This window comes from Klebsiella sp. C349492 (assembly GCF_042055345.1).
GTDB classification, from domain to species: Bacteria; Pseudomonadota; Gammaproteobacteria; order Enterobacterales; family Enterobacteriaceae; genus Klebsiella; species Klebsiella scottii.
The window spans coordinates 1,542,575-1,600,245 of the sequence record NZ_JANQCE010000001.1; the positions used below are offsets into that span (position 1 = coordinate 1,542,575).

Below are 57,671 nucleotides of genomic sequence, written 5' to 3' on the forward strand. Positions count from 1 at the left end.
GTCACCAAACCCTTCCATATCGAAGAGGTCGCCGCCCGCATGCAGGCCCTGCTGCGCCGCAACAGCGGCCTGGCGTCACAGGTTATTTCCCTGCCGCCTTTCCAGGTCGACCTGTCGCGGCGCGAGCTGTCGGTCAACGAGCAGCCGATTAAGCTGACGGCGTTTGAGTACACCATTATGGAAACGCTGATCCGCAACCGCGGCAAAGTGGTCAGCAAAGATTCGCTGATGCTGCAGCTCTATCCTGACGCCGAGCTGCGCGAAAGCCACACCATCGACGTGCTGATGGGCCGTCTGCGCAAAAAAATCCAGGCCCAGCATCCGCACGACGTGATTACCACGGTGCGCGGCCAGGGCTATTTATTTGAACTGCGCGGATGAAAGGTCCGCTACGGCATATTTTGCCGCTTTCCCTGCGCGTCCGCTTTCTGCTGGCGACGGCTGCCGTGGTGCTGGTGCTCTCGCTGGCCTACGGCATGGTCGCGCTGGTCGGCTATAGCGTCAGCTTCGACAAAACCACCTTCCGCCTGCTGCGCGGCGAAAGTAATTTGTTCTATATGCTGGCGAAGTGGGAGAACAACCGTATTGACGTTGATATCCCCGAAAACCTCAATATGCAGAGCCCGACGGTCACGCTGATCTACGACGCCAGCGGCAAGCTGCTGTGGACCCAGCACGACGTACCTTGGCTGACAAAACGCATTCAGCCGGAATGGCTGAAAAGCAACGGCTTTCACGAAATTGAATCCGACGTCGACAGCACCAGCATGCTGCTGCGCAATAACCACGAAGTGCAGGAGGAGCTGGACGCATTGCGCCAGCAGGACGATGGTTCCGAGATGACCCACTCGGTGGCCATCAATATCTATCCGGCAACCGACAAGATGCCGCAGCTGAGCATCGTGGTGGTCGACACCATCCCGGTGGAGCTCAAACGCTCCTATATGGTGTGGAGCTGGTTTATCTACGTGCTGGTCGCCAACCTGCTGCTGGTGATTCCGCTGCTGTGGGTCGCCGCATGGTGGAGCCTGCGGCCCATCGAATCGCTGGCGAAAGAGGTCCGCGAGCTGGAAGAGCACCATCGCGAAATGCTCAACCCGAATACCACCCGGGAGCTGACGCGGCTGGTCAGCAACCTGAACCGCCTGCTGAAAAGCGAGCGCGAGCGCTACGATAAATACCGCACGACGCTGACCGATCTGACCCACAGCCTGAAAACGCCGCTGGCGGTCATGCAAAGCACCCTGCGCTCGCTGCGTAGCGAAAAGATTGACGTCAACGCGGCGGAGCCGGTGATGCTGGAACAGATCAGCCGCATCTCGCAGCAGATTGGCTACTACCTGCATCGCGCCAGCATGCGCAGCGGCGGAACCCTGCTCAGCCGCGAGCTGCATCCCATTGCCCCGCTGCTCGATAGCCTCACCTCAGCGCTGAATAAGGTCTATCAGCGCAAAGGGGTCAACATCACCCTCGATATCTCTCCCGAAATTAGCTTTGTCGGCGAACAGAACGACTTTATGGAGGTGATGGGCAACGTGCTGGATAACGCCTGTAAATACTGCCTGGAGTTTGTTGAAGTCTCCGTCCGCCAGGCGAACGATAACTACCTGCATATTCTGGTCGAAGACGACGGCCCGGGGATCCCGCACAGCCAGCGGAGCGTGGTGTTCGATCGCGGACAGCGCGCCGATACGCTGCGTCCCGGCCAGGGCGTAGGCCTCGCCGTCGCCCGCGATATTGTCGAGCAGTATGACGGCGATATTCTTACCGGCGACAGCCTGCTCGGCGGCGCCTGTATGGAGGTGGTTTTCGGCCGCCAGCTGCCCGACGAGACCGAAGGCTAACCGCCTTTCTCTCCCAGTGACGCCTGCGTCCCGCGGGCGTCGCGGATCTCTGTGACCCGACGAACAAACGCTGCCAACAAAGAGGCAGTTTGAGGGATGGCGTGTATAATCCCAAACAGACACCTGCTGTGGAATATAAAAATGGATTATCAATTAACGCTTAACTGGCCTGACTTTATCGAACGCTACTGGCAAAAACGCCCGGTGGTATTAAAGCGGGGCTTTGCCAATTTCGTCGATCCCATTAGCCCGGATGAGCTGGCCGGGCTGGCGATGGAAAACGAAGTCGATAGCCGCCTGGTCAGCCATCAGGACGGAAAATGGCAGGTCAGCCACGGCCCGTTCGAAAGCTACGATCACCTGAGCGAGAACAACTGGTCGCTGCTGGTGCAGGCGGTCAACAACTGGCACGAGCCGACTGCGGCGCTGATGCACCCCTTCCGCGCCCTGCCGGACTGGCGCATCGACGATCTGATGATCTCCTTCTCCGTTCCCGGCGGCGGCGTAGGCCCGCATCTCGATCAGTACGACGTGTTTATTATTCAGGGAACCGGCCGCCGCCGCTGGCGCGTGGGCGACAAGGTGCCGATGAAACAGCACTGCCCGCATCCGGATCTGCTGCAGGTTGACCCGTTCGAAGCGATTATCGATGAAGAGATGGAGCCCGGCGATATCCTCTATATTCCGCCAGGATTCCCGCACGAAGGCTATTCGCTGGAAAACTCGCTTAACTATTCCGTGGGCTACCGCGCGCCGAACGCCCGCGAGCTGTTCAGCGGTTTCGCCGACTATATCCTGCAGCGCGAGCTCGGCAGCCAGCGCTATGCCGATCCCGACGTGCCGTCGCGCGACCATCCGGCGGATATTTTACCGGTCGAGCTGGATCGCCTGCGCGATATGATGCTGGGCCTGATTAATCAGCCAGAGCATTTCAAACAGTGGTTTGGCGAGTTTATTACCCAGTCCCGTCACGAGCTGGACGTGGCCCCTGCGGAGCCGCCCTATCAGCCGGATGAAATTTACGACGCGCTGCAGCAGGGCGATAAGCTGGTGAGGCTCGGTGGGCTGCGCGTGGTGCGCATTGACGGCGAAGTGTTCGTCAACGGCGAGCAGATTAACTCTCCGCATCGTCCGGCGCTGGACGCGCTGGCTAAGCACCTGGCGCTCAACGCGGCGCACTTCGGCGATGCGCTGGAAGATCCGTCCTTCCTCGCGATGCTGGCGGCGCTGGTCAACAGCGGCTACTGGTTCTTCGAAGACTAAGGCACCATTCCCCGGCCTGCGGCGCCCAGCGCCCTGGCCGGACTACGGGCTCCCTGCGCGTTGCCGGTAGCCCGGTTCAGCAAGGCGCTATCGCGCGCCCCGCTTCGCCGTCAGCTCGGCTATCCGCACGATAACCTGTACCGCCTTCTCCATCCCTTCCAGCGTCACAAACTCATGCTTGCCGTGGTAGTTGTAGCCGCCGGTAAACAGGTTCGGGCAGGGTAATCCCATAAAAGAGAGCTGCGCCCCGTCGGTGCCGCCGCGAATGGGCTTCATTTCCGGTTCGATGTGGCAATCGACCATCGCCTGGCGGGCGATCTCCACGACATGCGGATGCGCCATCACTTTTTCATGCATATTGTAGTAGCTGTCTTCAATCACCAGCTCGATATAGCAGTCCGGATGCAGCCCTTTGCCGACCTTTTTGGCGATCTCCATCATCCTGCGCTTGCGGGCTTCAAACTGCTTGCGGTCAAAATCGCGAATAATGTAGTGCATCTCGGCGCGATCGACGGTGCCTTTGATATTCGACAGATGGTAAAAGCCTTCATAGCCTTCGGTGGTTTCCGGCGCCTCATCGGCCGGGACTTCGGCATGAATTCTTGCCGCCAGCGACAGGGCGTTGACCATCACGCCTTTGGCGGTGCCGGGGTGAACGTTATTGCCGACGATCTTAATGGTCACCGAGGCGGCATTGAAGTTTTCAAACTCCAGCTCGCCCACGCCGCCGCCGTCAACGGTGTAGGCCCAGCGCGCGTCGAAGGCGGCAACGTCGAAGTGCTTCGCCCCTTTCCCCACCTCTTCGTCCGGAGTAAACGCCACGCGGATATCACCGTGGGCAATATTTTTTGCCTTCAGCGTAGCCAGCGCGGTCATGATCTCGGCAATACCTGCCTTATCGTCCGCGCCGAGCAGCGTTTTACCATCGGTGGTAATCAGCGTTTGCCCCAGCAGCTGATGCAGCACCGGGAACATCACCGGCGAGAGCACCTCGTCGCCGATGCCGAGCGCAATATCGCCGCCGCGGTAGTTTTCTACTATTTGCGGGTTGACGTGCTTACCGCTGAAGTCAGGAGCCGTATCGACGTGGGAGATAAAGCCAATGGGGGGAATATCACCCGCCACGTTCGCTGCCAGGGTCCCCATTACCGTCCCTTTCTCACTTAGCGTCACGTTAACCAGCCCCATTTCTTCCAGCTGTGCCTGCAGCAGGCGCAACAACTTCCACTGCCCTTCCGTGCTCGGAACCTGGCGCACGCCAGCCTTCGACTGCGTATCTAAAGAAACGTACTGTAAAAAACGCTCAAGCAATTTATCCATGTGGCCACCCTCATCTTTTGTGACAACATTATTCATAAGCCAGAAAAGACAAATATTGCGTCAGGTCATTTTTAGCCCGGCAAACAGGAATTTAATACATTAACTCGCGTAATGTTGTAAAGGTAAGGTATCTGCAGGCGACAAGGATTGGCGATCGGTAGCGTTTGCCGTAGAATGCTTGCCCTTATTAATTATGTGCAGCCCCAAAGGTGGTTAACCACAAACCCCGCATCGGTAAGCCTTCCGCTGCGTCTACATGGGACAGAGTCAAAAATTGAATATACAACCGCGTTCACGTTCGCCGCTGGTTCAACTGGCGGGAATTGGCAAAAGCTTTGATGGCAAAACGGTGATCTCCGACCTGAATCTGACCATCAATAACGGTGAGTTTCTCACTCTGCTTGGCCCTTCTGGCTGCGGTAAAACAACCGTTCTCCGTCTTATTGCCGGGCTGGAAAATGTCGATAGCGGACACATTCATCTCGAAGACCACGACATCACTCACGTTCCGGCGGAAAACCGCCACGTCAATACCGTCTTTCAAAGCTACGCCCTGTTCCCGCATATGACGGTGTTCGAAAACGTCGCCTTCGGCCTGCGGATGCAAAAAACGCCGGCGGCGCAGATAGCGCCTCGCGTCGTCGATGCCCTGCGCATGGTGCAGCTGGAAGAGTTTGCCCAGCGCAAACCGCACCAGCTCTCCGGCGGCCAGCAGCAGCGCGTGGCCATTGCCAGAGCGGTGGTCAACAAGCCGCGCCTGCTGCTGCTCGATGAATCCCTCTCCGCGCTGGATTATAAGCTACGTAAGCAGATGCAGAACGAGCTGAAAGCGCTCCAGCGCAAGCTCGGCATTACCTTCGTCTTCGTCACCCACGATCAGGAAGAGGCGCTGACGATGTCCGATCGCATCGTGGTGATGCGCGACGGCAAAATTGAGCAGGACGGCACCCCGCGCGAAATTTACGAAGAGCCGAAGAACCTGTTCGTTGCCAGCTTTATCGGCGAGATCAATATCTTTAACGCGACGGTGATTGAGCGCCTCGACGAGCAGCGCGTCCGCGCCCGCGTTGAAGGGCGCGAATGCAATATCTACGTTAATTTTGCCGTTGAGAAGGGGCAGTCGCTGAACGTCATGCTGCGCCCTGAGGACCTGCGCGTCGATGAGGTCCACGACGCCAGCGAAGCCGATGGCCTGATCGGTTACATCCGTGAACGCAATTACAAAGGCATGACCCTGGAATCGGTGGTCGAACTGGAAAACGGCAAAATGGTGCTGGTCAGCGAATTCTTCAACGAGGACGATCCTGATTTTGACCACCCGCTTGACCAGAAAATGGCCATTAACTGGGTAGAGAGCTGGGAGGTTGTACTGGCTGATGAAGAACACCAGTAAATTCCAAAATGTGGTGATTGCCACCATCGTCGGCTGGCTGGTGCTGTTTGTTTTCCTGCCCAACCTGATGATTATCGGCACCAGCTTTTTGACCCGCGACGACGCTAACTTCGTCAAAATGGTCTTTACGCTGGATAACTATGCGCGCCTGCTGGACCCGCTCTACTACGCCGTGCTGCTGCACTCGCTGAATATGGCGCTGCTGGCGACGCTCGCCTGCCTGCTGCTCGGCTACCCCTTTGCCTGGTTTCTGGCCAGGCTGCCGGAGAAGGTCCGTCCGCTGCTGCTGTTTCTGCTGATCGTCCCGTTCTGGACCAACTCGCTGATCCGTATCTACGGGCTGAAAATCTTCCTCAGCACCAAAGGCTACCTCAACGAGTTTCTGCTGTGGCTGGGGGTCATTGAAACGCCTCTGCGCATCATGTACACCCCGTCGGCGGTGATTATCGGCCTGGTCTACATTCTGCTGCCGTTTATGGTGATGCCGCTCTACTCCAGCATTGAGAAGCTGGATCGCCCGCTGCTGGAAGCGGCGAAAGACCTCGGCGCCAGCCGGCTGCAAACCTTTATCCGCATTATTATTCCGCTGACCATGCCGGGGATTATCGCCGGCTGCCTGCTGGTGATGCTGCCGGCGATGGGGCTGTTCTACGTCTCCGACCTGATGGGCGGCGCGAAGAACCTGCTGATCGGCAACGTCATTAAGAGCCAGTTCCTCAATATTCGCGACTGGCCGTTTGGCGCGGCCACCAGCATTACGTTAACCCTCGTGATGGGCCTGATGCTGCTGATTTACTGGCGCGCGGCAAGACTGCTCAACAATAAGGTGGATCTGGAATGACCGGTCGACTGCTGCGCGGCGGCTTTATGGCCGCCATTTACGCGTATCTCTACATTCCCATTATTATTCTGATCGTTAACTCGTTTAACAGTTCGCGTTTTGGCATTAGCTGGCAGGGGTTTACCACCAGCTGGTATAGCCTGCTGATGAACAACGACAGCCTGCTGCAGGCCGCGCAGCATTCGCTCACTATGGCGGTGCTGTCGGCGACCTTTGCCACCCTGATCGGTTCGCTGACCGCCGTCGCGCTGTACCGCTACCGCTTTCGCGGTAAGCCGTTCGTCAGCGGAATGCTGTTTGTGGTGATGATGTCGCCGGACATTGTGATGGCGATTTCTCTGCTGGTGCTGTTTATGCTGATTGGCATCCAGCTGGGCTTCTGGTCGCTGCTGTTCTCGCATATTACCTTCTGCCTGCCCTTCGTGGTGGTCACGGTATTTTCGCGGCTCAAGGGTTTCGACGTGCGGATGCTGGAAGCCGCGAAGGATCTCGGCGCCAGCGAGTTAACCATTTTGCGTAAGATTATCCTGCCGCTGGCGCTGCCCGCGGTGGCGGCGGGATGGCTGCTGAGCTTTACGCTGTCGATGGATGACGTCGTGGTGTCATCGTTCGTCACCGGACCGGGCTACGAAATATTGCCGCTGAAGATCTACTCGATGGTCAAGGTGGGCGTGTCGCCGGAAGTGAACGCGCTGGCAACCATCCTGTTGATTCTGTCGCTGGTGATGGTTATCGCCAGCCAGCTCATTGCCCGCGACGGCACCAAAAGCTCGCCCAAACGGGCCTGATAACTGCAGCCGGTTCGGGCCCTCGTCCCGGGCCGGCAACTACCACAGCCTGTGGAACAGGCTTAAACCAGGGGACGTTAAATGAAAAAATGGTCACGCCACCTGCTCGCGGCGGGTGCTCTGGCAGTCGGGATGAGCGCCGTGCACGCGGACGATAGCAAAACGCTCTATTTCTATAACTGGACCGAATACGTACCGCCGGGCCTGCTGGAACAGTTCACCAAAGAGACCGGGATCAAGGTTATCTATTCGACCTACGAATCGAATGAAACCATGTACGCCAAGCTCAAAACCTACAAAGACGGCGCCTACGACCTGGTGGTGCCGTCGACCTACTTCGTCGATAAGATGCGCAAAGAGGGCATGCTGCAGAAGATCGATAAGAGCAAGCTGACTAATTTCAGCAACCTCGATCCGCAGATGCTGAATAAGCCGTTCGACCCGAACAACGACTACTCCATTCCGTACATCTGGGGCGCAACGGCTATTGGCGTCAACAGCGAGGCCATCGACCCTAAAACCGTGACCAGCTGGGCCGACCTGTGGAAGCCTGAGTACAAAAGCAGCCTGCTGTTGACCGACGATGCCCGGGAAGTGTTCCAGATTGCGCTGCGTAAGCTGGGCTATTCCGGCAACACCACCGATCCCAAAGAGATTGCCGCCGCGTATAGCGAGTTGAAAAAGCTGATGCCAAACGTCGCGGCGTTCAACTCGGATAACCCGGCGAACCCCTATATAGAAGGTGAAGTGAATCTCGGTATGGTATGGAACGGTTCGGCGTTCGTCGCTCGCCAGGCCGGGACGCCGCTGGAGGTGGTGTGGCCGAAAGAAGGCGGGATCTTCTGGATGGATAGCCTGTCGATTCCGTCCAACGCCAAAAACGTCGACGGCGCGCTGAAGCTGATTAACTTCCTGCTGCGTCCGGAAGTAGCCAAACAGGTTGCCGAAACCATCGGCTATCCGACGCCGAACCTCGCCGCGCGCCGGATGCTCAGCCCGAGCGTTGCCAACGATAAATCGCTCTACCCGGACGCGGAAACCATCCAGCAGGGCGAATGGCAGAACGATGTCGGCAGCGCCAGCACCCTGTACGAAGAGTATTATCAAAAGCTCAAGGCCGGTCGTTAATCCCGCCGGGATCGCGCCCCTCGCCCATCAGTATCTGGCCGAATTCGGCCCGCAGCTGATTCTTCAAAACCTTGCCGGTGGCGCTCACCGGCAGGGTGTCAATGAAAACGACGCGGTCCGGTACCTGCCATTTCGGCACCCGCTGCTGGTACCACGCCAGCAGCGCCTGCTCCTCGATTTCAGCCCCTTCCGCCCTGACGCACAGCAGCACCGGACGCTCATCCCAGCGCGGATGCCGGGCGGCAATCGCCGCCGCGCTGCGAATGGCCGGGTGGGCAAGCGCAATATTTTCCAGCTCGACCGTTGAGATCCACTCCCCGCCGGACTTGATGATATCCTTAGCCCGATCCTGAATGATCAGATAGCCATTCTCATCGACGGTGCCGATATCGCCGGTATCAAACCAGCCGTCGTCGGTGAGCGCCGTTTCGCTGCGGCCAAAGTAGTTCGCCACCACCCAGTGACCGCGTACCTGCAGATACCCCTGGCTTTCACCATCGCTGGGCAGCGGCTCTCCGTCGACGTCCACCACCCGCAGATCGATCCCGAAGATGGTCCTTCCCTGCCCCTCGGCCACCCGCTGTCGCTGCTCCTCCGCCAGCGCCTGATGTTTAGCCAGCGGCGTATTGATGGTGCCGATGGGCGACGTTTCGGTCATCCCCCAGGCGTGGATCAGCTCGATACCGTAGTCGCGACGAAACGCCTCCGCCATCGAAGGAGGCAGCGCTGAACCGCCGACGAATGAGCGTTTAAAGCAGGGCAAGCGGATGTCCGATTTTCGCAGCGCCGCCAGCAGTCCGGCCCAAATCACCGGCACGCCAAAGGCCACGCTGACCCGCTCGGCGCTCAGCAGCCGCAGCAGGCTCTCGCCGTCCAGATGCGGCCCTGGCAGCACCAGCCGCGCCCCGGCCATCGCGGCGATAAAGGGCGTGCCCCAGGCGTTGACGTGAAACATCGGCACCACCGGCAGCAGGGAGTCGCGGGCCGAGATACCGGCGGCATCGGGCTGATTGCCGCTCAGCGCGTGCAGCACCAGCGAACGATGGGTATTGAGCACTCCTTTGGGTTTCCCGGTGGTGCCCGAGGTGTAGCACAGCGACGCGGGCGTGGTTTCGCTCAGCGCCGGCCAGTCGTAGCCGGGATCCCCGCAGGCCAGCAGCTCATCGTAAAACAGCAGCGAATCGAGCTCGCTGAGGGCGCCTTCGCTGCGGGCTTCCATCAGGACAAAGTAGCGAACGGTCGGCAGATGGGGCCGCAGCTGGCGCAGCAGCGGCAGGAAGGTGGCGTCAAAAAACAGCACCTGGTCCGCGGCGTCGTTGATGATAAAAGTCAGGTGCTCAATCGACAGTCGCGGATTGAGGGTATGGGTAACCCGGCCTGCCGATCCGATGGCAAAATAGATCTCCAGATGGCGGCGATTATTCCACGCCAGGGTTGCGCAGCGGGCGCCGGCGGGAATGCCCAGCCGTTCGACGGCGGATGCCAGACGGCGCGCGTTATCCGCCACCGCTCCCCAGCTGCTGTATTCCGTCTCCCCGCTCGTGCTCACGGAGACTATTTCGCTATCGGCATGATAGCGCGCCGCGTGGTTAATTAACGTTCCGGTGGTTAAATCCTGATACATCATCGATGGGTGCATGGCAGGTTCTCCGCGGCGTCGGCGCGCTTTTCGGGCAAAAAAAAGCGCCGGTACGGGCGCCTTATGGGATATGCAAATTTTCCGGGTTCTTTTTCGCGGCCACAGATCAGGCGCGCACGGGATGCGCCCGCGATTTAATCAACGCATCTTCCACGTCAAAATCGCTCAGCGGGTAGTTTGTCGCCACCATATAGAAGCGGCCGTCCTGCGCCGGATATTCATGGACGTTGTAATTCACCATGCGCGGCTGGGAGCCTGAGGCCTCTTCGGCAGGGGAACGGGCATGTTTCGCCAGCGGGTATTTCGAACGAACGGCAAGACGGTGGGTTTTAACCCCGCTGTAGACTTCGCCGTGATGTTCATCGCCGAGGATCAGGTAGTCAAAATACTCCGGGTGCACGCTAACACTCCCTTTCCGTTACAAGAATGTAGGAAGATGTCATAAAAAAGCATGCAATACCGCTTTCCCTGTCACATCATCGCATCAATTCCACAACTTCAGACGAAAATGCCGGGAGCGCCGACGGCAATACGCCGCAGAGCGCGGCCCGGTCACGCCCTCCGGCCCTGAAATGCGCACCCGCAGCGGCCTGCCGGTGCGCCGATCGATCAGAGATCTTTTAACAGCTGGTCGATAAACTCCGGCACCACCTGGCTTGCCAGGCCATAGCGTTTTTCGGCAAACTCGCTGCCCACCTGGCTCGGCTCCAGGTTGAGCTCAACCGTATGCGCCCCCTGCAGGCGGGCCTCGTGAACGAAACCCGCCGCCGGATAGACGTGCCCGGAAGTACCGATGGCAATGAAAACATCGGCATCCGTCAGCGCGCTATAAATGTCGTCCATCCCCAGCGGCATCTCGCCAAACCAGACCACGTGCGGGCGCAGCGGCGCCGGGAACTGACAGCAGTGGCACTTGTCGTCCACGGTAACGTCCCCGGTCCACTCCAGCACCTGCCCGCTCCACGCGCAGCGCACCTTCAGCAGCTCGCCGTGCATATGGATCACCCGGCGGTTGCCGGCGCGCTCGTGCAGGTTGTCGATGTTCTGCGTCACCAGCAGAAAGCGATCGCCCAGCGCCTCTTCCAGCCGCGCCAGCGCCAGATGCGCCGCGTTAGGTGCGATATCCGGCCCCTGCAGCTGACGACGGCGGGCATTATAAAATGCCTGCACCAGCGCCGGGTCGCGGGCAAAGCCTTCCGGCGTCGCCACGTCTTCCACCCGATGTTCTTCCCACAGGCCGTCGGCCGCGCGGAAGGTTTTAATCCCCGACTCAGCCGAAATGCCTGCGCCGGTCAGCACCACTATCCTGGGTTTATCCATCGTTTCCGGAGCCACCTTATCCTCTTTAAAGAAAATTCGCTGACGCAGGCGCTCGCGCAAGCGACGTTTATTGCGGCGAAAACGGCTCAATCGATGTAAGCGGCGCGACAACATAGCTACCTCTGTGATTAATCAGTCAAATGAAGGAAGGCCGCACCGCGCATTCCTCCCGCATCGCCGTGGCGCGCCCGCTCAATCCGAGGCACCCGGGCAACGGGAAGTAAATGACGCGGCAGGCGCTGCGCCAGCCCTTCGCTTATTGCAGTAAAGTTAGACAATCCTCCGCCAACTACCAGCAGATCCGGATCGACGATGGTTAAAATATTACCCAGACACACCGCCAGCAGGTCAAGATAACGCTCGACGTGGGCGCGCGCTTTTTCATCGCCCTGCTGCCACAGCGCGACAATTTCTGGTGAGGTGAGGGATTGTTGGTAAAAGTGTTCGTACAGCCAGGCAAAGCCGCGGCCGGAAAGATAGTTTTCGATGCAGCCCAGCTGGCCGCAGCCGCAGCGGGTCAGCGGAAAATCGCGCCCGACCACCTCCAGCGCATCCACCGGCAGGCGGATATGGCCAAATTCGCCGGTGATATAGCTATGTCCGGTAATCGATTTGCCGTTAAGGATCAGGCCACCGCCTACGCCGGTGCCGAGGATCAGCCCCATCACCAGCGGATAGCGGGTAAACTCATCGTCCCAGGCCTCCGAGAGCGCAAAACAGTTGGCGTCGTTATCCAGACGCACTTCACGCCCCAGCCGGGCGCTGAGGTCGGCGCGTAGCGGTTTACCGCTGGCGGCAGGCACGTTGGCGGCGTACAGCGTGCCGTCCGCGGTTTCCGGCATTCCCGGGATACCTATCCCTACCGAACCCTGGCAATCAAAGCGGGCGTCCGCCTCAAGCACCAGCGCTTCTACCGCCTGGAGAAAATCCTCATAACTCGCTTGCGGAGTGGCGACGCGCTTTTCCCACTGCAGCCGTCGCTCCTTGTTAAATACGCCTAACGCAATCTTGCTGCCGCCAATGTCAAATCCGTAATACATTTCAGCAATTCCTCTTTCTAACCCTGCGCTTCAGCTTGCAAAATGAAGCGCATTAACGGGTCATGACGATAAATTACTGGCCACTCAGCACCCTCGCCGGGTCAATGCGGCTGGCGCGGCGGGCGGGATACCAGCTGGCCAGCAAACTCAGCAACAGTGCCGTCACCAGCACATAAATGACGTCCAGCCAGTGCAGTTCAGACGGCAGGAAGTCAATAAAATAAATGTCGCCGGACAGGAATTTATGCCCAATCAGATATTCGAGGCCGTTAATAATCGACGTCAGCTTCAGCGCGCAAACCACGCCAATGGCGACCCCAATCAGGCTTCCGACCGAGCCGGCAAGTAAACCATACCATACGAAAATAGCGCGGATCAGGCCGTCTTTCGCACCGAGCGTGCGCAGCACCGCAATATCGCTGCTTTTATCTTTCACCGCCATCACCAGGGTGGATACGATGTTAAAGCAGGCGACCCCGATAACCAGCACCATTGCCAGATACATAATGGCGCGGATCATCTGAATATCACGATACATATAGCCGTAGGTGCCGATCCAGCTCTTGATATAGACGTAGCTGTTGGTGACTTCACCGGCGTCGCGCACCAGGGTGTTGGCGTGGAAGACATCGGTGACTTTAATCGCGATCCCGGTGACGCTGCTGCCCATATCCAGATACTGCTGAGCATCCGGCATCGGGATCATGGCGAAGCTGTGATCGAGCTGGCCGCTCAGCTGCAGGATCCCGGTCACGTGCAGCCTGACGCGTTTCGGCTGCAGCAGCTGGTGATCGGCGTCGGAGTTGGGGATCATTATCGACACCCAGTCGCCCTGCTTGACGTGCAGCGCATCGGCGACGCCCTTGCCTAAAATAACCTGCTGCTCGCCGGGCTTAAAGCCGGCCCAGGCGTTATTCTGCACGAAGGTCGGCAGCGAGCTCAGGCGGCTCTCCTGCTGAGGATCGACGCCCTTCACCTGAATGGCGCGCATGTTGCTGCCGCTCTCCACCAGCCCGGTAAAGTTGATATAGGGGGCCGCCGCAACAACGCCCTTGACCTTCTCAACCTTCGCCAGCGCGTCGTTCCAGTTGCTCCAGGGCTGCTTAACCGGCTCGATTTCCCCGTGGGGAACCACCGCCAGAATGCGGTTATTGAGCTCGCGCTCAAAGCCGTTCATGGCGCTCAGGCCGACGATCAGCACCGCCACTCCCAGCGCAATGCCGACGGTCGAAATCACCGAAATAAGCGATACCATGCCGCCGCGTCGGCGGCCGCGGCTAAAGCGCAGGGCAATCAACAGGGATAACGGAGAGGCCATTACTCGGCCCCCATCAGGGTCAGTTCCGCGTTCAGGTGGCCATCACGCATCTCCAGCTGACGGTTCATCCGTTTCGCCAGCTGCAGATCGTGAGTCACCACCAGGAAAGCGGTACGTTGCGCGATATTGAGCTCGCCCAGCAGCTGGAAAATGCTGTCGGCATTGCGGGCGTCAAGGTTGCCGGTCGGCTCATCCGCCAGCACCAGCCGCGGCTTGTTGACCAGCGCGCGGGCAATCGCCACGCGCTGGCGTTCGCCGCCGGAAAGCTCGGACGGACGATGGCTGCTGCGGTGTTCAAGGCCGACCGCGCGCAGCATCTCTTTGGCCTGACGTTCGATATCGGCAGCCTTCTGCTTGCCGATCAGCAGCGGCATCGCTACGTTTTCCAGGGCGGTAAAATCCGGCAGCAGGTGGTGGAACTGATAGATAAAGCCCAGCTCGCGGTTGCGCAGGTCGGCGCGGGCCGCAGCGGAGAGCTGGCTCATCGGCTGGCCGGAGAAAATAACGTCGCCTGAGGTCGGCGTATCGAGGCCGCCGAGCAGATGCAGAAGCGTACTTTTACCGGAACCCGAGGTGCCGACAATCGCCATCATCTCGCCCTCCTCGATGCTGAAGCTGACATCGTGCAGCACGTCAGTTTGCACGTTGCCTTCCTGATAGCGTTTGCACAGGTTGTCGCATTGCAGCAGGATCTTATTCATAACGTAAAGCCTCAGCGGGTTGGGTGGCGGCAGCGCGCCAGGAAGGATACAACGTAGATAACAATGCCAGCACCATCGCCACCAGCGCAATTATCGCCACCTGCAGCGGTTCAATGGCGACCGGCAGCGCGGCGCCGTCAAGAAACGCGCCGATAATCGGCATCAAATTGTTCAGCTGACTGGCGAGCAGCACGCCGAGCAGCGCGCCGAGCAGCGCGCCGACAATGCCGGCGCTGGCGCCCTGCACCATAAAGACCAGCATAATCTGCCGCGGCGTCAGGCCGAGGGTTTGCAGAATCGCCACCTCGCCCTGTTTTTCCATCACCATCATCCCGAGCGAGGTGATGATATTAAAGGCGGCCACCGCCACAATCAGGCTCAGCAGCAGGCCCATCATATTTTTTTCCATCCGCACGGCCTGGAACAGCTCGCCTTTGCGCTCGCGCCAGTCCTGCCACTTCGTCCCTGCGGGCAAGGTTTGCTGGCTGAGCGTATCCACCTGCAGCGGCTGATTGAGCCACAGGCGCCAGCCGGTAATATTCCCCAGCGGGTAGCGCATCAGGCGCGATGCGTCGTCGATATTGGTCAGCATCTGGTAGCCGTCGACTTCGCTACTGGCGGCGAAGGTACCGATGACGTTAAACAGGCGCTGGCTCGGCACCCGGCCCATCGGCGTAAACTGGCTGGCGGAAGGCACCATCACGCGGATCTGGTCGCCGCGATTAACTCCGAGCTGGCCGGCCAGCTGCTCGCCGAGAATAACGTTATATTTCCCGGCCTGCAGATCGCTCTGCTTGACGTTAACGAGGTACGGCGTCAGCGGATCTTTTTGCGCCGGATCGATGCCAAGCATCACCCCAACCGCGACGCTGCGCGCGCTTTGCAGCACCACGTCGCCGGTGGTCAACGGCGCGATTCGGCTGACGCCCTGTAACTTCACGGCGCTTTCCGGCAGCGTTTGCGGATTGATTGAGCCCTGCTGGGCGCTAAGAATGGCCTGCGGCATCAGCCCCAGGATGTTGTTCTGCAGCTCGCGTTCAAAGCCATTCATCACCGACAGGACGGTCACCAGCGCCATCACGCCGAGCGTAATGCCGATGGTTGAGAGCCAGGAGACGAAACGACCGAAGCGGTCAGCTGCGCGCCCGCGCATGTAGCGAAGGCCGATAAAGAGTGCGGCAGGTTGGTACATGTATTCCATCTGGTTGCTGATAGCCGATGCACGAGTATATATGTCATAGCACAACGCGTAAATCACTGAAACGGTAAGTTTTTGTCGCCAGATGGGGGAAAAACAAAGATAAATCAACCGGATATTTGATATGTCAGTTCTTATCTATCAGAATCTTTCCCCGCAGCCGAACTTCCTTTTGTCATTCGGGTTGGCGAATTAAGGCCAATCGCGGATAATCAGAGGCATTGAATATCAGCGATTTGCCCTTACATCGTAGAGCGAAACACTCAGAGCCTATTGCGGTAGGCGTACTTTGCTGGCAAATAAAAAAGCCTAATGGGATAGGCTCTAAGGGATCCTGACAACCGCTATGTCTCAACAATATCGATACTCACTGCCGGTGAAACCCGGCGATCAGCGGCAGCTCGGCGAATTAACCGGCGCGGCCTGCGCGACCCTGGTCGCGGAAATGGCCGAACGTCACGACGGCCCGGTGATCCTCGTCGCCCCCGATATGCAAAACGCCCTGCGCCTGAATGATGAAATTCGGCAGTTTACCGACAGCATGGTCATCGCGCTGGCGGACTGGGAAACCCTGCCCTACGATAGCTTCTCGCCGCATCAGGATATTATCTCTTCCCGACTGGCGACCCTTTATCAGCTGCCGACCATGCAGCGCGGCGTGCTGATCGTGCCGGTCAGCACCTTGATGCAGCGCGTTTGTCCGCATAATTACCTGCACGGCCACGCGCTGGTGATGAAAAAAGGCCAGCGCCTGTCGCGGGATACCCTCCGCGAGCAGCTGGATAGCGCGGGCTATCGCCATGTCGATCAGGTTATGGAGCACGGCGAATACGCGACCCGCGGCGCCCTGCTCGACCTCTACCCGATGGGCAGCGAACAGCCCTATCGCCTCGATTTCTTCGATGATGAAATCGACAGCCTGCGTCTGTTTGACGTTGACAGCCAGCGCACGCTCGAAGAGGTGGCGGCGATCAATCTGTTGCCGGCCCACGAATTCCCGACCGATCAGACCGCCATCGAGCTGTTCCGCAGCCAGTGGCGCGATCGCTTCGAGGTCAAGCGCGATGCCGAACATATTTATCAGCAGGTCAGCAAAGGCACCCTGCCTACCGGCATCGAATACTGGCAGCCGCTGTTTTTCAACGAGCCGCTGCCGCCGCTGTTCAGCTACTTCCCGGCGAACACGCTGATCGTCAATACCGGCGAGCTGGAAGCCAGCGCCGAACGTTTCCAGAGCGAAACGCACGCCCGCTTTGAAAGCCGCGGCGTTGATCCAATGCGCCCGCTGCTGCCGCCGGAGCTGCTCTGGCTGCGCAGCGCAGAGCTGTTCAGCGAGCTGAAAAAATGGCCGCGCGTGCAGCTAAAAACCGACCGCCTGGCGGAGAAAGCGGCCCATACCAACCTCGGCTATCAGAAGCTGCCGGATCTGGCGATTCAGGCACAGAACAAAGCGCCGCTGGATAACCTGCGCCGCTTCCTCGAATCCTTCACCGGCCCGGTTATCTTCTCGGTAGAGAGCGAGGGCCGCCGCGAAGCGCTGGGCGAAATGCTGGCGCGCATTAAGGTTGCGCCGAAGCATATCCGGCGTCTTGAAGAGGCAACCGGCAGCGGCCGCTATCTGATGATCGGCGCCGCCGAGCACGGCTTTATCGATAGCCCGCGCGGCCTGGCGCTGATTTGTGAAAGCGATCTGCTGGGCGAGCGCGTGGCGCGCCGACGTCAGGATTCGCGGCGCACCATCAATCCCGATACTCTGATTCGCAACCTCGCGGAGCTGCACATCGGTCAGCCGGTGGTGCACCTTGAGCACGGCGTTGGCCGCTATGCGGGAATGACCACCCTCGAGGCCGGCGGCATCAAGGGTGAATACCTGATGCTCACCTACGCCAATGACGCCAAACTGTACGTGCCGGTCTCCTCGCTCCATCTGATTAGCCGCTATGCCGGCGGCGCGGAAGAGAGCGCCCCGCTGCATAAGCTCGGCGGCGACGCCTGGGCGCGAGCGCGGCAAAAAGCGGCGGAGAAGGTGCGCGACGTGGCGGCGGAGCTGCTGGATATTTATGCCCAGCGCGCGGTCAAATCCGGGTTTGCGTTTAAGCACGATCGTGAACAGTATCAGCTCTTTTGCGACGGCTTCCCGTTTGAAACCACCCCCGATCAGGCGCAGGCCATCAATGCGGTGCTGAGCGATATGTGCCAGCCGCTGGCAATGGACCGTCTGGTCTGCGGCGACGTGGGCTTTGGTAAAACCGAAGTTGCGATGCGTGCCGCCTTCCTGGCGGTAGAAAACCATAAGCAGGTGGCGGTGCTGGTGCCGACGACCCTGCTCGCTCAGCAGCACTTCGACAACTTCCGCGATCGCTTCGCCAACTGGCCGGTGCGCATCGAAATGTTGTCTCGCTTCCGCAGCGCCAAAGAACAGGCGCAGATTCTGGAACAGGCGGCCGAGGGCAAAATCGATATACTGATCGGCACCCATAAGCTGCTGCAAAGCGAAGTGAAGCTGCGCGATCTTGGGCTGCTGATCGTCGATGAGGAGCACCGCTTTGGCGTGCGGCATAAGGAGCGCATCAAGGCCATGCGCGCCGATGTCGATATTCTGACGCTCACCGCGACGCCTATCCCGCGCACCCTGAATATGGCCATGAGCGGCATGCGCGATCTGTCGATTATCGCCACCCCTCCGGCGCGCCGTCTGGCGGTGAAAACCTTCGTGCGCGAGTACGATGCGCTGGTGGTACGCGAGGCCATGCTGCGTGAAATACTGCGCGGCGGCCAGGTTTACTATCTCTACAATGACGTAGAAAACATCCAGAAAGCCGCCGACCGTCTGGCCGAGCTGGTGCCCGAAGCCCGTATCGCCATCGGTCACGGGCAGATGCGCGAACGCGAGCTCGAGCGGGTGATGAACGATTTCCACCACCAGCGCTTTAACGTGCTGGTCTGCACCACCATTATTGAAACCGGGATCGATATTCCTACCGCCAATACGATCATCATCGAGCGCGCCGATCATTTCGGCCTTGCTCAGCTGCACCAGCTGCGCGGGCGCGTCGGGCGTTCACACCATCAGGCCTATGCCTGGCTGCTGACTCCGCATCCGAAGGCGATGTCCACCGATGCGCAAAAGCGACTGGAAGCGATCGCCTCGCTGGAGGACCTCGGCGCCGGGTTTGCCCTGGCAACCCACGATCTGGAAATTCGCGGCGCCGGCGAGCTGCTTGGCGAGGACCAGAGCGGGCAGATGACCACCATCGGCTTCTCGCTGTATATGGAGCTGCTGGAGAACGCCGTTGATGCGCTGAAGGCCGGGCGCGAGCCGTCGCTGGAAGATCTCACCAGCCAGCAAACGGAGGTCGAACTGCGCATGCCGTCATTGCTGCCGGACGACTTTATCCCGGATGTAAATACCCGACTCTCGTTCTACAAGCGCATCGCCAGCGCCAAAAGCGAGCACGAGCTGGAAGAGATCAAGGTTGAGCTCATCGACCGCTTCGGCCTGCTGCCGGATGCGGCCAGAAATCTGCTGGATATCGCCCGCCTGCGCCAGAAGGCGCAAAAGCTTGGCATCCGCAAGCTGGAGGGGAATGAAAAAGGCGGCATCATTGAGTTTAATGAAAAGAACCACGTCAACCCGGTGTGGCTGATTGGCCTGCTGCAGAAACAGCCGCAGCACTTCCGTCTTGACGGGCCGACGCGCCTGAAGTTTATGCAGGATCTCGCCGAGCGTAAAACGCGTATGGACTGGGTTCGTCAGTTTATGCGCCAGCTGGAAGAGAACGCCGTCGCCTGACCGTGACCGGGAAAATGGATGCGGTGATATTCATCGTATCCATTTTTTCACCTGACACATTCAGCAAACTTTACAAATGTTTTGCAATCCACCAAGGTTTCCCCACACTCCCCCACGCCATAATTTGGCTCTGTTTTCGTAGAAAAATAACCACTTACTTATTATGGTCATAAACTCTTCGCGTATCTCTCTGTGGCTGACGCTGTTTGCCGTTGTCGCCGCGCTGGCGCTTCCGGCCCGCGCTAACACCTGGCCTTTACCGCCGCCGGGCAGCCGCCTGGTGGGGCAAAACCAGTTCCACGTGGTGCAGAATAACGGCGGCTCGCTGGAGGCCATTGCCAAAAAGTATAACGTTGGTTTTCTGGCGCTCCTGCAGGCCAACCCCGGCGTCGACCCCTACGTTCCCCGGGCGGGCAGCGTGCTGACCATTCCGCTGCAGACGCTGCTGCCGGACGCGCCGCGCGAAGGGCTGGTGATTAATCTCGCCGAACTTCGTCTTTACTACTACCCGCCGGGCAAGAATGAGGTGACCGTCTACCCTATCGGTATCGGCCAGCTCGGGGGCGATACCCTCACGCCAACGATGGTGACTACCGTGTCAGATAAGCGCGCCAACCCGACCTGGACGCCGACGGCCAATATTCGCGCACGCTATAAGGCGATGGGTATCGAACTGCCAGCCGTGGTTCCCGCCGGGCCGGATAACCCGATGGGGCACCACGCGATCCGCCTGGCGGCCTACGGCGGCGTCTATCTGCTGCACGGCACCAACGCCGATTTCGGCATCGGTATGCGCGTGAGCTCGGGCTGCATTCGCCTGCGCGATAATGATATTAAGGCGCTGTTCAATAAAGTGACCCCCGGGACCAGGGTCAATATCATCAACGCGCCGATTAAGGCCTCCGTTGAGCCAAACGGCAGCCGGCTGGTAGAGATTCATCAGCCGCTGTCAAAGCATCTTGATGACGATCCGCAGACGCTGCCAATCGTGCTTGATGCGGCAATGCAGGCCTTTAAGCAGGCGCAGCTGACCGACCAGCAGGTCATGGATCGAGCGATCGAACTGCGCTCGGGTATGCCGATTGACGTCACCCGTCACCACCCGAACGCCGGGCAGGCGCTGTAATCGCTATCTTCTGCCTGACAGTGCAGTGCTATTCCGTTCGCCCTACGCCAGGCAGAACATGTCTGCCGGGCGCCAGGTGACCGGGTTAAGGGGAAGACAGCCGTCTTCCCCTTAACAATCCTCGCGGTACGCCTTTCCCTCAGTACGGGTTCATCAGCGCGAAAATGGCGGCTGAAACGACCGAATCATCAGCCTCAAAGTTATTCCGCGCAGCAGAAAATTCCCGTCATCGGCTTAACCGACAGGTTCTTTATGGCGCTTTGTTTGGGGGATAGCTGAGCATTCAGACAGCGAGTCGCGGTCCCATAAGGGGGTGGACCGCTTCGCAATATTGGCACAACAGGGGGAACAGCTTACTGCGTACTACCGCGGCCTGATAAAGGGGTCAGAACCGCGTTTGTCAGTGGCATGACAGAGGGAACAACTTATTTGTAGATAACCGCAGTCCCGTGCAGGGTGTTAGGACCGGTTACCGACGTAATGCGGAATGAAGTCGCGCCCATTTCTTCAGCTTTCTGCGCCAGCTGATCTTCCAGAGAACCCAGGTTGGTGCCGGCGGAAGCGGAAACGGTGCCGATTTTTTGCTGGCCAGCAGGAGTGGATTGCACTTCAACGGCGGCAAAACTAGCGAAAGAGAGCGAACTCAGAACGGCAGCGAGGGTCAGCGTTTTGATGTTTTTCATGATTATTATACCTATGCAGATGATTTTTTTAGTAGGGTCGCAAGAATTAACCTAACGATCGATAGGTAAATAATAATGTGACCCACATCACAGGTCAACGCATTTTTATAACGATCGTTTAATTATTTATAAACAACTTAAAATTCATATATATATTAATTATTTATTTTTGGACTGACTCTGCTGGCAGGTTATGTCGTTTATTTTTATAATGGCCTCTCAACAAACCAACATAGGTACAGGCGGCATCATGACAACTGACGTTCAAAGTTGCACAAAAAAAAGCCGTGGCCGACCTAAAGTGTTCGACAAGGAAGCGGCGCTGGATAAGGCCATGGCACTGTTCTGGCAGCATGGGTATGAGGCAACCTCCCTTGCCGATCTGGTGGAAGCCACCGGGGCAAAGGCCCCTACGCTCTACGCCGAATTCGTCAATAAAGAGGGGCTGTTTCGCGCGGTGCTGGATCGCTATATTTCGCGTTTTGCCGCCAGACACGAAGCGCAGCTGTTTGACGAAGAGAAGTCCGTCGACCAGGCGCTGCGGGACTATTTCACCGCGATAGCCACCTGCTTCACCAGTAAAGACACCCCGGCGGGCTGCTTTATGATCAACACCTCCGCGGCGCTGGCGGCCTCCTCTACCGATATCGCCAACACCATTAAGTCGCGGCACGCTATGCAGGAGCAGACCCTGACCCAGTTCCTGCAGCAGCGCCAGCTGCGCGGTGAGCTCCCGGAAAATGGCGACGTTCGCCAGCTCGCGCAGTTCTTAAGCTGCGTGCTGCAGGGTATGTCGATCAGCGCTCGCGAAGGCGCCGATTTCACTAAATTGATGCAAATTGCCGACACCACCCTGCGCCTGTGGCCGCAAATCCTCCAGCACTAATCCGCTCCCCTGCCCGGTGATGTAAGTCACCGGGCCTGCGTTACCCCTCCGCCTTAACCCCAATTTTACTAATGTTTTCACATCCTTAAGTGTTAATTTGTTGTAAATGATATTGATAACAATAATCACTACGTGCAGAATTCGCATTTGAGTTTTTACAATTTATTTCACCCTGTAACAATCGGTGCACCCGCGCCGAAAAAATAAAACAACAACGCTTACAACCAAGCCGTTAACTCATAAAAGGAATGCGAATGAACACGCGTCTCTGGGTTCTTAACCCACTGCTGCTGGCCACCACCCTCCCCGTCTTTACCACCCAGGCGGCCGAAGAAAACCTTATCGTTAGCGCCAACCGTACGCACCGTACCGTTGCCGAAATGGCGCAGACCACCTGGGTTATTGAGGGTCACGAAATTGAACAGCAGGTTCAGGGCGGCAAGGAATTCAAAGATGTGCTGGCGCAGCTCATTCCAGGCATCGACGTCAGCAGCCAGGGGCGGACGAACTACGGCATGAATATGCGCGGTCGCGCCATCGTGGTGCTGATCGACGGCGTACGGCTTAACTCCTCCCGCACCGACAGCCGTCAGCTGGACTCGATCGACCCGTTCAATATTGAGCATATCGAGGTCATCTCCGGCGCAACTTCGCTGTACGGCGGCGGCAGTACCGGCGGCCTGATTAATATTGTGACCAAAAAAGGCCAGCAGGATCGTCAGGTCGATCTCGAACTGGGCGGCAAAACGGGTTTTGCTAACAGCAACGACCATGATGAACGCGTGGCGGCAGCGGTGAGCGGCGGTACCGAGCACGCCTCCGGCAGATTATCGGTGGCTTATCAGCGCTTCGGCGGCTGGTATGACGGCAATAACGATGCGCTGATCCTCGATAACACCCAGACCGGTTTGCAGCACTCCGACCGCCTCGACGTGATGGGTACTGGCACCATCGACATTGACGACAATCGTCAGCTCCAGCTGGTGACGCAATACTACAAAAGCCAGGGCGACGACTACGGCCTGTACCTCGGGAAAAATATGTCGGCGGTGACCGGTGACGGCAAGGCCTACACCACCAACGGGCTGGATTCCGACCGCGTCCCCGGCACCGAGCGTCATCTGATCAGCCTGCAGTATTCCGATGCCGACTTCTACGGCCAGAATCTGGTCAGCCAGATCTACTATCGCGACGAATCCCTGACCTTTTACCCCTTCCCTACCCTCGCTAAGGGCCAGGTCAGCAGCTTCTCCTCCTCGAAGCAGGATACCGATCAGTACGGGGCCAAAATTACCCTCAACAGCCAGCCGCTGGACGGCTGGGATCTGACCTGGGGGCTCGATGCCGATCATGAAACCTTCAACGCCAACCAGATGTTCTTCGACCTCAACGAATCGATGGCCTCCGGCGGGCTGAACAATCAGGCCATCTACACCACCGGCCGCTACCCGGGCTACAGCATCACCAATCTCGCCCCGTTCCTGCAGAGCAGCTATGACCTGAACGATATCTTCACCCTCAGCGGCGGCGTGCGCTACCAGTGGACGGAAAACCGGGTTAATGATTTTGTCGGCTACGCGCAGCAGCAGGACGTCGCCAACGGTAAAGCCAGCTCGGCGGATGCCATTCCTGGCGGGAAAACGGATTACGATAACTTCCTGTTTAACGCCGGGATTGTCGCCCACATTACCGACCGTCAGCAGACCTGGTTTAACTTCTCCCAGGGCGTCGAGCTGCCTGATCCGGGTAAATACTACGGCATTGGTAAATACGGCACCGCCGTTAACGGCAACCTTCCGCTGCTGTCGAGCGTCAACGTCGGGGACTCGCCGCTGCAGGGGATTAAAGTCAACTCTTACGAGCTGGGCTGGCGCTACACCGGCGACAACCTGCGTACGCAGCTGGCGGCCTACTACTCTACGTCGGACAAAACCATCGTCGTCAACCGCACCGATATGACGATTGACGTTGAGTCCGATAAGCGTCGTATTTACGGCGTTGAAGGGGCGGTGGATTACGCCTTCCCGGAGAGCGACTGGAGCACAGGAGCTAACTTCAACGTTCTGAAATCACAGGTGAAGAGCGACGGCAGCTGGCAGAAATGGGATGTGACCCTGGCCTCTCCGTCGAAAGCCACCGCCTGGGTCGGCTGGGCGCCGGACCCGTGGTCGCTGCGCGTGCAAACTCAGCAAGTGTTCGATCTTAGCGACGCCAGCGGCAACAAGCTTGATGGCTACAACACCGTCGACTTTATCGGCAGCTACGCGCTCCCGCTGGGTAAGCTCACCTTCAGCATCGAAAACCTGCTGAACGAAGACTACGTTACCATCTGGGGCCAGCGCGCACCGCTGCTTTACAGCCCAACCTACGGCAGCAGTTCGCTGTATGAGTACAAAGGCCGTGGCCGCACCTTTGGCCTGAACTACGCCCTGAGCTTCTGATAAAAAAAGCCCCTCATCCTGAGTGATGAGGGGCAAATATCAATAAACGTCTTTTTTACGCTTTGTTATTCAGAATCAGCTGACCGTTGCTATCCAGCGGAATTTGCGTGCCGGGGTCATGTTCCATGCGAATCTTGCCCTGCTGTCCGCCGATTTTGTAAGTGACGTCATAGCCCAGCATTTTATCCGATTTGTCGTACACCGTTTTGCAGCGCTGCTGCGTCGTGGTGTAGGTATCGCCTTCCTGCATCGATCCCTGAATCTGGTTACCGGCATAGCCGCCGCCCAGCGCGCCCACTACGGTGGCAACGCTGCGGCCACGGCCGCCGCCAAACTGGTGGCCGATAACCCCACCGGCAACCGCGCCGAGCACCGAGCCGGCAATCCGGTTTTCATCCTGCACGGGACGACGATGGGTGACGGTGACGTTGCGACACTCCTGACGCGGCGTTTTAACACTTTCTTTTATCGGTGTACTGGAGACCACCTGCGCATACTGCGGTCCACGATCCAGTACGTTCAGACCGGCGACAGCTGCCACGCCCAGCGCGGCAGCCACGCCAATCCCTATACCCGCCAACATTGATTTATTCACGGGGCATCCTCCTTTGTTGCTGATAGCGATAATTTTGCTATCTACCCGGGGAGCTTGCAAATCAGAAAGCGGATGAAAAATGCGAGGATCTGCAGCAAACAGCGGGGATTCAGAGGAATCCGAGAGGATATAGCGAATATTACAGAAGGATATTCCAGGTAACCGCCCGGCAGCGCGTTATCCGACCGGGCGGCGGCTCGCCGCGCTCCGCAACCCGGAGAAGGCGTTAACGCCGTCATCCGGGAGCAGAGCGCCCGAGAATTAGTGCAGCTTCAGGCGCGGACGAATGATGCGGTTGATGCGCCCCACCAGCATCATCAGGCCGGTTTTAAAGTAGCCGTGCAGCGCAATCTGGTGCATGCGGTACAGGGAGATGTAAACGAAGCGCGCAATACGGCCTTCGATCATCATTGAACCGCGCATCAGGTTGCCCATCAGGCTGCCGACGGTCGAGTAGTTGGAGAGCGAAACCAGCGAACCGTGATCCTTATAAGTATAAGTTTTCAACGGCTTGTTTTTCATCTGCGCAAGGATGTTATTCAACGCGCAGGTTGCCATCTGGTGTGCGGCCTGCGCGCGCGGCGGCACGAATCCGCCTTCCGGACGGGCGCAGGAAGCGCAGTCGCCGATGGCATAGATATCCGCATCGCGGGTCGTTTGCAGCGTCGGCTCGACCACCAGCTGGTTGATGCGGTTGGTTTCCAGACCGCCGATCTCTTTCATAAAGTCCGGCGCCTTAATCCCGGCAGCCCATACCATCAGATCGGCATTAATAAACTCGCCGTCTTTGGTGTGCAGGCCGTTAGCATCGGCGCTGGTGACCATGGTTTTTGTCAGCACCCGCACGCCGAGCTTGGTCAGCTCGCTGTGTGCGGCGCCGGAAATACGCGGCGGCAGCGCCGGCAGAATACGCTCCCCGGCCTCAACCAGAGTGACGTTCAGCGCTTCGTTGGTCAGCCCTTTGTAGCCGTAGCTATGCAGCTGCTTAACCGCATTATGCAGCTCGGCAGAAAGCTCAACGCCGGTGGCCCCGCCGCCGACGATAGCAATATTCACTTTGCCGTTGGCGCCGAGATCCGCGGAGTATTTCAGGAACAGGTTCAGCATTTCCTGATGGAAACGACGCGCCTGGTGCGGGTTGTCGAGGAAAATACAGTTCTCTTTAACGCCCGGCGTATTAAAGTCGTTAGAGGTACTGCCCAGCGCCATGACCAGCGTGTCGTAAGGCAGCTTACGCTCGGCCACCAGCAGCTCGCCCTTTTCGTCACGCAGTTCGGAAAGCGTGATGGTTTTTGCTTCGCGGTTGATATCCGCGACGGAACCGAGCTGGAACTGGAAACCGTGATTGCGGGCATGAGCCAGGTAGCTCAGCGCATCTACACCTTCGTCGAGCGAACCCGTTGCCACTTCATGCAGCAGCGGTTTCCACAGATGGCTATGGTTGCGATCCACCAGGATGATTTTCGCTTTTTTGCTACGACCCAGCTTTTTACCCAACTGAGTAGCCAGTTCCAGTCCGCCGGCACCGCCACCAACGATTACTATTTTTTTCAATGGTGTAGTCACGTGACCCCCTAAAATTATTAACCAATTGTTAATTAAAAGTTATATAAATAGCCTTTAATTAACAACAAGTTACAGCATTGAAACCATTCAGCGAAATCGAGAATAACATGAACGGTTCATTGGTCATACCAAAATTGATATGCATCAAGTTTTACCGCACATTTTTTGTGCAAGCAATCACAGAATGGATAAAAAAAGCCCGCGGTGCGTTCACACAGCGGGCTGGAGGGAGGCGATCAGCCGAGGGTCTTAAAGGCCTTTATCCGCTGCAGATGCGGGGAGATACTCTTGAATTTATGACTCTGCTCGTTATCCCAGATAATTTCATAGTAGTGATGCAGCAGCTCAGCGGAACGCTGGCTGTCCAGCGCTTCATCCTTGCGGGAAAGCATCACCAGGCAACGATCGCGATTTTTTTCACGGAAGTTATTCACGCACTTGGTGGCGATATCCGCGTACTCTTCCGGCCGATCGATCTTCCCTTCCATGTTCTCATCGGGAAACAGGTTCGGGTTAAAAATCGCCTGGCGGATATCGCAGAGGAAGCCAATTCGTTCCGCCCAGTAGCCGCCCAGACCAACGCCGCAAATCAGCGGCCGATCGTCGGCGTTGAGCTGCAGCATCTTATCGACCTCTTTTAACAAGTGCTGCATGTCATGCTTCGGATGCCGCGTACTGTAGCTAATCAACCGCACGTCAGGGTCGATAAACTGCAGCTGCAGCACCTTCTCATGGTTACCGGGGCTGTTAGAGTCAAAACCGTGTAAATAGATAATCATCGTATCCTCACCAGACAACAACGCCCTTCAGGTTTGCTACGCGGACTTCGCCTCTTGCCAACGCGCGTGGAGCTGCTCCAGCTGCGCGTTGACCGCCTTCCAACGGGCGGAATCCCTTAGTTCCTGACGGGTAAAGGAACCTTTATGATACAATTTCGTAACACGCTCTGCTTTGATCGGCGACAGGTTATCCAGCACGCTGACCGCACCCTTACGATTATTACAGACCAGGATCATATCGCAACCCGCGTCCAGGGAAGCCTGCCCGCGCTCGGCGTAGCTTCCCATAATCGCCGCGCCTTCCATCGACAGATCGTCGGAGAAAATCACGCCGTCAAAGCCTAACTCCCCGCGCAGCACCGTCTTCAGCCAGTGCGCCGAACCGCTGGCCGGACGCGGGTCGACGTCGGTGTAAATAACGTGGGCAGGCATAATCGCATCAAGCCGCTGCTCCGCAGCCAGCGTGCGGAAAACGGCCATATCCCGGGCGCGAATTTCCGCCTCAGCGCGCGGGTCGCGCGGCGTCTCTTTATGAGAATCCGCGGTTACCGCCCCGTGGCCCGGGAAATGCTTCCCGGTCGCTTTCATTCCCGCTTCATGCATACCGTCAATAAAGCAGCGCGCGATGGCCAGCGCCTTCTCGGGATCGTCATGATAGGAGCGCTCGCCGATGGCGGCGCTAATGTGGCCGACGTCGAGCACCGGCGCAAAGCTGATATCAATATCCATAGCGATCATTTCGCTGGCCATCAGCCAGCCGGCCTGCGCTGCCAGCCTGCCGCCCTCTTCCATCCCCAGCAGTGCGGCAAAGGACTGCGCGGCCGGCAGGTGGGTAAAGCCCTCGCGAAAGCGCTGCACGCGCCCGCCTTCCTGATCGACCGCGATCGCCAGATGATTGCGCGAAGCTTCGCGGATCTGCCGCACCAGCTCGCGCAGTTGCGCCGGATCGTGATAGTTGCGGGTGAAGAGAATCAGCCCGCCAACCAAGGGATGCGCGAGGATCTCCCGCTCTTCCGCATCCAGTTCAAAACCTTCGACATCCAACATTACCGGACCCACACTGACCTCTCTTATATTATTTGTCTAACTGACGCCAGGCCGCATCTGCCAGGGCGATAAACTGCCGGTCGCCGGTTTGCTGCCAGCGACGCTCATACCAGCCTGCCATTAGCATCAATACCCACGGGCGCCAGCGCTGAATTTGTCGCCACAGCTGGCGCTCATTAATGTTCGCCTGTCGGGCGTACTCCGCTGCCAGCTGCCGATGCTGCGCGGAATCAATCCACACGGCAGCAAGCTCCAGCGCAATATCGCCGTCGCCGGCATATTCCCAGTCGATCAGCCGCAGCCCGCCCTCGGTATGGACAAGATTGCCCGCATGCACATCCATATGTAGCGGCACCAGGCGCAGCGGCCGAGGCTCTCCGCGCCGTAGCAGGCGCTTATACCAACGCAGCCAGAGCGGGGTTCGTCGCGAGCGGTCGCTCTGCTGCCAGTAGTGTTCCAGCAGCGGCGCCAGCGCGATACGCCAGCCCAGGCGCGGCTGCTGGTGCAGATGATACAACACCCCGGCCAGCTGCGGGCCCGGCGGAAGCGCGCTTTTCATTTCACCGACGCAATATTCCACCACCATCCAGCGCGGCGAGTAAAAAACTGGCGACGGTGCAAGCGTATCCGGCATCCGGGATAACGCGCGATATTGACGAAGGAAATCGCTGGCGGGCGCGGCAGGATCGTGCGGCTGGCGTAGTACCAGCCGCCGGGCGCCGTTGCTGATAATGCAGCTACCGCCGCTCAGACCGGCAAAGGCCGGATCGTCGAGCGGCGAATAGCGGGGGAAAAAGCGCGACAATACCTCATCGCGCGTAAGCTTACTGTTGCTGAACTGCACCTTTACCTGACCAAATAATCTCGCCGGTTTGCACCAGCATCAGCTGCATCTTCAGCTCAGGTGAATTGACGTTGCCGGTGGCATTAGAGTAGAGCACGTACTGCGCGCCAACGGTGCGCGCGATGCCCATCGCTTTGCTGCGGCTACCGAGGCTATCCTGCGGCGACAGGCCAAGCTGCTGTTTCGCTACGCCGAGCTGCTGCGGCGAGACCAGCGTAAACTTGCCGTTTCCCGTCAGCGCATTGCGCAGGGCCGCGGTCGCGTCGCCGGCGTTCAGCGTCCCGTTAGTGCGGTTGTTGACGCTATCGACCAGCAGAATGCTGCCCGCATTCACGCCCCCCGCCTGCAGCATCTGCCCGACCATCGGCTGCACCGCGCCGTTCCAGTCATAGTGGCGAACGCGCGGCGTCGGCTGCGTCGGCTGCTGTTCATGCTCAATCGGCCCAGGCTGCGCCGGCACTGCCGGAATGCCCGGCACGGTCGGCACCGTAGGCTGCGGCTGCGCAGGCTGTTCCGGCTTCGGCTGCGCCTCCCCTACCGGCGCGGGTTCCTGACGCTGCCCGACGCACCCGGCAAGGAATATCGCCAGTGCTGTGATCAACGCATAGCGACACATTTTAATCATCACAATTACCTCTTACAGATAAAGATAAAGTCGGGCCTTGTGCGCCCCCAAAATATTCGCGCTACCGTAAAGCGTCACGGATGAGCGTGCGGGCACCGTTATGCTGCGGGCCGGCTCCAGCGGGTGCATCTCCAGTCCTCTGGCGTCATACCAGAAAAATCGGTAATGCACGACGATCGGCTCCTGGCGTTCGTTGAACAGCCTTGAAGTCGCGGTGGCCTGAATCTGTGAGGCGGTGACCTCAGGCGCATCGGCGCTGATACCTGCGGCTAAGACGTTAGACTCCATCACCAGCGTCTGCTGTTCTCCCACCGGAATTTCCGCGTGAGAACCGCAGCCGGCCAGCAGCGCCGCCGCCAGAAGAGTGCCGAAATGAGCTGCGCGCATTGATTAGCCTTTGTGAGCCAGCATTGGACCCAGCGGGCGACCGCCCAGCAGGTGCATATGGATATGGTAAACTTCCTGGCCGCCGTGGCGGTTACAGTTGACGATCAGACGATAGCCATCGTCGGCAAGGCCTTCATCACGCGCAATTTTCGCCGCGACGGTCATCATCCGTCCCAGCGCCAGCTCGTGCTCCGTGGTGACGTCGTTGACGGTAGGAATCAGGATATTGGGGATAATCAGAATATGGGTCGGCGCCTGTGGAGAAATATCGCGAAAGGCGGTAACAAGCTCATCCTGATAAACAATATCCGACGGGATCTCCCGGCGAATGATTTTGCTAAAAATCGTTTCTTCTGCCATGACTGATTCCTTATTAATTTTTATACCGTGCTCTGGCCTGCCTCTACAGATAAACGCGGATGCACAGGATTCATCTAAGAGTATGAGCGAGTTACTCCCCCTCTTTCAACCCGAATGCACTTTTTCTTACGCGGCGGCGGGCCTGGCTGATGACGGATTAAGCATATCCCGGATCGGGACCCGCCGCCGACGCCGATAAACGCCATTTTGACCGCCATTCTTACCTCTGTTTACACATTAAATATAAATGCGTATATTTCTCATTTGTATTCACCATGTGGTTACAGCGCACTTCAGGAATGGTTCGACCGCGGCCAAAGAGCCTCGGCGTATAACGATTGTCTCCTAATTAAGGGTTAATAATGTCTTTCACTACCAGCTTACGGGATGGTCGCCGCGCGCCGTCTCTACTCGCCGTCGGCATTGCGTTGGCGCTCCACCCAGCCCTCGGCATTGCCGCCGGTACGACCGACGACACCATCATTGTAGAAGGGACAACGCCAGCCGGCGTCGGCGAACAGCAGCAGGATTACAGCGTTAAAACCACGTCAGCCGGAACAAAAATGCTGATGACCCAGCGCGATATTCCGCAATCGGTCAGCATCATCAGCGAGCAGCGGATGCAGGATCAGCAGCTGCAAACCCTTGGCGACGTCATGGACAACACGCTCGGGATCAGCCGCAGCCAGGCGGACTCCGATCGCAGCAGCTATTACTCCCGCGGTTTTCAGATAGACAACTATATGGTTGATGGTATTCCAACCTATTTTGAATCCCGCTGGAACCTGGGGGACGCGCTCTCCGATACCGCGCTCTTTGAGCGGGTTGAAGTCGTGCGCGGCGCCAACGGTCTGATGACCGGTACGGGCAACCCCTCCGCTTCAATCAATATGATTCGTAAACATGCCACCAGCCGGGAATTTAAAGGTAATCTTTCGGCGGAGTACGGCAGCTGGAACAAGCAGCGCTACGTCGCGGACGTGCAGAGCCCGCTGACCGAGGACGGTAACGTCCGGGCGCGCATCGTCGCTGGCTATCAGAATAATGACTCCTGGCTCGATCGTTACAACAGCGAAAAAACGTTCTTCTCCGGCATTCTCGATGCCGACCTTGGCACCTCAACCAGCCTCTCCGCCGGCTACGAATACCAGCGCATCGACGTCGACAGCCCAACCTGGGGCGGCCTGCCGCGCTGGAATACCGACGGCAGCAAGAACCACTACGATCGCGCCCACAGCACCTCTCCGGACTGGGCCTATAACGATAAAGAGTTCAACAAAGTCTTCGTCACGCTGAAGCAGCGCTTTGCCGATACCTGGCAGGCGACCATGACCGCAACCCACTCCGAGGTCAAATTCGACAGCAAAATGATGTACGTCGATGCGTACGTCAACAAAGAGACCGGCATGCTGGTCGGCCCATACGGCAACTATGGCCCAGGCTATGACTACGTTGGCGGGACGGGCTGGAACAGCGGCAAACGTAAAATCGATGCCGTAGATCTGTTTACCGATGGCGGCTTCGATCTGTTCGGGCGCCAGCATAACCTGATCGTCGGCGGCAGCTACAGCAAACAAAATAATCGCTATTTCAGCTCCTGGGCCAACGTGTTCCCGGATGAAATCGGCAGCTTTAATAACTTCAATGCGGGGAGTTTCCCTGAAACGAACTGGGGCCCGCAAAGCCTCGCCCAGGACGACACCACCCGGATGAAGTCCCTATATGCCGCGACGCGCTTCTCCCTGGCCGACCCGCTGCACTTAATTCTCGGCGTGCGCTATACCAACTGGCGTATCGACACCCTCTCCTACAGCATGGAGAAAAACCATACGACGCCGTACGCCGGCCTGGTTTACGACATTGATGATAACTGGTCGACCTACGCCAGCTACACCTCAATCTTCCAGCCGCAGAACGTCCGCGACAGCTCGGGTAAATATCTGACGCCGATCACCGGCAACAACTATGAGCTTGGCCTGAAATCAGACTGGATGGACAGCCGTTTGACCACGACGCTGGCCGTGTTCCGTATCGAACAGGATAACCTGGGGCAGTCTACCGGAACCCCGATTGCCGGCAGCAACGGCGATACGGCCTACAAAACCGTCAACGGTACGGTGAGTAAAGGCGTCGAGTTCGAAGTTAACGGGGCGATTACCGATAACTGGCAGATGACCTTCGGGGCCACGCGCTATGTCGCGGAAGATAATGAAGGCAACGCGGTGAACCCGAACCTGCCGCGTACCAGCGTCAAAGTGTTCACCAGCTATCGTCTGCCGGCGATGCCCGAGCTGACCGTTGGCGGCGGCGTGAGCTGGCAGAACCGGGTCTATAAAGATACCGTCACGCCGTACGGTACCTTCCGCGCGGAACAAGGCAGCTACGCGCTGGTTGATTTATTCAGCCGCTACCAGGTCACCAAAAACTTCGCCTTACAGGGTAATATCAACAACCTGTTCGATAAAACCTACGATACCAACATTGACGGCTCGATTGTTTACGGCGAACCGCGCAACTTCAGCATCACCGCCAGCTATCAGTTCTGATTTATCCTCAGCGCTGACCATAAAAAAACCAGGGAGCCAGCCGGCTCCCTTTTTACTCGCTGAATCCATTAAAAAAGGCAGCCATTCGGCTGCCTTAGTCTCCCCACATCACAACTTAGTTAGCGCGGATGTACTCATCCATTTCAGTTTTCAGGTTATCGGATTTAGTCCCGAAGATTGCCTGAACGCCTGAACCTGCAACGACCACACCGGCAGCGCCCAGTTTTTTCAGGCCAGCCTGATCAACTTTCGCTACGTCAGCCACGCTAACGCGCAGACGGGTGATGCACGCATCAAGGTTAGTGATGTTTTCTTTACCGCCGAACGCCGCGATCAGGGCCGGAGCCATTTCGCTGGTTGCGCCCACTTTGCTGTCTTCAGTTGAATCTTCGCGACCCGGAGTTTTCAGGTCCAGCGCTTTAATCAGCACGCGGAAGACAACGTAGTACACGATCGCATAGCAGATACCGACAATCGGGAACAGCCACAGCTTGCTGCTGTTGCCGGACAGAACGATAAAGTCGATCAGGCCGTGGGAGAACGAAGTACCGTCACGCATACCCAGCAGGATACAGATCGGGAATGCCAGACCTGCAAGAATTGCGTGGATAACGTAAAGGATCGGCGCAACGAACATGAAGGAGAACTCGATCGGCTCGGTAATACCGGTCAGGAACGAGGTCAGCGCCGCGGAGATCATGATACCGCCCACTTTCGCGCGGTTTTCCGGTTTAGCGGAGTGCCAGATAGCGATAGCAGCAGCCGGCAGACCGTACATTTTGAACAGGAAGCCGCCGGACAGTTTGCCCGCAGTCGGGTCGCCTGCCATGTAGCGCGGGATATCGCCGTGGAAGACCTGACCCGCCGCGTTGGTGTATTCGCCAATCTGCATCTGGAAAGGAACGTTCCAGATGTGGTGCAGGCCAAACGGTACCAGGCAACGCTCAATGAAGCCGTAGATACCGAACGCCACAACCGGGTTCTGGTACGCAGCCCACTGAGAGAAGGTCTGGATAGCAGTACCGATCGGAGGCCAGATGAAGGAGAGGATCACGCCGGTGAAAATAGCGGCCAGACCGGAGATAATCGGCACAAAACGCTTGCCCGCAAAGAAGCCCAGATACTCTGGCAGCTTGATGCGATAGAAGCGGTTGAACATGTATGCCGCGATTGCGCCGGAAATAATACCGCCGAGTACGCCGGTATCAGCCAGGTGCTTAGCCGCAATCTCTTCAGCAGGTAGATGCAGAACCAGAGGGGCAACAACCGCCATGGTTTTCACCATGATGCCGTAAGCAACGACCGAAGCCAGCGCGGATACGCCGTCGTTATTGGTGAAGCCAAGCGCCACACCGATAGCGAAGATCAGCGGCATATTAGCGAATACCGAACCGCCTGCTTCTGCCATGACGTGGGAAACGACTTCTGGCAGCCAGCTGAAGTTTGCGGAACCGACGCCCAGCAGGATACCTGCGATAGGCAGTACGGAGACCGGCAGCATCAGCGATTTACCGACCTTCTGCAGGTTAGCAAATGCATTCTTAAACATAATTGAGAGTGCTCCTGAGTATTTGGTACTTTTTTACGTTTTCACGCATTGGCACGGGGGGAGAACCATGCCGTGGACAGGACATCTAAGCGCCCTTTATTTATTACACAGAGTAAAATAATTGGCGGAATGATTGTTTGACGGCTATCACGTTTCAATCAGTCGGCGTGGGAAAGTTTACATCAACTTACATAAGCTGTATCTAAATGTAACCAAAAGCACGTCACCGCCCCTTTTGTGGCGGTGAACTTTACTCGCTTTAAGTATTAATTACGAGCCTTAAAATAATAGGAAGATCGGCAGGTTACAGGCGGGAGGGGTCGATATGGAACAATCTGGCGAAATTATCGGTGGTCTGCTGCGCCAGCTGCTCCAGCGAAACGCCCTTCAGAACCGCCATGTATTCGGCAACGTCACGAACCATCGCCGGCTGGTTCTCTTTACCACGATGGGGAACCGGCGCCAGGTAAGGCGAATCGGTCTCCACCAGCAGGCGATCGAGGGGAACGTAGCGCGCGGCGTCGCGCAGCTGTTCAGCGTTACGGAACGTGACAATACCGGAAAACGAGATATAGAACCCCATGTCCAGCAATTTACCCGCGGTCTCTCTATCCTCTGTGAAACAGTGTAGTACGCCGCCGCAATCCGTCACTTTTTCTTCCCGCAAAATTGTCAGCGTATCGGCCCGCGCGTCCCGGGTGTGCACAATCACCGGCTTGTTTAGCTCACGACCGATGCGGATGTGATCGCGGAAGGACTCCTGCTGGCGGGGCATGGTTTCCGGGGTGTAAAAATAGTCCAGCCCGGTCTCCCCCATCGCCACGACGCCCTCTTCCGCGGCCAGCTGGCGCAGCTCGTCGACGTCGTACGCTTCATCCTGGTTGAGCGGATGCACGCCGCAGGAGAAAACCACGTTGTCACGCTGCCCGACCAGCTCGCGCATCCCGCGATATCCCGGCAGCGTCGTGGCAACGGCAAGGAAGAACTTCACGTCACGCGCGGCGGCTTTCGCCAGCACATCGTCCACGTCTTTATGCAGGGTTTCATAATCCAGGCCATCAAGATGGCAGTGGGAGTCGACTAAAAACATAATGTCTCGCTCAGAGGTGGGAAACGGGGAGAACCGCCCCAGGTTGCAGGTAATGTTCCCAGCGCAGAAGGCGCTCGGTTAGCAGCAGTTCGCGGTTGACGCCGACCACGCTCAGCAGCTGCTCGCGGCAGGCGCTGACGTCCCGCGCAATAGCCTGCAGGCGGCTGGCCGGCAGCGCATGCGCCAGCTGGTTTATCAGCGTCCAGGCATCGGGGTTGCTCACCAGGGCGATCCCCTGCTGCCTTTTTTGCGCATCCAGCAGCAGCGATGCCAGCCAGTGCAGGCGAACGGCGGCCTGTTCATGATTCAGAATCGGCAGCAGCGTTAGCCAGTCGCCGTCGGTTAGTACGTTTGCCAGAGTCTGGATTAGCTGCTGCCGGGAGGCCCAGCGGCTCTCCTCAAGCAGTTCCAGCGCCGCCGCTGGCGCATTGGCGCTCAGGCGCAGCGCGGCCAGCAGCGCGTTTTGCTCCAGCCTCACCTCGCGCTCCAGCCACGCCAGACCATAGGATTCAGCAGGCGGAGCAAGATGATACAGGCGACAGCGGCTGCGCAGCGTGGCCAGCAGCCGCGCCGGCTCCTGGCAGGCGAGGAAGAACCAGGTATTTTCCGGCGGCTCTTCCAGCGTCTTCAGCAGGGCATTCGCCGCCGCATCGGTCAGCAGCGCCGCGTCGCTAATCCACACCACCTTGGCGCCGCCGAGGCGCGAGCGTTCGTAGAGCTTTTCATTCACTTCGCGAACGGCATCGATGCCGAGGGCGCTTTTTCCCTTCTCCGGCACCAGCGTGTAGTAATCAGGATGCGTACCGGCCTGCATCAGCTGGCAGCTATGGCAGTGGCCGCAGCTTTTGTGTCCTTCCGGCTGTCGGCACATCAGGTAGCGGCACAGCGCGTAGAGCAACGCATCGCCACCCATTCCCGGCAGGGCCTGCAGCAGTAGCGCATGGTGACCCCGCCCGGCCTGATAGCTGGTGACTAATTGCTCGAAAGGCGGGCGTAACCACGGATACCATTTCATGCGCGCTGCTCCGCCACCCACTGGCTGATAACTGCGCGGATATCGCGCGCGACCGCTTCCAGCGGCTGGGTGGCATCAATGGTGCGGATCGTCGGGTCCTGCGCCGCCAGCTCAAGGTAGCGCGCGCGGGTCCGGTTGAAGAAGTCCAGCGACTCCTGCTCAATACGATCGAGCTCGCCGCGCGCGCGCGCGCGCTTGAGGCCCACCGCAGGCGTCACGTCGAGATAGAGCGTCAGGTTCGGACGAAAATCGCCGAGCACCGCGTCGCGCAGCGTCGCCAGCATCGTCTGGTCAATACCGCGTCCGCCGCCCTGGTACGCCTGGGTCGAGAGATCGTGGCGGTCGCCAATCACCCACTGTCCGCGGGCCAGGGCCGGCTTAATTACCGTTTCCACCAGCTGAACGCGGGCGGCATAAAACATCAGCACTTCGGCTTTATCATTAATCACTTCATCGCCGGTGGACTGGATATCGAGAACCAGGCTGCGCAGTTTCTCGGCAAGGATGGTGCCGCCCGGCTCGCGGGTAAACAGCAGATCGCTGACGCCGGATTGCTCCAGCGCCTCTACCACCAGGTTACGTGCGGTGGTTTTTCCTGCGCCCTCCAGGCCTTCGATAACGATGTAATTACTGCGCATTTTTTTCCTTAAGAACTTTTAAATAATCCTGAACCGAGCGGTTGTGGCTGGACAGATTGGTATTAAACGTATGCCCGCCCTTACCGTCAGCGACAAAATAGAGGTACGGCGTTTTCGCCGGATGCGCGGCGGCGGTCAGCGAGGCCTCTCCGGGCGCGGCGATCGGCCCCGGCGGCATGCCGCTAATCACATAGGTATTATAGGCCGTCGGAGTTTCGAGATCCCTGCGCGTCAGCTTGCCATTATAACCCTCACCCATGCCGTAAATCACCGTCGGGTCGGTTTGCAAACGCATGCCGATACGCAGGCGGTTGATAAATACCGACGCCACGCGGTCGCGCTCTTCCGGCACCGCCGTCTCTTTTTCGATAATTGACGCCATGGTCAGCAGCTGGTTTTGATCCTGGTACGGCAGGTTATCCATCCGCCCTTCCCACGCTTTGTCCACCTCGGCGACCATCTTCTGATGCGCCCGCTTGAGGATCGCCACATCGCTGGTATTGGCGGTATACATCCAGGTATCCGGCCAGAACCAGCCTTCCACCCAGTCCGGGTGTTCAAGATCGAGCGTTTTCGCTACCGTTTCATAGCTGTCGTCGGCCAGCGTATGCTTGACATACGGCGCGTCGCGTAGCTGGCGCAGATAGTCGCTCACCCGCATTCCCTCAACGAAACGCAGCGGGAACTGGGCCTCTTTGCCGCTGCCAAGCAGCTGGAGCATTTCGCGCACCGTCATTTTCGGCGTGAAGCGGTAGGTGCCGGCTTTGAAGTGCGACAGCTCCGGCTCAATCCTCAGCAGCCACTGGAAGACGCGAGGCCGGTTGATAACCTTATCACCGTACAGCTGCTGACCCAGCGCAATGCGCCCGGTGCCGGCTTCAAGGGTAAAGATGGTCTCTTCTTTGATAAGCAGCTTGCTGTCAGCGAGCTGGCGGACTTTCCACATGCCCACGCCTGCGGCAATGCCGAACACCACTAACAACAGCAGGATAAAACGTAACATTTTCTTCATGACTAACCAGACAGCTCACACAGTGGGGCTAAAAAATGATAAAGCTCGCGCGAGGACCAACGGCTCTCGTCCCAGCGGCGAACCGGCACCAGCGGCATCAGGGCATTGCAAATCAGCACTTCATCGGCATCGCGCAACGCATCAGGGCCCGTGGTGACTTCGACAACGCGAAACGGCGATTGTGCCAGCCTCGCGATACAATACTGGCGCATAATCCCGTTCACGCCCGCCTGGTCAAGACGCGGCGTAAATACCTCCATTCCCTTGCGCCAGAACAGATTCGCGGCACAGCATTCCGTAAGCCACCCGTCGCTGTCAAGAACCAGCGCCTCGTCAGCCTCCGTCTGCTCAAGATGAGAGCGGATCAGCACCTGCTCCAGGCGATTAAGGTGCTTCAGGCCGGCAAGCGACGGGTTGCGCCCCAGCCGTATCGGGCTCAGGGTCAGAGCGATGCCCTCTTCGCGCCAGCGGGAATAGTGCGCCGGTAGCGGGGATACGCTGAGAATGCGGGTCGGCGCCTGGCACAGCGTGCCGCTATAGCCGCGGCCGCCGGAACCGCGCGTCAGAATAACCTTGAGGACGCCGCTTTTCTCGGTCTGCGCCAGGCACAGCATTTCCTGTTCCAGCGTTTGCCAGTGGCTATAGGGGATCATCAGCTTTTCGCAGGCCTGCTGCAAACGCCGAAGGTGGGCAGGCAGCATCTGCACGCTATTTTCCACAATACGCGCGGTGGTAAAGCATCCGTCGCCAAACTGTATCGCCCGGTCGTTAGCGGCCAGGACGTCCTGTTCGCGGCCATTAATCAAGAACATAGTGGCTCCTTATCGGTGGCCCGCCAGTGTCGCAGGATGAATTACGCAGGACAAGCAGAGAAAGCTGAAGAAAAAAGAAGGCCCGCAATAAATGCAGGCCTGAGTCATGGCTGGGTGACGAGATTAACGGCTTAGACCTTTTTAAAGATCAGCGAACCGTTGGTGCCGCCAAAGCCGAAGGAGTTACACAAGGTGTACTCCATGCCGGAAACCTGACGAGCTTCGTGCGGGACGAAGTCCAGGTCGCAGCCATCGTCCGGGTTATCCAGGTTGATGGTCGGCGGAACCACGCCATCGCGCAGCGCGAGGATTGAGTAGATAGACTCTACCGCCCCTGCGGCGCCCAGCAGGTGCCCGGTCATCGATTTGGTCGAGCTGACCATCACGCGGCGAGCCGCATCGCCAAAGACTGACTTAACGGCCTGAGTTTCCGCTTTATCGCCCGCTGGCGTCGAAGTACCGTGCGCGTTGACGTAGGCAATCTGGCCCGGCTCAATGCCCGCATCGCGAATGGCGTTAACCATTGCCAGCGCCGCACCCGCGCCGTTCTCCGGAGGAGAGGTCATATGGTAAGCATCGCTGCTCATACCAAAACCAACGATTTCCGCGTAGATTTTCGCGCCGCGTTTTTTAGCGTGCTCGTACTCTTCCAGCACCACCATACCGGCACCGTCGCCAAGCACAAAACCGTCGCGATCTTTATCCCACGGACGGCTTGCCGCCTGCGGATTGTCGTTGCGGGTAGAGAGCGCGCGGGCTGCGCCAAAGCCACCCACGCCGAGCGGGGTACTGGCTTTTTCCGCACCGCCGGCAACCATTGCGTCGGCATCGCCGTAAGCAATGATACGCGCGGCCTGACCGATATTATGCACACCGGAAGTACAGGCGGTCGCGATGGAGATGCTCGGCCCACGCAGGCCAAACATGATGGTCAGATGTCCGGCCACCATATTAACAATTGTAGACGGTACAAAGAACGGGCTGATCTTACGAGGTCCGCCGTTGGTCAGCGAGCTGTGGTTTTCCTCAATCAGGCCGAGACCGCCGATGCCGGAGCCGATAGCTGCGCCGATGCGGTCTGCGTTCTCTTCCGTTACTTCAAGACCAGAATCCTGCATGGCCTGAACGCCAGCGACAATTCCATATTGAATGAAGGCATCCATCTTGCGCTGTTCTTTACGCGAGATGATGTCATCACAGTTAAAATCCTTTACTAAGCCAGCAAATTTTGTTGCATAGGCGCTAGTATCGAAATGGTCGATCAGGCTGATGCCACTCTGACCGGCAAGGAGAGCTTTCCAGGTAGACTCTACGGTATTGCCGACAGGAGACAACATGCCCAGTCCGGTCACAACTACACGACGCTTAGACACGGTTGTCCTCCAGGGAGGGAAAATAAATTCTTGTGGGACAAACTAAAGATAAAACTCAGGCGGTCGAATGACCGCCTGGAGATGTTCACTTACGCCTGGTGACCGTTGATGTAATCAATGGCAGCCTGAACAGTGGTGATTTTCTCAGCTTCTTCGTCCGGAATCTCAGTATCAAACTCTTCTTCCAGAGCCATTACCAGCTCAACGGTGTCAAGAGAATCAGCGCCCAGATCTTCAACGAAGGAAGCATTGTTGGTAACTTCTTCCTGCTTAACGCCCAGCTGTTCGCCGATGATTTTCTTAACGCGTTCTTCGATAGTGCTCATACTCTTAAATTTCCTATCAAAACTCGCTTTCGCGATGGTTTTCGTAGTGTATAAAATGTTGAAAAATTTGCAACTAAATCCCGGCAGGTCTTACCACGATTTTACGCTATTTTGCGGCTGTTTGCCCTCATAACGCAAATCATTTTGCACAAAACCGTACGCGGAATCGCACAGACTGCGCGGTTCCTGAACGTTTTGCGCAAAACTCGGTCAGACCATGTACATTCCGCCGTTGACGTGCAGGGTTTCACCAGAGATGTAACCTGCTTCGTCAGAAGCTAAGAACGCAACCGCACTGGCGATTTCTTTTGCATCGCCGAGGCGACCCGCCGGAACTTGCGCCAGAATACCCGCACGCTGATCGTCAGACAGCGCACGCGTCATGTCCGTTTCAATAAAGCCCGGAGCAACAACGTTTACGGTAATACCGCGGGACGCGACTTCACGTGCCAGCGACTTACTAAAACCAATCAGACCCGCTTTCGCCGCAGCGTAGTTAGCCTGACCAGCATTTCCCATGGTACCGACCACAGAACCGATAGTAATAATGCGGCCGTGACGCTTTTTCATCATAGCGCGCATTACTGCTTTTGACAGACGGAAAACTGATGACAGGTTGGTTTCGATAATATCGTTCCACTCGTCATCTTTCATTCGCATTAACAGGTTATCACGAGTAATACCGGCATTATTAACCAGGATATCAACTTCACCAAACTCTGCGCGAATATTTCCCAGGACAGATTCGATAGATGCCGGGTCGGTCACATTCAGCAGCAGACCTTTACCGTTAGCACCTAAATAGTCGCTGATCGCCTGCGCACCGCTCTCGCTGGTGGCAGTACCGATAACCTTTGCGCCACGGGCAACGAGCGTTTCAGCGATTGCACGGCCGATCCCGCGACTTGCACCGGTAACCAGCGCGATTTTTCCTTCAAAACTCATGATATTCCTCTTTTATTGCTCAAGCGCCGCAGACAGCGCTGCAGGCTCGTTAAGCGCGGAAGCGGTCAGGGTGTCAACAATACGTTTAGTCAGACCGGTGAGGACTTTACCCGGGCCCACTTCATACAGATGTTCTACGCCCTGAGCTGCCATAAACTCGACGCTTTTGGTCCACTGAACCGGGCTGTACAGCTGGCGGATCAGCGCGTCGCGAATGGCGTCAGGCGCGGTTTCGCACTTCACATCAACGTTGTTCACAACCGGAATAGCCGGCGTGTTAAAGGTGATTTTTTGCAGTTCAACCGCCAGTTTTTCCGCCGCGGGCTTCATCAGCGCACAGTGGGACGGCACGCTAACCGGCAGCGGCAGCGCGCGTTTGGCGCCGGCGGCTTTACAGGCGGCGCCAGCGCGCTCTACGGCTTCCTTGTTGCCAGCGATCACCACCTGACCCGGGGAGTTGAAGTTGACCGGTGAAACCACCTGGCCTTCGGCAGACTCTTCGCAGGCTTTGGCAATTGACGCATCGTCAAGGCCAATGATGGCCGACATGGCGCCGGTACCTTCCGGTACGGCTTCCTGCATAAATTTGCCACGCATCTCAACCAGACGCACGGCGTCGGTGAAATCAATCACGCCGCTGCAAACCAGCGCGGAGTATTCGCCCAGGCTATGGCCTGCCAGCAGAGCCGGCGCTTTGCCGCCCTGCTGTTGCCACGCGCGGTACAGCGCCACGGAGGCGGTCAGCAGCGCGGGCTGGGTCTGCCAGGTTTTATTCAGTTCTTCTGCCGGGCCCTGTTGAGCAAGCGCCCACAGATCGTAGCCCAACGCCGCGGAGGCTTCACGGAAAGTCTCTTCAATAACGGGATAAGCTGCCGCCATATCTGACAACATTCCTACCGCCTGCGAGCCCTGTCCCGGGAACACAAAAGCAAATTGCGTCATCTCTAAATCCTTATACTAAAAACGAACCAGCGCGGAACCCCAGGTGAAACCGCCACCAAAGGCTTCCAGCAGAATCAGCTGACCACGCTGAATGCGGCCATCGCGCACCGCTTCATCCAGCGCACAAGGGACGGAGGCGGCGGAGGTATTGCCATGACGATCGAGCGTCACCACCACGTTATCCATCGACATTCCGAGCTTTCTCGCCGTCGCGCTGATAATACGCAGGTTAGCCTGATGCGGTACCAGCCAATCCAGGGCGGTACGCTCCAGATTGTTCGCCGCTAACGTCTCATCAACAATGTGCGCCAGCTCGGTCACGGCCACTTTAAAGACTTCATTACCCGCCATCGTCAGATAGATCGGATTTTCCGGTTCCACGCGATCGGCGTTCGGCAGCGTTAACAGCTCGCCGTAGCGGCCGTCGGCATGCAGATGGGTCGAGATGATGCCCGGCTCGGCGGATGCCCCCAGCACAACGGCGCCAGCGCCATCGCCAAAAATAATGATCGTCCCGCGATCGGCAGGATCGCAGGTGCGCGCCAGAACGTCAGCGCCAATAACCAGCGCGTAGTCTACCGCGCCGTTTTTGACATACTGGTCGGCGATGCTCAGGGCGTAGGTGAAGCCGGCACAGGCCGCAGCAACGTCAAACGCCGGGCAGCCGTTAATTCCCAGCATAGACTGAATTTGACAGGCCGAGCTTGGGAATGCGTGGGTGCCAGAGGTGGTCGCAACAATAATCAGACCAATTTGCTCCGGCTTAACGCCCGCCATATCCAACGCATTTTTTGCAGCTTCAAAACCCAGCGTAGCAACGGTTTCATTCGGTGCGGCAATACGACGTTCACGGATACCCGTACGGGTGACAATCCACTCGTCAGACGTATCTACCATTTTTTCCAGGTCGGCGTTAGTACGCACTTGCTCGGGCAGATAGCTGCCGGTACCAATAATCTTCGTATACATGTACGCTCAGTCACTCTTGGGTAACATACCCGCCTTGTTCAAACCGCTGGGGCGTCAGTCCTGCTCGTTCGTCCCGCTTTGCTGTCGGGAGTTCCCGTTTTTGCCGCCCCCCGGCAGTTCGAAGCCTGCTGGGTATAAAGATTCCAGGCGAGCGGCGATCCGTTGAGGTATCTGCCGCTGCACCGCCTGCACTGCCTGCTCTATTGCAACGCTAAAGGCGCGCTGATTGGCAGCACCATGACTCTTAATCACGGAACCGCGCAATCCTAACAGACAGGCGCCATTATACTGGTCGGGGTTGAGGTGACTGAATCGCCTTGCGAGGCTTTTTTGTAACCAACGTTTCAATAACAGCAGCCACCACGACCGTTTTTTGCCCTCTCCCTGCGATTTCAGCAGCGAAAGAAACATTCTGACAACACCTTCCATTGTTTTTAGTGTGACGTTGCCCGTGAATCCATCACAAACCAGAACATCGGTTTTACCCGTCAACAGTTCATTGGCTTCAAGATAGCCTATATAGTTGAGAGACGGCAGCGTTTTCAAAACCGCTGCGGCGTCGCGAATGCTGCTGAGGCCCTTCATTTCTTCTTCGCCAATATTCAGCAGCGCGACGCGGGGATTTTCAATACCGACCACTTCTTCCGCCAGTACCGCCCCCATCACCGCAAACTGCACCAGCATTGTGCTGTCGCAGTCGACGTTGGCGCCAAGATCCAGCACCACCGTTTTACCCTTCTGCTGGTGCGGCAGTATCGTCACCAGCGCCGGGCGCTCAATCCCCTCAATGGGCTTGAGCAATAATTTCGCCAGTCCCATCAGCGCGCCGGTATTGCCCGCGCTGACGCAGGCCTGTGCCCGCCCCTCTTTCACCAGCTCGAGCGCCACGCGCATTGAGCTTCCGCGGCTGCTGCGAATCGCCTGCGCGGGTCGCGCATCACTGGCAATAACTGACTGCGCAGGAATAACCTGCAGACGCGAACGTTGTTCGAAATCAGCTTTGGCAAGTAATGGCGTGATGGCGTCGGGGTCGCCGACTAAAAGAAGTGTGAGTTGCGAATTAGAGATCAGTGCCTGCAGTGCTGCAGGCACCGTCACGGAAGGACCAAAATCGCCCCCCATGACATCTAACGCCAGGGTTAGACGTGTCAAGGTATCGTCGCTGCCCGGTTCGGTTATTCCCCAGTTACCTGGGGAAATCCTCACTAAGCTTCACCACGCTTATACTCGGTGTCCTTCACGCTGCAGAACCGTTAACTGCGCGGCCTTCCTGCAACACGAAATTCATAGAGTATCGCGTGATTACTTAGTGATAACCTTGCGACCGCGGTAGAAACCGTCGGCAGTGATGTGATGACGCAGGTGTTTCTCACCAGAAGTTTTGTCTACAGACAGGCTGGTGACTGCGGTCAGAGCGTCATGGGAACGACGCATGCCACGTTTGGAACGGGTTGGTTTATTCTGTTGTACGGCCATGGACCTTACTCCTCAATTACTTATGCTTTAAGCTGGCTAATACGGCAAATGGGTTTGGCTTCTGTGCCTCTGCAGGCAGTTCACCAAAAACCATGTCCGCGTCGGACACTTCACAGTGTTCAGAATCATGCACCGGAACTACAGGCAAGGAGAGAATAATTTCATCCTCAACCAGCGCTTGCAGATCGATTTCACCGAATTCGTTAACCTCAATCGGCTCATACGCTTCCGGCAGTGCTTCGGCCTGTTCGTCATTTCTGACCGGGCTGAAACAATACGTTGTGTAGACATGACGGGGGAACGGTTTCCCGCAACGCTGACATTCGAGGGTTACTGAAACCTTCGCATCGCCGGTTATAACGGCAAGACGCTGGTTATCAATAGCGAACGACATGCTGCATTCCACATCGGTGTCCACGCTGACTACAGAATCGGCCACACGTGCTACCTGATCGCGAGCATAAATGCCCTGGTAATCAAGGCGTTTTTGAGCCGTGCGAACCGGGTCAAGAGTCAGGGGTAATTTTACTTTTTGCATAGGGCGCGCATATTAACTTTGTAATGTCATAGAGTCAAAGAAAAAGGCAGCCTCAGGTTGCCTTTTGCCATTTATTCGCACACATTGCGGCCCATAGTTTAAAATGATGCTCTTCGAAGCGCTATATGTGGATGAAAAAATATGTCTGAGCTTATCCTGGCGTCGACCTCACCCTGGCGGCGGATGCTGCTGGAAAAACTGGCGGTACCGTTTGAATGCGCGGCGCCTGAAGTCGATGAAACGCCGCACCCCGGAGAGTCCGCTCGCCAGCTGGTCGTGCGTCTGGCGCAGGCTAAGGCGCAAATTCTCGCCGCCCGCTACCCGCAGCATTTAATTATAGGCTCCGATCAGGTTTGCGTCCTTGATGGCGAAATAACCGGTAAACCGCATAGCGAAGAGAACGCCCGCCGGCAGCTAAGAAAAGCCAGCGGCACCATCGTGACCTTTTACACCGGGCTGGCGCTCTATAATTCGGCGAACGGCCATCTGCAAACCGAATGTGAGCCCTTTGACGTTCATTTTCGCCATTTAAGCGACCGGGAGATAGAGACCTACGTGCGCAAAGAGAACCCGCTGCACTGCGCCGGGAGCTTTAAAAGCGAAGGGCTGGGGATCACGCTTTTCGAGCGCTTAGAAGGCCGGGACCCCAACACCCTGGTTGGCCTGCCGCTGATTGCGCTTTGTCAGATGCTGCGCAGAGAAGGCTATAACCCGCTGCTAGCCTGATGCGCGGTTCCGTATCCTGAAAGTCACCGCCGCAGGCTCATCGGCCCGCGCGGTGAAAGCGGCGGAGTCCCGTTACTTCTTGTCGCGTAGCACCTGCAGGCAGCGTTTGAGCTGGCTATCCAGCGGCGCTTCAACGCGCATCACCTCCCCCGTCCCCGGGTGGGTAAATTTCAGCGCCGCGGCGTGCAGGAACAGGCGATTGAGGCCGGTGCCCGTGAGCTGCTTATCAAATTCCCGATCGCCGTAACGATCGTCAAATGCGATCGGGTGTCCGGCATACTGCGTGTGCACGCGAATCTGGTGGGTTCGACCGGTCACCGGGCTGCAGCGCACCAGAGTGGCGTCGGTAAAGCGCTCTTCTACCTTAAAGCGGGTTTCCGACGGCTTGCCTTCCTGATTGACGCGCACGATACGCTCGCCGCTTTGCAGGATGTTTTTCAGCAGCGGCGCCTGTACCACTTTGGTATGCGACTGCCACTGCCCGCGCACCAGCGCCAGATAATCCTTTTGCATCCCCTTTTCACGCAGCTGCTCATGCAGCGAACGCAGCGCGGAACGCTTCTTCGCCACCAGCAGCACGCCGGAGGTATCGCGGTCAAGACGGTGCACCAGCTCAAGGAAGCGCGCTTCCGGCCGCAGCGCGCGCAGGCCTTCAATCACGCCAAAGCTCAGGCCGCTGCCGCCGTGAACCGCGGTGCCGGAAGGCTTATTGAGCACCAGGATATGATCGTCTTCATACAGAATCACCTCAGCCAGAGCCGCTACTTTTTGCAGATGCGGGGAGACCGCGTCTTCCTCACGCTCGGCAACGCGTACCGGCGGAATACGGATCTCGTCGCCCGCTTCCAGCTTGTACTCAGGCTTGACGCGTTTTTTGTTCACCCGCACCTCGCCTTTACGCAGGATGCGATAAATCATGCTCTTCGGTACGCCCTTAAGCTGCGTACGCAAAAAGTTATCGATGCGTTGCCCCGCTTCATCAGCGGTAATGGCAACCATTTTCACGGTTGGGGTCTCAGTTTTCATGGTGCGCGATTCTAAATAGCCCGACGCATTAGCGCCACTCATTTTTATATGCTTATATTTATCATTATCCGGTTTTCATCGCGTGCATCATCGTCGTTTTGTTTGTTATTAGAACAATCTGTATACGCAGGTGATAAAACTGTGAGTAACCGGGTGATAAAAGGTAAAAGTCAACTTGCTATAACAAGCTTAGCAATGGAATAATGATGCCGTTTTCCGTGTTGAATCTTGTTAGAACAAGAGATTAGCGGAATGACCAATTTTGTCTGACCGATCATCAACGCAGCAATGGCGTAAGACGTATTGATCTTTCAGACAGTTAGCGGGCTGCGGGTTGCAGTCCTTACCGGTACAGGCTCTATGGATTTCACGTCGCAGGAAGGCGTCGACTCCGGGTATCCCCGGGAGCTCATTATAATCGCATGATTGTGATGAGCAGGTTAAGCCAACACGCCTGCAACGTGAAAAACGATAGAATATACGCAAAATTATTCGAGATGCGTCAAGGCAGCAAGAGAGTGAATCCCCGGAAGCCTGCATCGCCAGGTAACAGGGATGAACGAGCGCAGCCAGTGCAGAAGCAACTCGAAGCATGAAGTGTATAAATGGAATCTTCTCTGGTGATACATCCCAGGCAATTCCCCTGACAATTGCGCTGTGTTTCCGTTTGAAATGCAGGCGACCGACACTCTGCGCCTCTTAAGCGCGCGACAACCGTGAGGTTGGCGACGTGAAACAGACACGAGGCCATCGGTTTCCCCCGGCAAGGCGTTACTCTGCCCGCAGCTTAGTCGTCAATGTAAGAATAATGAGTAAGTTACGATGAAAAGAATGTTAATCAACGCAACTCAGCAGGAAGAGTTGCGCGTCGCCCTTGTTGATGGGCAGCGCCTGTACGACCTGGATATCGAAAGCCCCGGGCACGAACAGAAAAAAGCGAACATCTACAAAGGCAAAATCACCCGTATTGAACCTAGCCTGGAGGCCGCGTTTGTTGATTACGGCGCCGAGCGTCATGGTTTCCTCCCTCTTAAAGAAATTGCCCGCGAATACTTCCCAGCCAACTATAACGCTCATGGCCGTCCTAACATTAAGGATGTGCTGCGTGAAGGTCAGGAAGTTATTGTTCAGATTGATAAAGAAGAACGTGGCAACAAAGGCGCCGCGCTCACTACCTTTATTAGCCTGGCAGGCAGCTACCTGGTACTGATGCCGAATAACCCGCGCGCCGGCGGTATTTCCCGCCGCATCGAGGGTGACGATCGCACAGAGCTGAAAGAAGCGCTGGCCAGCCTTGAGCTGCCGGACGGAATGGGGCTGATTGTGCGCACCGCGGGCGTCGGCAAATCTGCCGAAGCGCTGCAGTGGGACCTGAGCTTCCGCCTGAAGCACTGGGAAGCTATCCAGAAAGCCGCTGAAAGCCGCCCGGCGCCGTTCCTGATCCACCAGGAAAGCAACGTTATCGTGCGCGCGTTCCGCGACTACCTGCGTCAGGATATCGGTGAAATTCTTATCGATAACCCGAAAGTGCTTGAGCTGGCTCGCCAGCACATCGCCGCGCTGGGTCGCCCGGATTTCAGCAGCAAAATTAAGCTCTACACCGGTGAAATCCCGCTGTTCAGCCACTACCAAATCGAGTCGCAGATCGAATCCGCTTTCCAGCGTGAAGTTCGTCTGCCGTCCGGCGGCTCTATCGTCATCGATAGCACCGAGGCGTTGACCGCGATCGATATCAACTCCGCCCGCGCAACCCGCGGCGGCGACATCGAAGAAACCGCCTTCAACACCAACCTTGAAGCATCCGACGAAATTGCCCGCCAGCTGCGCCTGCGCGACCTCGGCGGTCTGATCGTTATCGACTTTATCGATATGACCCCGGTACGCCACCAGCGTGCGGTGGAAAACCGCCTGCGCGAAGCCGTTCGTCAGGATCGCGCGCGCATCCAGATCAGCCATATTTCTCGCTTTGGCCTGCTGGAAATGTCGCGTCAGCGCCTGAGCCCGTCGCTCGGCGAATCCAGCCATCACGTCTGCCCGCGCTGTAGCGGCACCGGCACCGTGCGCGATAACGAATCCCTGTCGCTCTCCATTCTGCGCCTGATTGAAGAAGAAGCGCTGAAAGAGAACACCCAGGAAGTTCACGCGATCGTTCCTGTGCCAATCGCCTCCTATCTGCTGAACGAAAAGCGTGCGGCGGTAAGCGCTATCGAAACCCGTCAGGGCGACGTGCGCGTGATCATCGTGCCAAACGACCAGATGGAAACCCCGCACTATTCCGTGCTGCGCGTGCGCAAAGGCGAAGAGACCTCTACCCTGAGCTATCTGCTGCCGAAGCTGCATGAAGAAGAGATGGCTCTGCCGGCTGATGAAGAACCGGCGGAACGTAAACGTCCGGAACAGCCGGCTCTGGCAACCTTCGTGATGCCGGATGCTCCGCCTGCGCCCGCGCATGAAGAGCCTGCAGCCGTCGCTGTAGCCGCCAGCGCCCCGACCGCGGCCGCTGCCTCAGCCCCGGCTCAGCCTGGCCTGCTCTCCCGCTTCTTTGGCGCATTGAAAAACCTCTTCTCCGGTACGGAAGAAGCCAAACCGGCTGAAGTCCAGGAAGAGAAAAAAGCCGAAGAGAAGCCGGAACGCCAGCAGGAACGTCGTAAACCACGTTCTAATAATCGCCGCGATCGTAACGATCGTCGTGACAATCGCGAAGGCCGCGATAGTCGTGATAACCGCGAAAATCGTGACAACCGCGATAACCGTGCTGACCGCGATAATCGCGCCGATAATGGTGAAGGCCGTGAGTCCCGCGAATCTCGCGAGGAAAACCGCCGTAACCGTCGTGAGAAACAGCAGCAGAACGCCGAGCAGCGCGAACCTCGCCAGGCTACCGGCGACGAAGCGGAAAAAGCGAAATCCCGCGACGAGCAGCAGCCGCGCCGTGAACGTAACCGTCGTCGGAATAATGACGATAAGCGTCAGGCACCGCTGGAAGCAGTTAAAGTACAGGATGAGCCGGTTGTTCTGCCGGAAGCTGAGCAGGAAGAGCGCGTTCAGAACATGCCGCGTCGTAAACCTCGCCAGCTGGCCCAGAAGGTTCGCATCGAATCTGCGGTAGCGGAAGTCGCCGTAGAGGCAGCTGAAGCTGTGGTTGAGAAAGCGCAGCCAGCAGTCGCGGCACCGCGTACTGAACTGGCGAAAGTTGACCTGCCGGCGGTGGTTGAGACTCACGTCGAGCACGAAGAGAACGGCGAATCCCGTGATGCTAACGGTATGCCGCGTCGCTCTCGTCGTTCGCCGCGTCATCTGCGCGTGAGCGGCCAGCGTCGTCGTCGTTACCGCGACGAGCGTTATCCGACCCAATCGCCGATGCCGCTGACCGTAGCCTGCGCATCGCCGGAAATGGCTTCAGGTAAAATCTGGATCCGCTACCCGGTTGCCCGTCCGCAGGACCAGCAGCAGGAAGAGCCGCAGGTTCAGGCTTTGGTTGCCGAAGCCGCAGCGCCAGTCGCTATCGCTGAGCAGAGCGTTAGCGAACCGGCAGTAGCTGAAGTCATCGCCCCGGTAGTGACCGACGTCGCCGCCAGCGAAGCCGAAGCGCCAGAACCTGCTCAGCAGGTTGTTGCCAGCGAACCGCAGGCGGCGCCTGAGGAAGTCGTAGCTGAGACCGTAGCTGAAGCCGCCGTTGAAGCTGAAGACGTAGCTGAGCCAGCCGTCGCCGCTGAATCTGCAGCCGCAGACGAAGCCGCCGAGGTTGAGCAGGTTGCCGCCGAGCCTGAAGCCGCCGTCGTTGACGAAGCACCGGCAATCCAGACAGCCGCACCGGCTGAAGTGGAAGAAACCGTAGCTGCGCAGGGCGTTGACGAAGCGCCGACAGCAGCAGCGGTGGTGGCAGCGGAAGAAGCGGCAGCGCCACAGGTTGTTGACGAAACGCCGGCAGCAGCGGCTCCGGCCCCTGTCGCCGCGGTGGCGCCAGCTCCCGTCGCTGCAGCGGTTATCGTTTCTGAGCGCCACGCTACCGCACCGATGACCCGCGCCCCGGCTCCGGCTTACGAACCGGAAGCACCGCGTCGCAGCGATTGGGTTCGTCCGTCGTTCGCGTTCGATGGCAAAGGCTCTGCCGGCGGCCATAGCGCAACTCATCAGGCTACTGCGGAACCTACCCGCCCACGGTCCGTCGAGTAAGCGTTAAGCCTAAAAAAACCGGCCTATATGGCCGGTTTTTTTTATTCCCCTTCCGGACGCTGCATGCCCGCAACCTGCGGCATAACCTCGCGCATCAGGTCGAGAAACTTACGTAAACGGGTCGGATAGTACCGCGCCCACGGATAAACCAGATGGACCGGCAGGGAAGACGCTCGCCACTGCGGAAACAGTTCGACCAGCCGCCCGGCGGCGATATCCCCCACCACCGCCCAGCTTGAAACGATAGCCACCCCCAATCCCGCCAGCGCGGTATTGCGCGCCACGTACACGCTATCGGTACTCAGGCACGGCACGATGCCGAAGGCCTGCTGCTGATTACACTCCTGATGGAATAATTTCACCTCATGCTGATAAAAGGTGCTGATCGCCACCCACGGCAGCTGCGACATCTCCTGGGGCGTTTCTAATGTCGGGTAGCGCGCCAGCAGTGAGGGAGCGGCAACCACGCTGCGCGGCACCTCAGCCAGCAGCACTGACACCGTCTCAGGGTCCACTTCGGCCCCCACGCGAATCGCACAATCGATATTATCGCTGAGAAAATCGACGGTTTTGTCATTCAGCATCCACTCTACGGACAGCTGCGGATAGCGCTGCAGAAAGCTGACCAGCGGCCCCAGCAGCTGCTGCTGACCAAAAGCGTGCGGCGCACGTACCCGCAGCACGCCGACGGGCCGGTCATCGGCAATGCTCAGATCGTCTTCCAGCGCCAGCCACGCATCGACCACCCGACGCGCATGCTGATAGCAGCGCTCGCCGTCGTCGGTCAGCTTCATCGCATGGGTGGTTCGCAGAATCAGCTTACTGACCAGCAGGCCTTCCAGCGACTGCAGGCGCCGGCTCACCGTCGCCTGGGTAGTGTTCAGCTGAAGCGCGGCGGCAGAAAGCGAACCGGCTTCGACGATTCGAATAAAGGTGCGCATCAGTTCAATCCGGTCTATACGTTCCTGCCGCTTCATATTTACTATGCCTATACGTTTTGCGTATAACCGTTTTACCACCACGCTATCTACCGCACCAGCCTGATTCAGGGAAAAATAGCGCCATCGCATCTACGAGGGCTTTATCATGGCACCGACAACACTATCCTCCCGCGAAGCCGGCTGGATTATCTTCATACTCGCTCTTGGCGCAGGCTTTAGCGTCGCCTCTATTTACTACGCCCAGCCGCTGCTGCCATTAATGGGCGCCAATCTGCATCTCAGCGTCGAAGGCATGGGGCTGGTTCCAACCCTGACACAGGCGGGCTATGCGCTAGGCATTCTGTTTCTTCTGCCGCTCGGCGATCGCCATGACCGCCGTACGCTGATTTTACTCAAAAGCGCCGCGCTGGCCGTGCTCCTGCTGCTGTGTAGCCTGACGGGGCAGCTCACTTCCCTGCTGATTGTCAGCCTGCTGATCGGGATGGCGGCGACGATGGCCCAGGACATCGTTCCGGCGGCCGCAATCCTCGCCCCGGCGGGGAAACAGGGGAAAATGGTGGGCACCGTCATGACCGGCCTGCTGCTGGGTATCCTGCTCTCAAGAACGGTGAGCGGCGTGGTCGGCGCGCTGTTTGGCTGGCGGATGATGTACCAGGCTGCGGCAGTTAGCATCGCGCTGATTGGCCTGCTGATGTGGCGCGTGGTGCCGCGGTTTGAAATTCACTCGACCCTCAGCTATCCGCAGCTGATGAAGTCGATGGCGCATCTCTGGCAGCGCTACCCGGCCCTGCGCCGCGCCGCGCTGGCGCAGGGCTTTCTCTCCATCGCCTTCAGCGCCTTCTGGTCAACGCTGGCGGTCATGCTGCTCGAACGCTATCAGATGGGCAGCGCCGTTGCCGGCGGATTCGGCATCGCCGGGGCTGCAGGAGCGCTCGCCGCGCCGCTGGCCGGCGGCCTGGCGGATAAATATGGCGCAGGGAAAGTCACCCAGCTGGGCGCAGCGCTGGTTACCGTCTCTTTTGCCCTGATGTTCCTGCTGCCGGTACTGCCGCCCCACGGCCAGCTGGCGCTGATCGCTATCTCGGCTATTGGCTTCGACCTTGGTCTGCAGTCAAGCCTCGTGGCGCACCAGAACCTGGTGTACGGTCTGGAGCCGCAGGCCCGCGGCAGGCTGAACGCCCTGCTGTTCACCGGCGTCTTTATTGGCATGTCGCTCGGTTCCGTGCTCGGCAGCAAACTGTACGTGATAGCCGGCTGGAGCGGCGTGGTGATCCTGGCCCTGGCCGCGGGCGCTATCGCCCTTGCGATTCGCCTGCTGGAAAACGCGCGGATCGCGGCGCTACAGCGCGCGGGGCAATAAAAAAACCCGCTCCGCGCTGCGGAACGGGTCTGTTTCTACCCGGAGTTTAGCTTCAGGCCGTGCGTCGGGCGAACTCTTTCACCCGGAAGCCCAGCAGCAGCAGGCTGGCAAAATAGGCCACCACGCCAACCCCCACCACCGCCATCAGGCGCAGCAGACGGAACGGCATGGTCCCCTGGGACCACTCCGGCATGATATACATCATTCCAAGCAGCGCCGCAGACATCACCAGCACCGCAATCACCAGACGCAGCAGGAAGGTAAACCAGCCCGGCTGCGGGGTGAATATTTTTTGCTTACGCAGCTGCCAGTAGAGCAGCGCGGCGTTGAGGCAGGCGGCAAGCCCGATAGAGAGCGACAGGCCGGCATGCTTCAGCGGGCCGATAAAGATCAGGTTCATCACCTGAGTCATAATCAGGGTGACAATGGCGATTTTAACCGGCGTTTTAATATCCTGGCGCGAGTAGAACCCCGGCGCCAGAACCTTAACGACAATCAGCCCCATCAGCCCGACGGAATAGGCCACCAGCGCGCGCTGGGTCATTGCCGCATCAAAGGCGCTAAATTTACCGTACTGGAACAGCGCTACCGTCAGCGGCTTCGCGAGGATCCCCAGCGCCACCGCGCTCGGCAAGGCCAGCAGGAAGCACAGGCGCAGCCCCCAGTCCATCAACCGGCAGTACTCATCATGATTGCCGCTGGCAAAGCTTTTTGACAGCGACGGCAGCAGGATTGTCCCCAGCGCCACGCCCAGCACGCCGGACGGAAACTCCATCAGACGATCGGCGTAGTACATCCAGGATACCGAGCCGGAAACGAGGAAAGACGCGAATATTGTGTTGATAATCAACGAAATCTGGCTAACCGACACGCCGAGGATCGCCGGCCCCATCTGCTTCACCACCCGTACCGCACCGGCGTCTTTCAGGTTGATACGCGGCAGCACCAGCATGCCAATTTTTTTCAAATGCGGCAGCTGATAGGCCAGCTGCAGTACGCCGCCGACGGTGACCGCCCACGCCATTGCCAGCATCGGCGGGTGGAAATACGGCGCCGCAAATAGCGCAAAGCCAATCATGCTGACGTTAAGAAAAGTGGGCGCAAAGGCGGGAACGGAAAAACGGTTCCAGGTATTGAGGATCGCGCCGGCTAATGAGGCCAGCGAGATCAGCAAAATATAGGGGAAGGTGATGCGCAGCAGCTGCGTCGTCAGCGCAAATTTATCCGGGGAGTCGGCAAACCCTGGCGCGGTCACGGTGATGACCCAGGGAGCGGCCAGCATGCCGAGGAGGGTCACTACCGCCAGAACCAGCGTCAGAAGACCCGAAACATAGGCCACGAATACGCGGGTGGCGTCTTCGCCCTGCTTGCTTTTATATTCAGCCAGTATCGGCACAAACGCCTGAGAAAACGCGCCTTCGGCAAAAATGCGACGCAGCAGGTTCGGTAATTTGAACGCCACAAAAAAGGCGTCCGTTGCCATTCCCGCACCAAAAATACGCGCGACGATGGCGTCTCGCGCAAAGCCCAGCACGCGCGAAAACATGGTCATCGAACTGACTGCCGCCAGTGATTTTAAAAGGTTCATTGAGGTGTTTTCCACAACCCTGAAGTAAAACGCCCGCAATGGCGGGCGCTGGAAAGTGGCGATAGTCTACCGGGTTCGTCATGAATTACTACTGCCAGATGTTACAACGAATTATTCGCTCATCGCCTCGCGCCACAGCTTTTCAACGATGCGCTGGGCCAGCAGCGCCTGTTCGCCTGCGGTTTCGGGAACCGTCTGATTTTGCACGCATTCAATAAAATGACGCGCGCAGCCCACAAAGCCGCGCTGCTCGAGGGTCGTTTGCCAGCCGGGAACCGGACGCTGAACCACACCCTGGCCGCGCTCTTCCTGCCACTCGCGCATATCACGAACTTCATACAGGCCGCCGTCGGTGACCGCCTGAACCCACTCCCGCTGGCTGCCGGCGCGCCGGTGCATGCTGGTGGTCACCTCCAGCTGCGGCGCGCTGAAGCGGTGTTCGGCATAGAGCATTTCACCCTGGGCGGTGGTTTGCAGCAGGCCGCCGCTCAGACGCGCCTTCCCGTCCGCCAGCCACAGCGCGGTATCGACCACGTGCAGGTAGTCATCAAGCAGGGTAAAGCGCAGGTCGTGACCGACGCTGTCGCCACGATGCTTATCCATACGCAGCGAGGCGGCATCGTCCAGATGCGCTTTCAGCTCACGATAAAGCGGAGCAAAGCGGCGGTTAAATCCTACCATCAGCGTCAGCCCGCGGCGAGCGGCCAGCTCAACCAAGGATTCGGCTTCGCTGAGCTTATCCGCCAGCGGTTTATCCACGCAGACGTGCACCCCGGCGTTAAGCAGCCGGCTGACGACCTCAAAGTGCGAGGCCGTCGAGGTATGAACAAATACCGCATCACACTGCGCCGCCAGCTGCTCCAGGGAATCTGCATAGGGAATGCGCCAGGTTTCGCAGATACGTAGCGCCTTCTCTTTACCCGGTGACCAGGCCGCCTGCAGCGTCCAGCCGTCCGCGGCGCCTAATACCGGCAGCCAGGCCTTCTGCGCAATGCCACCCAGTCCCACCACTCCAACGCGTAGTTTCGCCGTCACGATTAATCCCCCAGATGGGCCAACAGCGATGCCAGCCGCTCTTTTAGTTCCGCCACTTCGGCCTCCAGCACCTCAACCCGGGTCTGGAGATCGTCTCCCGACGGCGATACCGCTTCTACCGCCGTGATAAGCGAATCCATATCATCGCAGAACAGATGCATGTAGCGGCATTCGCGTTTCCCCGGTTCGCGAGGCAGACGCGCGACGAACGGGCCGTCATCACGGCTTGCCAGCTTATCGAGCACGCTTTCGATTTCCGCCGTATCGCTGAATTCGTACATTCTCTGCGCCCGGCTGCGCAGTTCGCCCGGCGTCTGCGCGCCGCGCAGCAGCAGCGTCGTGACCACCGCGACCTCCGCCGGCGTCAGCTTCAGATCGCCGAACTCGGAATTGCAAAATCGCTGTTCGTATTTGGTCACCCGATTGCCAAACCCGCTCACCGTACGCAGATAGTGGCGCTTGACCAGCGTATCCAGCAGATCCTGAATATCGCTTTCACTGAGCGACATCACCGGCTCCCGGTTGGTTTTCTGGTTACAGGCGGTCACCACCGCGTTGACCGATAGAGGATACTGCTCCGGCGTCGTGACCTGTTTTTCCAGCAGGCAGCCAATAACGCGCGCTTCGTGCGCGGTTAACTGATATTTCATGATCTCTCCTTAG

The 57,671-nt window shown here is 58.1% G+C and carries 52 protein-coding genes (2 of these 52 running past the window's edge); 15 read left to right on the forward strand and 37 right to left on the reverse strand.

The window, feature by feature from the left end; translation table 11 throughout:
• From phoP to NWP14_RS07315, 3 genes are all read left to right on the forward strand, one after another.
• Positions 1–381, forward strand: partial view of a two-component system response regulator PhoP gene (gene phoP, locus NWP14_RS07305; RefSeq protein ID WP_041145006.1) — the 3' portion only. 294 nt of this gene lie to the left of the window's left edge; only the last 381 of its 675 coding nucleotides appear in the window; its start codon lies beyond the left edge, outside the window; it ends in the stop codon at positions 379–381.
• Positions 378–1,844: a two-component system sensor histidine kinase PhoQ gene (gene phoQ, locus NWP14_RS07310; RefSeq protein WP_331835512.1), complete on the forward strand. Its 1,467-nt coding sequence runs from the start codon at positions 378–380 to the stop codon at positions 1,842–1,844. Before phoP ends, phoQ begins: the two co-directional genes overlap by 4 nt.
• 141 nt (positions 1,845–1,985) lie before the next feature.
• Positions 1,986–3,107, forward strand: a complete 1,122-nt coding sequence (locus NWP14_RS07315) for a JmjC domain-containing protein (RefSeq protein WP_375215063.1) — start codon at positions 1,986–1,988, stop codon at positions 3,105–3,107.
• Between the two features lie 87 nt (positions 3,108–3,194).
• On the opposite strand, the gene pepT is transcribed toward NWP14_RS07315, so the two are convergent.
• Positions 3,195–4,427, reverse strand: a complete 1,233-nt coding sequence (pepT, locus tag NWP14_RS07320) for a peptidase T (protein WP_095096482.1) — start codon at positions 4,425–4,427, stop codon at positions 3,195–3,197.
• A gap of 256 nt (positions 4,428–4,683) precedes the next feature.
• On the opposite strand from pepT, the gene potA reads away from it, so the two are divergent.
• From potA to potD, 4 genes are all read left to right on the forward strand, one after another.
• Entirely contained in the window at positions 4,684–5,820 is a 1,137-nt protein-coding gene (gene potA / locus NWP14_RS07325) for a spermidine/putrescine ABC transporter ATP-binding protein PotA (protein ID WP_095096479.1), read from the forward strand.
• A complete protein-coding gene (gene potB, locus NWP14_RS07330) occupies positions 5,804–6,661 on the forward strand; it encodes a spermidine/putrescine ABC transporter permease PotB (protein ID WP_095096476.1) in 858 nt (285 codons plus the stop codon). Before potA ends, potB begins: the two co-directional genes overlap by 17 nt.
• Positions 6,658–7,449 carry a spermidine/putrescine ABC transporter permease PotC gene (gene potC / locus NWP14_RS07335; protein WP_346431706.1) on the forward strand — a complete coding sequence of 264 codons (792 nt, stop codon included), beginning with the start codon at positions 6,658–6,660 and terminating at the stop codon, positions 7,447–7,449. Before potB ends, potC begins: the two co-directional genes overlap by 4 nt.
• A gap of 81 nt (positions 7,450–7,530) precedes the next feature.
• Entirely contained in the window at positions 7,531–8,577 is a 1,047-nt protein-coding gene (gene potD / locus NWP14_RS07340) for a spermidine/putrescine ABC transporter substrate-binding protein PotD (RefSeq protein WP_375215064.1), read from the forward strand.
• On the opposite strand, the gene NWP14_RS07345 is transcribed toward potD, so the two are convergent.
• The 7 genes from NWP14_RS07345 to lolC form a co-directional block, all read right to left on the reverse strand.
• The gene (locus NWP14_RS07345; RefSeq protein ID WP_375215065.1) at positions 8,561–10,216 is read right to left on the reverse strand and encodes a long-chain fatty acid--CoA ligase; all 1,656 of its coding nucleotides are present in this window, start codon (positions 10,214–10,216) and stop codon (positions 8,561–8,563) included. The two genes, potD and NWP14_RS07345, sit on opposite strands and share 17 nt — an antisense overlap.
• A 106-nt stretch (positions 10,217–10,322) precedes the next feature.
• Positions 10,323–10,616, reverse strand: a complete 294-nt coding sequence (locus NWP14_RS07350) for a hypothetical protein (protein ID WP_346431709.1) — start codon at positions 10,614–10,616, stop codon at positions 10,323–10,325.
• 209 nt (positions 10,617–10,825) lie between these two features.
• On the reverse strand, positions 10,826–11,650 hold the full coding sequence (gene cobB / locus NWP14_RS07355) for a Sir2 family NAD+-dependent deacetylase (protein WP_331835517.1): 825 nt from the start codon (positions 11,648–11,650) through the stop codon (positions 10,826–10,828).
• A gap of 14 nt (positions 11,651–11,664) precedes the next feature.
• Entirely contained in the window at positions 11,665–12,576 is a 912-nt protein-coding gene (gene nagK, locus NWP14_RS07360; RefSeq protein WP_331835518.1) for an N-acetylglucosamine kinase, read from the reverse strand.
• A 73-nt stretch (positions 12,577–12,649) separates the two neighbouring features.
• Complete coding sequence (lolE, locus tag NWP14_RS07365; protein ID WP_095096460.1) at positions 12,650–13,894, reverse strand: lipoprotein-releasing ABC transporter permease subunit LolE; 1,245 nt, start codon at positions 13,892–13,894, stop codon at positions 12,650–12,652.
• Positions 13,894–14,595: a lipoprotein-releasing ABC transporter ATP-binding protein LolD gene (gene lolD / locus NWP14_RS07370; RefSeq protein ID WP_041144989.1), complete on the reverse strand. Its 702-nt coding sequence runs from the start codon at positions 14,593–14,595 to the stop codon at positions 13,894–13,896. Before lolD ends, lolE begins: the two co-directional genes overlap by 1 nt.
• Positions 14,588–15,787: a lipoprotein-releasing ABC transporter permease subunit LolC gene (lolC, locus tag NWP14_RS07375; RefSeq protein ID WP_095098063.1), complete on the reverse strand. Its 1,200-nt coding sequence runs from the start codon at positions 15,785–15,787 to the stop codon at positions 14,588–14,590. The genes lolD and lolC overlap by 8 nt, the downstream gene beginning before the upstream one ends.
• A 352-nt stretch (positions 15,788–16,139) precedes the next feature.
• Between lolC and mfd the strand changes: the two genes are divergently transcribed.
• Together mfd and NWP14_RS07385 are read left to right on the forward strand one after the other, a co-directional pair.
• Positions 16,140–19,586, forward strand: coding sequence for a transcription-repair coupling factor (gene mfd / locus NWP14_RS07380; protein WP_331835519.1), 3,447 nt, complete (start codon positions 16,140–16,142; stop codon positions 19,584–19,586).
• Positions 19,587–19,749: 163 nt separating this feature from the next.
• Positions 19,750–20,712: a L,D-transpeptidase family protein gene (locus tag NWP14_RS07385; RefSeq protein ID WP_331835520.1), complete on the forward strand. Its 963-nt coding sequence runs from the start codon at positions 19,750–19,752 to the stop codon at positions 20,710–20,712.
• Between the two features lie 425 nt (positions 20,713–21,137).
• Here the strand turns inward: NWP14_RS07385 and bhsA are convergent, their stop codons facing one another.
• Positions 21,138–21,395 carry a multiple stress resistance protein BhsA gene (gene bhsA, locus NWP14_RS07390; RefSeq protein ID WP_095096452.1) on the reverse strand — a complete coding sequence of 86 codons (258 nt, stop codon included), beginning with the start codon at positions 21,393–21,395 and terminating at the stop codon, positions 21,138–21,140.
• 250 nt (positions 21,396–21,645) lie between these two features.
• Here bhsA and NWP14_RS07395 point away from each other — a divergent pair, with 250 nt between their 5' ends.
• Both NWP14_RS07395 and NWP14_RS07400 read left to right on the forward strand, forming a co-directional pair.
• Positions 21,646–22,281: a TetR/AcrR family transcriptional regulator gene (locus NWP14_RS07395; RefSeq protein ID WP_095098059.1), complete on the forward strand. Its 636-nt coding sequence runs from the start codon at positions 21,646–21,648 to the stop codon at positions 22,279–22,281.
• A gap of 254 nt (positions 22,282–22,535) precedes the next feature.
• Positions 22,536–24,722: a TonB-dependent siderophore receptor gene (locus tag NWP14_RS07400; RefSeq protein ID WP_375215066.1), complete on the forward strand. Its 2,187-nt coding sequence runs from the start codon at positions 22,536–22,538 to the stop codon at positions 24,720–24,722.
• A 55-nt stretch (positions 24,723–24,777) separates the two neighbouring features.
• On the opposite strand, the gene NWP14_RS07405 is transcribed toward NWP14_RS07400, so the two are convergent.
• The 8 genes from NWP14_RS07405 to hinT all read right to left on the reverse strand — a co-directional run bounded on the left by NWP14_RS07405 (position 24,778) and on the right by hinT (position 30,925).
• Positions 24,778–25,317 carry a glycine zipper 2TM domain-containing protein gene (locus NWP14_RS07405; RefSeq protein WP_052698707.1) on the reverse strand — a complete coding sequence of 180 codons (540 nt, stop codon included), beginning with the start codon at positions 25,315–25,317 and terminating at the stop codon, positions 24,778–24,780.
• Between the two features lie 261 nt (positions 25,318–25,578).
• Positions 25,579–26,883 (reverse strand): NAD(P)/FAD-dependent oxidoreductase, encoded by a 1,305-nt coding sequence (locus NWP14_RS07410; protein WP_095096446.1) that lies wholly within the window; start codon positions 26,881–26,883, stop codon positions 25,579–25,581.
• A 236-nt stretch (positions 26,884–27,119) separates the two neighbouring features.
• Positions 27,120–27,662 carry an alpha/beta hydrolase YcfP gene (gene ycfP / locus NWP14_RS07415; RefSeq protein ID WP_095096443.1) on the reverse strand — a complete coding sequence of 181 codons (543 nt, stop codon included), beginning with the start codon at positions 27,660–27,662 and terminating at the stop codon, positions 27,120–27,122.
• A 36-nt stretch (positions 27,663–27,698) separates the two neighbouring features.
• Positions 27,699–28,709, reverse strand: coding sequence for a beta-N-acetylhexosaminidase (gene nagZ / locus NWP14_RS07420; RefSeq protein ID WP_375215067.1), 1,011 nt, complete (start codon positions 28,707–28,709; stop codon positions 27,699–27,701).
• 28 nt (positions 28,710–28,737) lie between these two features.
• Positions 28,738–29,553 (reverse strand): thiamine kinase, encoded by an 816-nt coding sequence (gene thiK, locus NWP14_RS07425; protein WP_375215068.1) that lies wholly within the window; start codon positions 29,551–29,553, stop codon positions 28,738–28,740.
• Positions 29,534–30,169, reverse strand: a complete 636-nt coding sequence (gene lpoB, locus NWP14_RS07430) for a penicillin-binding protein activator LpoB (protein WP_189339837.1) — start codon at positions 30,167–30,169, stop codon at positions 29,534–29,536. The genes thiK and lpoB overlap by 20 nt, the downstream gene beginning before the upstream one ends.
• 21 nt (positions 30,170–30,190) lie before the next feature.
• Positions 30,191–30,565 (reverse strand): YcfL family protein, encoded by a 375-nt coding sequence (locus tag NWP14_RS07435; RefSeq protein WP_045854851.1) that lies wholly within the window; start codon positions 30,563–30,565, stop codon positions 30,191–30,193.
• A 3-nt stretch (positions 30,566–30,568) separates the two neighbouring features.
• On the reverse strand, positions 30,569–30,925 hold the full coding sequence (gene hinT / locus NWP14_RS07440) for a purine nucleoside phosphoramidase (RefSeq protein ID WP_041144975.1): 357 nt from the start codon (positions 30,923–30,925) through the stop codon (positions 30,569–30,571).
• 362 nt (positions 30,926–31,287) lie between these two features.
• Between hinT and fhuE the strand changes: the two genes are divergently transcribed.
• A complete protein-coding gene (fhuE, locus tag NWP14_RS07445) occupies positions 31,288–33,471 on the forward strand; it encodes a ferric-rhodotorulic acid/ferric-coprogen receptor FhuE (RefSeq protein WP_375215069.1) in 2,184 nt (727 codons plus the stop codon).
• 115 nt (positions 33,472–33,586) lie between these two features.
• Here fhuE and ptsG read toward each other — a convergent pair whose 3' ends face one another.
• The 14 genes from ptsG to yceD form a co-directional block, all read right to left on the reverse strand.
• The gene (gene ptsG, locus NWP14_RS07450; protein WP_095096426.1) at positions 33,587–35,020 is read right to left on the reverse strand and encodes a PTS glucose transporter subunit IIBC; all 1,434 of its coding nucleotides are present in this window, start codon (positions 35,018–35,020) and stop codon (positions 33,587–33,589) included.
• A gap of 304 nt (positions 35,021–35,324) precedes the next feature.
• Positions 35,325–36,110 carry a metal-dependent hydrolase gene (locus tag NWP14_RS07455; RefSeq protein WP_375215070.1) on the reverse strand — a complete coding sequence of 262 codons (786 nt, stop codon included), beginning with the start codon at positions 36,108–36,110 and terminating at the stop codon, positions 35,325–35,327.
• Positions 36,111–36,120: 10 nt separating this feature from the next.
• The gene (holB, locus tag NWP14_RS07460) at positions 36,121–37,125 is read right to left on the reverse strand and encodes a DNA polymerase III subunit delta' (protein ID WP_095096420.1); all 1,005 of its coding nucleotides are present in this window, start codon (positions 37,123–37,125) and stop codon (positions 36,121–36,123) included.
• On the reverse strand, positions 37,122–37,763 hold the full coding sequence (tmk, locus tag NWP14_RS07465; RefSeq protein ID WP_095096417.1) for a dTMP kinase: 642 nt from the start codon (positions 37,761–37,763) through the stop codon (positions 37,122–37,124). The genes holB and tmk overlap by 4 nt, the downstream gene beginning before the upstream one ends.
• On the reverse strand, positions 37,753–38,775 hold the full coding sequence (yceG, locus tag NWP14_RS07470; protein WP_095096414.1) for a cell division protein YceG: 1,023 nt from the start codon (positions 38,773–38,775) through the stop codon (positions 37,753–37,755). The genes tmk and yceG overlap by 11 nt, the downstream gene beginning before the upstream one ends.
• A 2-nt stretch (positions 38,776–38,777) precedes the next feature.
• Positions 38,778–39,587, reverse strand: coding sequence for an aminodeoxychorismate lyase (gene pabC, locus NWP14_RS07475; RefSeq protein ID WP_331835526.1), 810 nt, complete (start codon positions 39,585–39,587; stop codon positions 38,778–38,780).
• Between the two features lie 131 nt (positions 39,588–39,718).
• Entirely contained in the window at positions 39,719–40,960 is a 1,242-nt protein-coding gene (gene fabF / locus NWP14_RS07480) for a beta-ketoacyl-ACP synthase II (RefSeq protein WP_095096408.1), read from the reverse strand.
• A gap of 89 nt (positions 40,961–41,049) precedes the next feature.
• The gene (acpP, locus tag NWP14_RS07485; RefSeq protein WP_000103754.1) at positions 41,050–41,286 is read right to left on the reverse strand and encodes an acyl carrier protein; all 237 of its coding nucleotides are present in this window, start codon (positions 41,284–41,286) and stop codon (positions 41,050–41,052) included.
• A 210-nt stretch (positions 41,287–41,496) separates the two neighbouring features.
• On the reverse strand, positions 41,497–42,231 hold the full coding sequence (gene fabG, locus NWP14_RS07490; RefSeq protein ID WP_041144966.1) for a 3-oxoacyl-ACP reductase FabG: 735 nt from the start codon (positions 42,229–42,231) through the stop codon (positions 41,497–41,499).
• A gap of 12 nt (positions 42,232–42,243) precedes the next feature.
• On the reverse strand, positions 42,244–43,173 hold the full coding sequence (gene fabD / locus NWP14_RS07495) for an ACP S-malonyltransferase (RefSeq protein WP_346431721.1): 930 nt from the start codon (positions 43,171–43,173) through the stop codon (positions 42,244–42,246).
• A 15-nt stretch (positions 43,174–43,188) separates the two neighbouring features.
• Positions 43,189–44,142, reverse strand: a complete 954-nt coding sequence (locus NWP14_RS07500; RefSeq protein WP_095096402.1) for a beta-ketoacyl-ACP synthase III — start codon at positions 44,140–44,142, stop codon at positions 43,189–43,191.
• A gap of 54 nt (positions 44,143–44,196) precedes the next feature.
• A complete protein-coding gene (gene plsX / locus NWP14_RS07505) occupies positions 44,197–45,294 on the reverse strand; it encodes a phosphate acyltransferase PlsX (protein WP_095096399.1) in 1,098 nt (365 codons plus the stop codon).
• Between the two features lie 150 nt (positions 45,295–45,444).
• Positions 45,445–45,618 carry a 50S ribosomal protein L32 gene (gene rpmF, locus NWP14_RS07510; protein ID WP_003857964.1) on the reverse strand — a complete coding sequence of 58 codons (174 nt, stop codon included), beginning with the start codon at positions 45,616–45,618 and terminating at the stop codon, positions 45,445–45,447.
• Between the two features lie 16 nt (positions 45,619–45,634).
• A complete protein-coding gene (gene yceD, locus NWP14_RS07515) occupies positions 45,635–46,156 on the reverse strand; it encodes a 23S rRNA accumulation protein YceD (protein WP_095096396.1) in 522 nt (173 codons plus the stop codon).
• Positions 46,157–46,297: 141 nt separating this feature from the next.
• Here yceD and NWP14_RS07520 point away from each other — a divergent pair, with 141 nt between their 5' ends.
• Positions 46,298–46,882, forward strand: coding sequence for a nucleoside triphosphate pyrophosphatase (locus NWP14_RS07520; RefSeq protein WP_095096393.1), 585 nt, complete (start codon positions 46,298–46,300; stop codon positions 46,880–46,882).
• A 72-nt stretch (positions 46,883–46,954) separates the two neighbouring features.
• Here NWP14_RS07520 and rluC read toward each other — a convergent pair whose 3' ends face one another.
• Positions 46,955–47,908 carry a 23S rRNA pseudouridine(955/2504/2580) synthase RluC gene (gene rluC, locus NWP14_RS07525; protein ID WP_189339823.1) on the reverse strand — a complete coding sequence of 318 codons (954 nt, stop codon included), beginning with the start codon at positions 47,906–47,908 and terminating at the stop codon, positions 46,955–46,957.
• A gap of 822 nt (positions 47,909–48,730) precedes the next feature.
• On the opposite strand from rluC, the gene rne reads away from it, so the two are divergent.
• The gene (gene rne / locus NWP14_RS07530; RefSeq protein WP_375215071.1) at positions 48,731–52,084 is read left to right on the forward strand and encodes a ribonuclease E; all 3,354 of its coding nucleotides are present in this window, start codon (positions 48,731–48,733) and stop codon (positions 52,082–52,084) included.
• Positions 52,085–52,125: 41 nt separating this feature from the next.
• Here rne and NWP14_RS07535 read toward each other — a convergent pair whose 3' ends face one another.
• Positions 52,126–53,154: a LysR family transcriptional regulator gene (locus NWP14_RS07535; protein WP_375215072.1), complete on the reverse strand. Its 1,029-nt coding sequence runs from the start codon at positions 53,152–53,154 to the stop codon at positions 52,126–52,128.
• Positions 53,155–53,170: 16 nt separating this feature from the next.
• Here NWP14_RS07535 and NWP14_RS07540 point away from each other — a divergent pair, with 16 nt between their 5' ends.
• Positions 53,171–54,385 carry an MFS transporter gene (locus NWP14_RS07540; RefSeq protein ID WP_375215073.1) on the forward strand — a complete coding sequence of 405 codons (1,215 nt, stop codon included), beginning with the start codon at positions 53,171–53,173 and terminating at the stop codon, positions 54,383–54,385.
• A 52-nt stretch (positions 54,386–54,437) separates the two neighbouring features.
• On the opposite strand, the gene murJ is transcribed toward NWP14_RS07540, so the two are convergent.
• The 4 genes from murJ to rimJ form a co-directional block, all read right to left on the reverse strand.
• The gene (gene murJ, locus NWP14_RS07545; protein ID WP_095096376.1) at positions 54,438–55,973 is read right to left on the reverse strand and encodes a murein biosynthesis integral membrane protein MurJ; all 1,536 of its coding nucleotides are present in this window, start codon (positions 55,971–55,973) and stop codon (positions 54,438–54,440) included.
• Positions 55,974–56,084: 111 nt separating this feature from the next.
• Entirely contained in the window at positions 56,085–57,008 is a 924-nt protein-coding gene (locus tag NWP14_RS07550) for a Gfo/Idh/MocA family protein (protein WP_375215074.1), read from the reverse strand.
• Positions 57,009–57,010: 2 nt separating this feature from the next.
• Complete coding sequence (locus NWP14_RS07555; RefSeq protein ID WP_375215075.1) at positions 57,011–57,658, reverse strand: YceH family protein; 648 nt, start codon at positions 57,656–57,658, stop codon at positions 57,011–57,013.
• Positions 57,659–57,667: 9 nt separating this feature from the next.
• Positions 57,668–57,671: the final stretch of a ribosomal protein S5-alanine N-acetyltransferase gene (gene rimJ, locus NWP14_RS07560; protein ID WP_041144954.1), read on the reverse strand. It continues 581 nt past the right edge of the window; the window shows 4 of its 585 coding nt (coding positions 582–585); the start codon falls outside the window, past its right edge — the gene reads right to left on this strand; its stop codon occupies positions 57,668–57,670.

Bases quoted from the DNA above. Each gene is read 5' to 3' on its own strand.
- ycfP (WP_095096443.1), bottom strand. From the start codon at position 27,662: ATGATTATCTATTTACACGGTTTTGACTCTAACAGCCCCGGTAACCAT.
- NWP14_RS07455 (WP_375215070.1), bottom strand. From the start codon at position 36,110: ATGTTTTTAGTCGACTCCCACTGCCATCTTGATGGCCTGGATTATGAA.
- yceD (WP_095096396.1), bottom strand. From the start codon at position 46,156: ATGCAAAAAGTAAAATTACCCCTGACTCTTGACCCGGTTCGCACGGCT.
- rluC (WP_189339823.1), bottom strand. From the start codon at position 47,908: ATGAAAACTGAGACCCCAACCGTGAAAATGGTTGCCATTACCGCTGAT.
- fabG (WP_041144966.1), bottom strand. From the start codon at position 42,231: ATGAGTTTTGAAGGAAAAATCGCGCTGGTTACCGGTGCAAGTCGCGGG.
- pabC (WP_331835526.1), bottom strand. From the start codon at position 39,587: ATGTTCTTGATTAATGGCCGCGAACAGGACGTCCTGGCCGCTAACGAC.
- nagZ (WP_375215067.1), bottom strand. From the start codon at position 28,709: ATGTTGGATGTCGAAGGTTTTGAACTGGATGCGGAAGAGCGGGAGATC.
- NWP14_RS07345 (WP_375215065.1), bottom strand. From the start codon at position 10,216: ATGCACCCATCGATGATGTATCAGGATTTAACCACCGGAACGTTAATT.
- yceG (WP_095096414.1), bottom strand. From the start codon at position 38,775: ATGAAGAAAATGTTACGTTTTATCCTGCTGTTGTTAGTGGTGTTCGGC.
- NWP14_RS07395 (WP_095098059.1), top strand. From the start codon at position 21,646: ATGACAACTGACGTTCAAAGTTGCACAAAAAAAAGCCGTGGCCGACCT.
- nagK (WP_331835518.1), bottom strand. From the start codon at position 12,576: ATGTATTACGGATTTGACATTGGCGGCAGCAAGATTGCGTTAGGCGTA.
- fabD (WP_346431721.1), bottom strand. From the start codon at position 43,173: ATGACGCAATTTGCTTTTGTGTTCCCGGGACAGGGCTCGCAGGCGGTA.
- NWP14_RS07500 (WP_095096402.1), bottom strand. From the start codon at position 44,142: ATGTATACGAAGATTATTGGTACCGGCAGCTATCTGCCCGAGCAAGTG.
- NWP14_RS07315 (WP_375215063.1), top strand. From the start codon at position 1,986: ATGGATTATCAATTAACGCTTAACTGGCCTGACTTTATCGAACGCTAC.
- phoQ (WP_331835512.1), top strand. From the start codon at position 378: ATGAAAGGTCCGCTACGGCATATTTTGCCGCTTTCCCTGCGCGTCCGC.
- lolC (WP_095098063.1), bottom strand. From the start codon at position 15,787: ATGTACCAACCTGCCGCACTCTTTATCGGCCTTCGCTACATGCGCGGG.
- NWP14_RS07400 (WP_375215066.1), top strand. From the start codon at position 22,536: ATGAACACGCGTCTCTGGGTTCTTAACCCACTGCTGCTGGCCACCACC.
- NWP14_RS07385 (WP_331835520.1), top strand. From the start codon at position 19,750: ATGGTCATAAACTCTTCGCGTATCTCTCTGTGGCTGACGCTGTTTGCC.
- bhsA (WP_095096452.1), bottom strand. From the start codon at position 21,395: ATGAAAAACATCAAAACGCTGACCCTCGCTGCCGTTCTGAGTTCGCTC.
- NWP14_RS07435 (WP_045854851.1), bottom strand. From the start codon at position 30,565: ATGCGCGCAGCTCATTTCGGCACTCTTCTGGCGGCGGCGCTGCTGGCC.
- NWP14_RS07520 (WP_095096393.1), top strand. From the start codon at position 46,298: ATGTCTGAGCTTATCCTGGCGTCGACCTCACCCTGGCGGCGGATGCTG.
- ptsG (WP_095096426.1), bottom strand. From the start codon at position 35,020: ATGTTTAAGAATGCATTTGCTAACCTGCAGAAGGTCGGTAAATCGCTG.
- rne (WP_375215071.1), top strand. From the start codon at position 48,731: ATGAAAAGAATGTTAATCAACGCAACTCAGCAGGAAGAGTTGCGCGTC.
- mfd (WP_331835519.1), top strand. From the start codon at position 16,140: ATGTCTCAACAATATCGATACTCACTGCCGGTGAAACCCGGCGATCAG.
- lpoB (WP_189339837.1), bottom strand. From the start codon at position 30,169: ATGTGTCGCTATGCGTTGATCACAGCACTGGCGATATTCCTTGCCGGG.
- NWP14_RS07555 (WP_375215075.1), bottom strand. From the start codon at position 57,658: ATGAAATATCAGTTAACCGCGCACGAAGCGCGCGTTATTGGCTGCCTG.
- acpP (WP_000103754.1), bottom strand. From the start codon at position 41,286: ATGAGCACTATCGAAGAACGCGTTAAGAAAATCATCGGCGAACAGCTG.
- potB (WP_095096476.1), top strand. From the start codon at position 5,804: ATGAAGAACACCAGTAAATTCCAAAATGTGGTGATTGCCACCATCGTC.
- tmk (WP_095096417.1), bottom strand. From the start codon at position 37,763: ATGCGCAGTAATTACATCGTTATCGAAGGCCTGGAGGGCGCAGGAAAA.
- potD (WP_375215064.1), top strand. From the start codon at position 7,531: ATGAAAAAATGGTCACGCCACCTGCTCGCGGCGGGTGCTCTGGCAGTC.
- lolD (WP_041144989.1), bottom strand. From the start codon at position 14,595: ATGAATAAGATCCTGCTGCAATGCGACAACCTGTGCAAACGCTATCAG.
- pepT (WP_095096482.1), bottom strand. From the start codon at position 4,427: ATGGATAAATTGCTTGAGCGTTTTTTACAGTACGTTTCTTTAGATACG.
- potC (WP_346431706.1), top strand. From the start codon at position 6,658: ATGACCGGTCGACTGCTGCGCGGCGGCTTTATGGCCGCCATTTACGCG.
- lolE (WP_095096460.1), bottom strand. From the start codon at position 13,894: ATGGCCTCTCCGTTATCCCTGTTGATTGCCCTGCGCTTTAGCCGCGGC.
- fhuE (WP_375215069.1), top strand. From the start codon at position 31,288: ATGTCTTTCACTACCAGCTTACGGGATGGTCGCCGCGCGCCGTCTCTA.
- rpmF (WP_003857964.1), bottom strand. From the start codon at position 45,618: ATGGCCGTACAACAGAATAAACCAACCCGTTCCAAACGTGGCATGCGT.
- holB (WP_095096420.1), bottom strand. From the start codon at position 37,125: ATGAAATGGTATCCGTGGTTACGCCCGCCTTTCGAGCAATTAGTCACC.
- NWP14_RS07535 (WP_375215072.1), bottom strand. From the start codon at position 53,154: ATGCGATGGCGCTATTTTTCCCTGAATCAGGCTGGTGCGGTAGATAGC.
- murJ (WP_095096376.1), bottom strand. From the start codon at position 55,973: ATGAACCTTTTAAAATCACTGGCGGCAGTCAGTTCGATGACCATGTTT.
- potA (WP_095096479.1), top strand. From the start codon at position 4,684: ATGGGACAGAGTCAAAAATTGAATATACAACCGCGTTCACGTTCGCCG.
- NWP14_RS07540 (WP_375215073.1), top strand. From the start codon at position 53,171: ATGGCACCGACAACACTATCCTCCCGCGAAGCCGGCTGGATTATCTTC.
- hinT (WP_041144975.1), bottom strand. From the start codon at position 30,925: ATGGCAGAAGAAACGATTTTTAGCAAAATCATTCGCCGGGAGATCCCG.
- cobB (WP_331835517.1), bottom strand. From the start codon at position 11,650: ATGTTGTCGCGCCGCTTACATCGATTGAGCCGTTTTCGCCGCAATAAA.